The 56674-nt window shown below is 69.7% G+C and carries 49 protein-coding genes and 1 pseudogene (2 of these 50 running past the window's edge); 20 read left to right on the plus strand and 30 right to left on the minus strand.

Going from position 1 to position 56674, the window contains the following annotated elements; all coding sequences use genetic code 11:
• Nucleotides 1-682, plus strand: partial view of a PucR family transcriptional regulator gene (locus ACQP2T_RS43145; protein WP_433510630.1) — the 3' end only. Its footprint begins 878 nt before the window's first position; the window shows 682 of its 1560 coding nt (coding positions 879-1560); its start codon lies beyond the left edge, outside the window; its stop codon occupies nt 680-682.
• A gap of 21 nt (nt 683-703) precedes the next feature.
• Here the strand turns inward: ACQP2T_RS43145 and ACQP2T_RS43150 are convergent, their stop codons facing one another.
• Together ACQP2T_RS43150 and ACQP2T_RS43155 are read right to left on the minus strand one after the other, a co-directional pair.
• A complete protein-coding gene (locus tag ACQP2T_RS43150) occupies nt 704-1819 on the minus strand; it encodes a tRNA-dihydrouridine synthase (protein WP_433510631.1) in 1116 nt (371 codons plus the stop codon).
• On the minus strand, nt 1816-2466 hold the full coding sequence (locus tag ACQP2T_RS43155) for a DUF1989 domain-containing protein (RefSeq protein WP_433510632.1): 651 nt from the start codon (nt 2464-2466) through the stop codon (nt 1816-1818). The genes ACQP2T_RS43150 and ACQP2T_RS43155 overlap by 4 nt, the downstream gene beginning before the upstream one ends.
• A 109-nt stretch (nt 2467-2575) precedes the next feature.
• Here ACQP2T_RS43155 and ACQP2T_RS43160 point away from each other — a divergent pair, with 109 nt between their 5' ends.
• Nucleotides 2576-3067: a hypothetical protein gene (locus ACQP2T_RS43160; RefSeq protein WP_433510633.1), complete on the plus strand. Its 492-nt coding sequence runs from the start codon at nt 2576-2578 to the stop codon at nt 3065-3067.
• 10 nt (nt 3068-3077) lie between these two features.
• Here the strand turns inward: ACQP2T_RS43160 and ACQP2T_RS43165 are convergent, their stop codons facing one another.
• Genes ACQP2T_RS43165 through ACQP2T_RS43220 form a run of 12 tightly spaced genes read right to left on the minus strand, consistent with a single transcriptional unit; the run spans nt 3078 to nt 16646 of the window.
• Nucleotides 3078-4334 (minus strand): phenylacetate--CoA ligase family protein, encoded by a 1257-nt coding sequence (locus ACQP2T_RS43165; protein ID WP_433510634.1) that lies wholly within the window; start codon nt 4332-4334, stop codon nt 3078-3080.
• Between the two features lie 9 nt (nt 4335-4343).
• The gene (locus ACQP2T_RS43170) at nt 4344-5675 is read right to left on the minus strand and encodes an MFS transporter (RefSeq protein ID WP_433510635.1); all 1332 of its coding nucleotides are present in this window, start codon (nt 5673-5675) and stop codon (nt 4344-4346) included.
• Nucleotides 5672-6076, minus strand: coding sequence for a hydroxyphenylacetyl-CoA thioesterase PaaI (gene paaI / locus ACQP2T_RS43175; protein WP_433510636.1), 405 nt, complete (start codon nt 6074-6076; stop codon nt 5672-5674). The genes ACQP2T_RS43170 and paaI overlap by 4 nt, the downstream gene beginning before the upstream one ends.
• Nucleotides 6073-6921: an SDR family NAD(P)-dependent oxidoreductase gene (locus ACQP2T_RS43180; protein ID WP_433510637.1), complete on the minus strand. Its 849-nt coding sequence runs from the start codon at nt 6919-6921 to the stop codon at nt 6073-6075. The genes paaI and ACQP2T_RS43180 overlap by 4 nt, the downstream gene beginning before the upstream one ends.
• Entirely contained in the window at nt 6918-8171 is a 1254-nt protein-coding gene (locus tag ACQP2T_RS43185) for an MFS transporter (protein ID WP_433510638.1), read from the minus strand. The genes ACQP2T_RS43180 and ACQP2T_RS43185 overlap by 4 nt, the downstream gene beginning before the upstream one ends.
• Complete coding sequence (locus tag ACQP2T_RS43190; RefSeq protein WP_433510639.1) at nt 8168-9397, minus strand: AMP-binding protein; 1230 nt, start codon at nt 9395-9397, stop codon at nt 8168-8170. The genes ACQP2T_RS43185 and ACQP2T_RS43190 overlap by 4 nt, the downstream gene beginning before the upstream one ends.
• Nucleotides 9394-10386: an ATP-grasp domain-containing protein gene (locus ACQP2T_RS43195; RefSeq protein WP_433510640.1), complete on the minus strand. Its 993-nt coding sequence runs from the start codon at nt 10384-10386 to the stop codon at nt 9394-9396. Before ACQP2T_RS43195 ends, ACQP2T_RS43190 begins: the two co-directional genes overlap by 4 nt.
• Nucleotides 10383-11741, minus strand: coding sequence for a KamA family radical SAM protein (locus ACQP2T_RS43200; protein ID WP_433510641.1), 1359 nt, complete (start codon nt 11739-11741; stop codon nt 10383-10385). The genes ACQP2T_RS43195 and ACQP2T_RS43200 overlap by 4 nt, the downstream gene beginning before the upstream one ends.
• 8 nt (nt 11742-11749) lie before the next feature.
• Nucleotides 11750-13450 (minus strand): class I adenylate-forming enzyme family protein, encoded by a 1701-nt coding sequence (locus tag ACQP2T_RS43205; protein WP_433510642.1) that lies wholly within the window; start codon nt 13448-13450, stop codon nt 11750-11752.
• The gene (locus tag ACQP2T_RS43210; protein ID WP_433510643.1) at nt 13443-14783 is read right to left on the minus strand and encodes a flavin monoamine oxidase family protein; all 1341 of its coding nucleotides are present in this window, start codon (nt 14781-14783) and stop codon (nt 13443-13445) included. The genes ACQP2T_RS43205 and ACQP2T_RS43210 overlap by 8 nt, the downstream gene beginning before the upstream one ends.
• Nucleotides 14780-15016, minus strand: coding sequence for a phosphopantetheine-binding protein (locus tag ACQP2T_RS43215; protein ID WP_433510644.1), 237 nt, complete (start codon nt 15014-15016; stop codon nt 14780-14782). Before ACQP2T_RS43215 ends, ACQP2T_RS43210 begins: the two co-directional genes overlap by 4 nt.
• A gap of 13 nt (nt 15017-15029) precedes the next feature.
• Nucleotides 15030-16646, minus strand: a complete 1617-nt coding sequence (locus tag ACQP2T_RS43220; protein ID WP_433510645.1) for an amino acid adenylation domain-containing protein — start codon at nt 16644-16646, stop codon at nt 15030-15032.
• A gap of 205 nt (nt 16647-16851) precedes the next feature.
• Here ACQP2T_RS43220 and ACQP2T_RS43225 point away from each other — a divergent pair, with 205 nt between their 5' ends.
• Complete coding sequence (locus tag ACQP2T_RS43225) at nt 16852-18789, plus strand: BTAD domain-containing putative transcriptional regulator (protein WP_433510646.1); 1938 nt, start codon at nt 16852-16854, stop codon at nt 18787-18789.
• On the opposite strand, the gene ACQP2T_RS43230 is transcribed toward ACQP2T_RS43225, so the two are convergent.
• Nucleotides 18762-22487 (minus strand): S8 family serine peptidase, encoded by a 3726-nt coding sequence (locus ACQP2T_RS43230; RefSeq protein ID WP_433510647.1) that lies wholly within the window; start codon nt 22485-22487, stop codon nt 18762-18764. The genes ACQP2T_RS43225 and ACQP2T_RS43230 overlap by 28 nt on opposite strands.
• Before the next feature lie 229 nt (nt 22488-22716).
• On the opposite strand from ACQP2T_RS43230, the gene ACQP2T_RS43235 reads away from it, so the two are divergent.
• Entirely contained in the window at nt 22717-25623 is a 2907-nt protein-coding gene (locus ACQP2T_RS43235) for a helix-turn-helix transcriptional regulator (RefSeq protein WP_433510648.1), read from the plus strand.
• Here ACQP2T_RS43235 and ACQP2T_RS43240 read toward each other — a convergent pair.
• The 7 genes from ACQP2T_RS43240 to ACQP2T_RS43270 all read right to left on the minus strand — a co-directional run bounded on the left by ACQP2T_RS43240 (nt 25616) and on the right by ACQP2T_RS43270 (nt 30974).
• A complete protein-coding gene (locus tag ACQP2T_RS43240) occupies nt 25616-26155 on the minus strand; it encodes a DUF1707 SHOCT-like domain-containing protein (protein WP_433510649.1) in 540 nt (179 codons plus the stop codon). The two genes, ACQP2T_RS43235 and ACQP2T_RS43240, sit on opposite strands and share 8 nt — an antisense overlap.
• Nucleotides 26152-26955, minus strand: coding sequence for an ABC transporter permease (locus ACQP2T_RS43245; protein ID WP_433510650.1), 804 nt, complete (start codon nt 26953-26955; stop codon nt 26152-26154). Before ACQP2T_RS43245 ends, ACQP2T_RS43240 begins: the two co-directional genes overlap by 4 nt.
• Nucleotides 26952-27920 carry an ATP-binding cassette domain-containing protein gene (locus ACQP2T_RS43250; RefSeq protein WP_433510651.1) on the minus strand — a complete coding sequence of 323 codons (969 nt, stop codon included), beginning with the start codon at nt 27918-27920 and terminating at the stop codon, nt 26952-26954. Before ACQP2T_RS43250 ends, ACQP2T_RS43245 begins: the two co-directional genes overlap by 4 nt.
• A gap of 48 nt (nt 27921-27968) precedes the next feature.
• Nucleotides 27969-28874 carry a DUF4097 family beta strand repeat-containing protein gene (locus ACQP2T_RS43255; protein ID WP_433510652.1) on the minus strand — a complete coding sequence of 302 codons (906 nt, stop codon included), beginning with the start codon at nt 28872-28874 and terminating at the stop codon, nt 27969-27971.
• 88 nt (nt 28875-28962) lie between these two features.
• Entirely contained in the window at nt 28963-29469 is a 507-nt protein-coding gene (locus ACQP2T_RS43260) for a hypothetical protein (RefSeq protein WP_433510653.1), read from the minus strand.
• A 157-nt stretch (nt 29470-29626) separates the two neighbouring features.
• Entirely contained in the window at nt 29627-30826 is a 1200-nt protein-coding gene (locus ACQP2T_RS43265) for a DUF1266 domain-containing protein (protein WP_433510654.1), read from the minus strand.
• A 4-nt stretch (nt 30827-30830) separates the two neighbouring features.
• Nucleotides 30831-30974: a hypothetical protein gene (locus tag ACQP2T_RS43270; protein ID WP_433510655.1), complete on the minus strand. Its 144-nt coding sequence runs from the start codon at nt 30972-30974 to the stop codon at nt 30831-30833.
• Nucleotides 30975-31015: 41 nt separating this feature from the next.
• Here ACQP2T_RS43270 and ACQP2T_RS43275 point away from each other — a divergent pair, with 41 nt between their 5' ends.
• A complete protein-coding gene (locus ACQP2T_RS43275; RefSeq protein ID WP_433510656.1) occupies nt 31016-32077 on the plus strand; it encodes a trypsin-like serine peptidase in 1062 nt (353 codons plus the stop codon).
• A gap of 115 nt (nt 32078-32192) precedes the next feature.
• On the opposite strand, the gene ACQP2T_RS43280 is transcribed toward ACQP2T_RS43275, so the two are convergent.
• From ACQP2T_RS43280 to ACQP2T_RS43300, 5 genes are all read right to left on the minus strand, one after another.
• A complete protein-coding gene (locus ACQP2T_RS43280) occupies nt 32193-32909 on the minus strand; it encodes a class I SAM-dependent methyltransferase (RefSeq protein ID WP_433510657.1) in 717 nt (238 codons plus the stop codon).
• A gap of 208 nt (nt 32910-33117) precedes the next feature.
• Nucleotides 33118-34752: a GMC oxidoreductase gene (locus ACQP2T_RS43285; protein ID WP_433510658.1), complete on the minus strand. Its 1635-nt coding sequence runs from the start codon at nt 34750-34752 to the stop codon at nt 33118-33120.
• A 96-nt stretch (nt 34753-34848) separates the two neighbouring features.
• The gene (locus ACQP2T_RS43290; protein ID WP_433510659.1) at nt 34849-35355 is read right to left on the minus strand and encodes a carboxymuconolactone decarboxylase family protein; all 507 of its coding nucleotides are present in this window, start codon (nt 35353-35355) and stop codon (nt 34849-34851) included.
• Nucleotides 35352-36431 (minus strand): NAD(P)H-dependent amine dehydrogenase family protein, encoded by a 1080-nt coding sequence (locus ACQP2T_RS43295; RefSeq protein WP_433510660.1) that lies wholly within the window; start codon nt 36429-36431, stop codon nt 35352-35354. The genes ACQP2T_RS43290 and ACQP2T_RS43295 overlap by 4 nt, the downstream gene beginning before the upstream one ends.
• 77 nt (nt 36432-36508) lie before the next feature.
• Entirely contained in the window at nt 36509-36736 is a 228-nt protein-coding gene (locus tag ACQP2T_RS43300; protein WP_433510661.1) for a hypothetical protein, read from the minus strand.
• Between the two features lie 339 nt (nt 36737-37075).
• Here ACQP2T_RS43300 and ACQP2T_RS43305 point away from each other — a divergent pair, with 339 nt between their 5' ends.
• The gene (locus tag ACQP2T_RS43305; protein ID WP_433510662.1) at nt 37076-39007 is read left to right on the plus strand and encodes a DUF1996 domain-containing protein; all 1932 of its coding nucleotides are present in this window, start codon (nt 37076-37078) and stop codon (nt 39005-39007) included.
• 83 nt (nt 39008-39090) lie between these two features.
• Here the strand turns inward: ACQP2T_RS43305 and ACQP2T_RS43310 are convergent, their stop codons facing one another.
• On the minus strand, nt 39091-41154 hold the full coding sequence (locus tag ACQP2T_RS43310) for an endo-1,3-alpha-glucanase family glycosylhydrolase (protein WP_433510663.1): 2064 nt from the start codon (nt 41152-41154) through the stop codon (nt 39091-39093).
• Between the two features lie 298 nt (nt 41155-41452).
• Here ACQP2T_RS43310 and ACQP2T_RS43315 point away from each other — a divergent pair, with 298 nt between their 5' ends.
• The 10 genes from ACQP2T_RS43315 to ACQP2T_RS43360 all read left to right on the plus strand — a co-directional run bounded on the left by ACQP2T_RS43315 (nt 41453) and on the right by ACQP2T_RS43360 (nt 51457).
• On the plus strand, nt 41453-44164 hold the full coding sequence (locus ACQP2T_RS43315; protein WP_433510664.1) for a tetratricopeptide repeat protein: 2712 nt from the start codon (nt 41453-41455) through the stop codon (nt 44162-44164).
• Between the two features lies 1 nt (nt 44165).
• Nucleotides 44166-44417 (plus strand): SWIM zinc finger family protein, encoded by a 252-nt coding sequence (locus ACQP2T_RS43320; protein WP_358544357.1) that lies wholly within the window; start codon nt 44166-44168, stop codon nt 44415-44417.
• A 4-nt stretch (nt 44418-44421) separates the two neighbouring features.
• Nucleotides 44422-45036, plus strand: a complete 615-nt coding sequence (locus ACQP2T_RS43325; protein ID WP_433510665.1) for a hypothetical protein — start codon at nt 44422-44424, stop codon at nt 45034-45036.
• Nucleotides 45037-45050: 14 nt separating this feature from the next.
• Entirely contained in the window at nt 45051-45938 is an 888-nt protein-coding gene (locus tag ACQP2T_RS43330) for a carbohydrate kinase family protein (protein WP_433510666.1), read from the plus strand.
• Nucleotides 45935-46726, plus strand: a complete 792-nt coding sequence (locus tag ACQP2T_RS43335) for a caspase family protein (RefSeq protein ID WP_433510667.1) — start codon at nt 45935-45937, stop codon at nt 46724-46726. The genes ACQP2T_RS43330 and ACQP2T_RS43335 overlap by 4 nt, the downstream gene beginning before the upstream one ends.
• Complete coding sequence (locus ACQP2T_RS43340; RefSeq protein WP_433510668.1) at nt 46719-47321, plus strand: nucleoside-triphosphatase; 603 nt, start codon at nt 46719-46721, stop codon at nt 47319-47321. The genes ACQP2T_RS43335 and ACQP2T_RS43340 overlap by 8 nt, the downstream gene beginning before the upstream one ends.
• Nucleotides 47322-47383: 62 nt before the next feature.
• Entirely contained in the window at nt 47384-49213 is a 1830-nt protein-coding gene (locus ACQP2T_RS43345) for a glycoside hydrolase family 15 protein (RefSeq protein ID WP_433510669.1), read from the plus strand.
• A gap of 369 nt (nt 49214-49582) precedes the next feature.
• Nucleotides 49583-49954 (plus strand): YbaB/EbfC family nucleoid-associated protein, encoded by a 372-nt coding sequence (locus ACQP2T_RS43350; RefSeq protein ID WP_433510670.1) that lies wholly within the window; start codon nt 49583-49585, stop codon nt 49952-49954.
• A gap of 73 nt (nt 49955-50027) precedes the next feature.
• Entirely contained in the window at nt 50028-50369 is a 342-nt protein-coding gene (locus ACQP2T_RS43355) for a hypothetical protein (RefSeq protein ID WP_433510671.1), read from the plus strand.
• Nucleotides 50366-51457: a hypothetical protein gene (locus ACQP2T_RS43360; RefSeq protein WP_433510672.1), complete on the plus strand. Its 1092-nt coding sequence runs from the start codon at nt 50366-50368 to the stop codon at nt 51455-51457. Before ACQP2T_RS43355 ends, ACQP2T_RS43360 begins: the two co-directional genes overlap by 4 nt.
• A 51-nt stretch (nt 51458-51508) precedes the next feature.
• Here the strand turns inward: ACQP2T_RS43360 and ACQP2T_RS43365 are convergent, their stop codons facing one another.
• Nucleotides 51509-52696: an esterase-like activity of phytase family protein gene (locus ACQP2T_RS43365; protein WP_433510673.1), complete on the minus strand. Its 1188-nt coding sequence runs from the start codon at nt 52694-52696 to the stop codon at nt 51509-51511.
• 202 nt (nt 52697-52898) lie between these two features.
• Between ACQP2T_RS43365 and ACQP2T_RS43370 the strand changes: the two are divergent.
• From ACQP2T_RS43370 to ACQP2T_RS43380, 3 genes and pseudogenes are all read left to right on the plus strand, one after another.
• Nucleotides 52899-54353 (plus strand): annotated as a pseudogene (locus ACQP2T_RS43370) (alkaline phosphatase PhoX).
• Between the two features lie 162 nt (nt 54354-54515).
• Nucleotides 54516-55643 carry an anion permease gene (locus ACQP2T_RS43375; RefSeq protein WP_433510674.1) on the plus strand — a complete coding sequence of 376 codons (1128 nt, stop codon included), beginning with the start codon at nt 54516-54518 and terminating at the stop codon, nt 55641-55643.
• Between the two features lie 64 nt (nt 55644-55707).
• On the plus strand, nt 55708-55938 hold the full coding sequence (locus ACQP2T_RS43380) for a hypothetical protein (protein WP_433510675.1): 231 nt from the start codon (nt 55708-55710) through the stop codon (nt 55936-55938).
• Nucleotides 55939-55941: 3 nt separating this feature from the next.
• On the opposite strand, the gene ACQP2T_RS43385 is transcribed toward ACQP2T_RS43380, so the two are convergent.
• Entirely contained in the window at nt 55942-56436 is a 495-nt protein-coding gene (locus tag ACQP2T_RS43385; RefSeq protein ID WP_433510676.1) for a DUF1761 domain-containing protein, read from the minus strand.
• Nucleotides 56437-56594: 158 nt separating this feature from the next.
• On the opposite strand from ACQP2T_RS43385, the gene ACQP2T_RS43390 reads away from it, so the two are divergent.
• Nucleotides 56595-56674, plus strand: partial view of an SseB family protein gene (locus tag ACQP2T_RS43390; RefSeq protein ID WP_433510677.1) — the 5' portion only. 778 nt of this gene lie beyond the right edge of the window; the window shows 80 of its 858 coding nt (coding positions 1-80); the start codon lies at nt 56595-56597; its stop codon lies beyond the right edge, outside the window.

Below are 56674 nucleotides of genomic sequence, written 5' to 3' on the forward strand. Positions count from 1 at the left end.
CTTCGGCGTGGATCCGGGCGGTCCGCTGGCCGTCTGCGCCGTGGCGTTCGCGCTCGGCGAGACCGCGACGATGCACGGGCTCGCCGAGGTGATCGGGGAGTTCTTCGCGGCCGAGGGGGTGCCGGTCGTCGTGGCCGATGGCACGCAGGACGTCGTCGCCGTACTGCCCTGGCGCCATCCCGAGCGTGAGCTGCCACTGCTCGTCGAGCGCCTGGTACGCGACGTCGAACGGCGTTTTCCCGGCCTTCGCCCGGTCGCGGGCCTGGGCGGGCTCGCCGCCCACTCGGCCGAGCTGCGACCCCGGCTGCTGCAGTCCAGGGAGACCTGCCGCGTGCTGCGGCGGACCCGCACGGGGCCTTCCGTACGGGCCTTCGCCGACCTGGGTACGCACCGGCTGCTCCTCGGATCGCTCGACGTGGAGACCTTGCGCCAGTTCTCCGGCGAGCTCCTCGGGGCGATGAAGGACCATGACGCGCGGCGCGGCGGTGAGCTCGAACTGACGCTGCGGACGTATCTCGATCACGACGGGCAGTGGGCGGCGACGGCCGGCGCGTTGCACGTCCATGTCAACACCCTCCGCAACCGGCTGGCCAAGATCACCGAGCTCACCGGCAGGGACGTGGGACGCACCGAGGATCGGGTGGACCTGTTCCTGGCGCTGACCATCGACGCGATGGACTGAGCTGGACGTGCTGGACCGAGCTCAGGCCGTCTGCCGCCACCGGCGGGCGTTGCTCAGCGTCGCCATCGGCTGGAGCATCTGGTGGTCGAAGGCCGCCATGGGCAGCCTCTGGGCCAGGCGCCGCGGGAAGTCCGGGTTGGCGAGCGCGCCCCGGCCCAGGGTCAGCACGTCCGCGTGGCCGTCCTCCAGCAGCATGGCCGCCTGGTCGAGGTCGTGCATGCCGCCGTTGGCCAGCACGGGCAGTCCCGTCACCTTCCGGGCGAGGCCGGTGATCGTCATCCCTCCGTCCAGGGTCGCCGTCTCCACCCAGTCCCGTCCTTCGCTGGCAATGTGCAGGTAGGTAGCGCCCGCCTCGGCGAGCGCGGCGAAGATGGTCTCCGCGTCCCTGGAGCCGCCCGCCCATCGGTGCGTGAAGTCGTTGACCTTGCCCTGCGACAGGCGGATCCCCACGCAGAAGCGCGGGCCCAGCTCCGCGCGGATGGCGGAGACGATGTCGGCCGCCAGTCGTGCCCGACGGGCGACCGTGCCGCCGTAGCGATCGTCGCGCTCATTGGTGTAGTCCGTCAGGAACTGGTCCACGAGATAGCCGTTGGCGCCGTGCACCTCGACCCCGTCGAAACCCGCCCGCCGGGCGCGGACAGCCGAGGCCACGAAACCTGCCACCGCGCGGTCGATGTCCTCCTGGCTCATCGCGCGGGGCGTCGGCCATGAGCCGTGCCCGCCGTACTCGGGCATCTTCTCCCCGCGTGGCGGGACGGCCGACGGCGCCACCGTCTCCTCGCGGTAGCGGTTGCCCTGCGACAGCGCGCCCGCGTGCATGAGCTGGAGGATCGTCGACGCGCCCGCGTCGTGCACCTGCCCGACGATCTCCCGCCAGGCGGCCTCGTGACCGTCGGTGACGATGCCCGGCTGGTTGGTGTACCCCTGGCTGTGCCAGGTGTCGGTGTAGGTTCCCTCGGTCACGACGAGGGAGAAGCCGCCCTGCGCGTACGCCCGGTAGTAGTCGGCCATCTCGGCTGTCGGCGTGCCGTCGGCGGCGGCGGACACCCTGGTCATGGGCGAGACCGCCAGCCGGTTGGCGAGGCTGAGCTCGCCGACGCGTTCCGGTCGTAGGGCGGGATGCTGGACATCGTTCATAGTTCGCTCTCTCCTTGTGTGATCGAGCCTTGTGTGATCGAGCCTCGTGTGATCGAGCCTCGTGTGATCAGGTCGATCGCCAGCGGCGTCGGCCGGTGCCCGTTGATGCCGACCAGGTCCTGCGGGCACGCCGAGAGCACGAACACGCAGTCCATCGCCGCCTCGAACGTGATCGCGTCACCCGGGCGGCTGACCGAGCTCAGCCAGCTCAGCCGGCCGTCGTCCGCCACGGGAATCCTCATGAACACGTTGACGGGCTGCGGCGTGCTCGGGCAGGCCAGGCCGAGCCTGGACAGGCTCTCGCCCAGGTTGTCCGCGCAGGAGGCATGGAACCCGGGCACGCCCAGAGCGCGATAGCGCGCCGGGTCGCAGGCCGCGATGAGCATGTCATGCCGGCCGGGCGAGGTGTCCGCCACCAGGGTGAGGACGGGCCTGCGCCGGTCGGTGACGAACTGCTCGCCGACCAGCGGGAACAGGCGGCTGATGGCGGCCCGTGTGTGCGACGCGCTGAGGTGCTCGCTCACGTCGTCCGCGGCGAACGCGAACACGTCACCGACCTGACCTCCGTCAAGATCGGTGACGCGGACGCGCTGACCGGTGCTGACCTTTACCGCCCGCCCTTCGCCGGCGGGCACGATGACTCGCATGCCGACAGCCAAGCAGCCGGACTACGCGCCTGCCCATGGAGATTGCTACCGCATTTCATCCTTTCAATAGATGAATCTCCATGCAGGGAGCGGCGGGTTAAGGTGGCGCGTGATCTTATCCACTGTCATGACCGCGGCCCTGCTGGCCGCCCTGTTGCCCGGAGCGCCGACCGAGTTGGCGAAGGGGCCACGCGTGTTCCGTAACGTCAACGCCGGCATGTGCCTGACCTACGGCACCTATCTGCCGACCGGCCAGACCATCGCCGCCGTTGGAAACTGCACCCACTCCATGTACACATTGTGGAAGCGCACCGCCCGCTCCCAGTTCGCCGCCGGCTCGATGTGCCTCGGCCGGCCGACCGGTCCGGCCGACGAGAGGAAGGTCCTCGTTGGGCGATGCGCGAGCGACGCCAAGGGACAACGACTGACCTTCACCAAACTCGGCACCGAGGCCGACGGCGACCACTACATGGTGAACTGGCAGGGCACCGCGCCAGGACTCTGCCTGGCCGCGAACCTCAAGGGCCAGGTCTTCCCCAACCCCTGCGAGCGCGTGGGCGGAAACACGACCTGGGTGGTCGTCCGCTTCGCCATGGACTGACCTCGCCGGGTCAGGACCCGAGGCGTTCGTCCACGACCTGCAGGACCTTCCCCGTACGGGGATGCAGCGCCAGCTCCGAAGGCCGCACCCACTCGACCGTCAGCGGATGGACGCCCCCTTCCTCCACCGTCTGGGGATACAGCGGCCTGGCCGCGTACACGGCGTCGATGAGCCGCTGCGTCAGCTCGGGCGGCGGCTCCTCGGTGCAGGCCAGCCGCAGCGTCAGCCCGTCCTTGCCGTTCCAGCGGCGCTGCACCATCTGCATCCCCGACATGGCCCGGTCCGGGTCCGCCGCGATGAGGACCGCGCGGATGGCCTCCGTCGACATCGACACCGTCTCCACCCTGGCGCCCTCGGCCGACCTGCCGAGCAGCCGGAATCCGCGGCAGTCCGCGTCGGTCCACTCCGCCAGGTCGCCGGCCGGATAGCGGATGATCGGCATCAGCGTCCTGAACAGATTGGTGACGATCACCCGGCCGGGTACGCCGGGCACGGTGATCGGCTCGCCGGTCGAGTCGTCGATCAGCTCCACCAGGGTGCGGTTGGCGAAGGCCTCGTGCACGCGCACGTCGTCGCCCGGCACCGGGCCACCGACCAGCCCGGCGTCCACCGAGGCGTATCCGAGCGAGGCGATCCTGGCCCCGGGGAACGCCTTGGCCAGCTGGGGACGCAGATCGTCGAAGAGGAAGTCCCCGGCGAACAGCAGCAGCTCCACCGTGTCGGCCACCTGCCCCCGGGCGGTCACCGCGTCGGCCACGGTGGCGAGCTTCATCGGCGGACCCGCCAGCACGTCGACGCCGAAGTACGCGATCAGGTCGGCCACGGAGTCGTCGGGGGCGTGGCAGGCGATGGGCAGCCGGACGTTCTCCACCGGGGCGTTGTGCAGCGAGTGCTCGATGTAGAGGAAGCCGCCGTACATCTCGCCGGCCGAGAACAGGTTCGCCACCCGGTGCCCCGGCTTCAGCCCCGCCCGGACCATGCCCGCGCCGAACGCGGTCACCGAGTCGGCGTGCTCCGTGCGGGTCCACGGGGAGAACTTCGGCGCGCCGGTGGTGCCGCCGGAGGTGTACACGCCGGCGTCGGTCAGCGGGCCGGTCAGCAGCCGGTTGTCCGGGTAGACGTTCGCGGCCCAGAAGGCCGTCTGGTCGATGATCGGCAGCTGGGCGAGGTCGGAGGCGCCGTCGGGCACGTCGCGGTACGCCTCGGCGTAGAAGGGCGAGTGGCGGCGGGCGAAGTCGACCAGGTCACGCAGGGATTTGGCGGGCATGTGTCGCTCCTAGATTCGGCTGTGGGCCAGATTGGGGACCCGAGTCAGCACCCGGCGGCGGTAGAACCACCAGTTCGTCGCCAGGAACACGGCGTAGCCGCCGACGAACACGTACAGCGCCAGGTCGATGGATCCGGTCTGGCCGATGGAGATGGCGAAACCGCGCGGGATGAGGAACCCGCCGAACGCGCCGATCGACGAGGCGATGCCGATGGCCGCCGCGGCCTCCCGCCGGGCGCGCAGCCGGGCGTCCGGCTCGCCGTGCTCCGCCTGGGCGGTGAAGATCGCCGGAATCATCCGGTACGTGGACCCGTTGCCGATCCCCGAGGCGGTGAACAGCAGCAGGAACGCCCCCAGGAAGAGCGGGAACCCGTGCTGCCCGAGCCCCGCGAGCGCGCCGATGACCCCCGCCGCCATGGCCATGAAGGACCACGCGGTGACCCTGGCACCGCCGTACCTGTCGGCCAGCCACCCACCGACCGGCCGCGACAGCGAGCCGACCAGGGGGCCGAGGAAGGCGAAGTACGGCGACGCGGACTCGGCGAACGTCGCTTTGACGACCAGCGGGAACGCCGCCGAATAGCCGATGAAGGAGCCGAAGGTGCCGATGTAGAGGAAGGACATGACCCAGGTGTGCTTGCGCAGGAACGCCTTCCCCTGGGTGCCGAAGTCGGTCTTCGCCACGGCCAGGTTGTCCATGAAGAAGTACGCGCACAGCGCGGCGGCCACGATCGGCACGACCCACACCAGACCGGCGTACACCAGACCGGCCGTCGCCACGAGCGGGATCAGCGCCTGCACCACGGCCACTCCCAGGTTGCCGCCGGCCGCGTTCACACCCAGCGCGAACCCCTTGCGCCGCTCGGGATAGAAGTAGGAGACGTTGGCCATCGAGGAGGCGAAGTTCCCGCCGCCGAACCCGGCCGCCGCCGCGGCGATCAGGAACATCCAGTACGGGTGTGCCGTGTCCGTGACCAGCCAGGCGAGCAGCCCCACCGGCACCAGGAGCAGCAGCGCGCTGGCCACGTTCCAGTTGCGGCCGCCGAAGGCCGAGACCGCGAAGGTGTACGGCAGCCGCAGCGTGGACCCGACCAGATTCGGCACCGCCACCAGCCAGAAGAGCTGGTCGACGGTGAAGGTGAACCCCGCTTTGGGGAGGATGACGACGATCGCGCTCCACAGCAGCCAGATCGCGAAGCCGAGATGCTCCACGAAAATGGAGAAGACCAGGTTCCTGGTGGCGACGCGGCGCCCGGTGGCCGCCCAGAAGCCGGGGTCCTCCGGCTCCCAGTGGTCGATCCAGCGCCCGGTCCGGCGGGTCGCCGGCCGCTGCCCGTTCATGAGTGCTTCCCTTCGTCGAGCCGGCCGGAGACCGTCACGCTCTGGCCGCGGAACTCCGCGACGATCTCGCCCGCCGGGCGGCGTACGGTCACGTCGTAGACGCCGTTCCTGCCGTACCTGACGCGCTCCGCGGCCTCGGCGACCAGCTCGTCACCGGCCGCGGCCGGGCGCAGGAACGTCACCTGCGCGCTGTGCGCCAGCGTGACGCGGCCGTAGGAGTTGCAGGCGTACGCGAAAGCGGCGTCGGCGAGCAGGAACAGGTAGCCGCCATGGGCGATGCCGTGGCCGTTCACCATCTCGTCGGTGATGCGCATCCGCAGCCGCGCCCGGCCGGCGGCCACCTCCTCCAGCGCGATGCCGAGCGCGCGGCAGGCCGGGTCCTCGGTGGTCATACCGTTCATACCGGGCCCCCGATCCAGGTCCTGGCCTGCGCCTGGACGGCCGACCCGTCCGAATCGGCGAGCTTGCGCGCCAGGTACGCCGCCACCCACTCGCTGGTGGGGACCCGGAACGGCGGCTCGTCCTCGCTCAGCGCGCGCACCACCACTTCGGCCACCTCCCACTTGGACTGGCCGGCTCCCTCCCAGCCCGCGCCGCGCACCCAGTCGAGGTAGCCGTCGAACGTCCGCGCGTACGGCCCCGAGGCCGCCCGGATGGTCCCCCGGTTGATGTCCGGAAAAATCCCGAACTCGGTGTCTGGTACGAAGCCGGGCACGACCACGCTGACCCGCACCCCGTGCGCCGCCGCGACCGGCGCCAGGCTCTCCATGAACCCTTCGACGGCGCACTTCGCCGCCGCGTACGCCTCGTTGAACGGCTGGCCCACGACGCCGTGCACGCTGCCGATGGTCAGCAGGCGGCCACGGGCGGCACGCAGCAGCGGCATCGCGACCCGGCTCACTGCTATGACGCCGAAGAAGTTCACCTCCAGGTTGGCTCGCAGGGCCTTCATGGTGGACATCTCCATCGTCGGGTCGAAGTTGGAGACGCCGGCGTTGTTGACCACCGCGTCCAGCCGCCCGTACTCCTCCCGGACGCCCTGGAGGCACGAGTCGATGGACGCGGAGTCGGTGACGTCCAGACGGCGGATGTCCAGCGTGATCCCGGCCTGGTCGGCCACTTCACGCAGCGCGCCGTCCTTGTCCGGGTCACGCATCGTGGCTACCACGGTGAATCCGGCCCTGGCGGCGGTGACCGCGGTCGCCAGGCCGATTCCGGACGACGTACCGGTGATCAGCACGATCATGCCGGGCTCTCCTCAAGGTTCTTGGCGCGGTTCATCAGCGGCTGGATCCCCACCGCGGGCAGGAAGGAGAACGCGGCCAGCAGTGTGCCGGCGACCATGACCACCTTGGCCGCGTCGAGCACGCCCAGGCTCCCGGTCAGCAGGGTGACCGCCGTGCCGCCGACGAGCGCGGCCAGCGGGATCACTCCCCAGGTCACGGTGCGGAAGGCCGCGTGCATCACGCCCTGGTTCTCGGCCGTCATCCGCGACTGGCGGATCGGGGCGCTGCAGACGTTGATGCACGACATGAAGAAGCCGTAGCAGCCGAACGTCACGCCGATCACGGGCGCGGCGGGCAGCGCGGGCGCGGCGAGGATGCCCAGGCCGACCAGGCAGTGCAGCAGCAGTCCCCAGGCCATGGTCCGGCCGAGACCCAGCCGGTCGCTGATCTTGGGCGCGACGAGCGCGCCGATCACCGCGCCGCCCGCCCCGGCCGACATCGCCGCCCCGAACACACCCACCGAGATGCCCAGGCCCTGGTAGGCGAGCACCGGCAGGACCGTGACGAAGATCGGGCCGCCCGAGTTCAGGGTCACGGCCGCGATGACCACCCGGCGCAGCACCGGATCGGCCCAGTTCAGCCGGAACCCCAGCACCAGCCGCGACCACACGGAACCCTGCTGGACGGCCTTGACCCCCCACGGCCGCATGGCGCGGAAGCACGCCGCCGAGACCAGGTAGCTGGCCGCGTCGACGAGCAGCGCGGCCACCCCGAGCACGTGGTACAGGCCCGCGGCGATCGACGGCCCGGCCACCTCGGACACCGTGCTGCTGCCCTCAAGGCGCGAGTACGCCCGCACCAGCTTGTCCTCCGGCACCGTGGTGGGCACGGCGACGAGGTAGCCGACGTTGAAGAAGATCGTCGCGCCGCTGATCAGCGCCACGCAGACGAACAGCAACGGCGTCGACAGCACGCCGAACCAGTAGGCCACGGGGATCGCCGTCACCGCCACCAGCCGTACGACGTCGCACATCAGCATGGTCAGGCGCTTGTCCCACCGGTCGACCAGCACCCCGGCGACCGGCCCCAGCACGGGGATGCCGAGGTACTGGGCCATGGCCACGACGCCCACCTCGAACGCGGAGGCGTGCAGCACGAAGATCATCAGGGTCGGGACCACGAACACCGTGACCCGGTCGCCGACGAGGCTCACCGTCTGGCCGCCCCAGTACAGGTTGAACTGCCTGCCCAGGGACTCCGGTAACCTCACGGCTCCTCCCGTACGACGAAGCCGGCGGTCTTGCCGGTGCGCTCGTTGCTGATCAGCGCGTCGACGGCCGTGACCCGGAAGGCGTGCGGGTCGTGCTGGAAGGCCGTGCTGATCGTGAACGTCGCGGACATGAGCTCCGCGCGCAGCCGTTCGGGCAGGTCCAGTGGCGCGTCCGCGTCGGTCAGCAGCAGCACGTCCACCGTGGACACCCGGCCGCGCTGCTCGGTGATGAGGATCTGCGCGCGGGAGACGCCCGGCTCGCGCTCCGCCTGGGCGACGATGTCGTCCACGTGCAGCCCCAGCCCGCGTACCTGCACCACCGAGTCGCGGCGGCCCAGCACCCGCAGCGCCCGGTCCTCCCGGCCGCACTCGCAGGTGACGAAGCGGCCGGCGTCGCCGGTGCGGTAGCGCAGCACCGGGTTGAGCATGTCCGAGTCGAGCGTGGTGAAGTCCAGCAGCTCGTCGGCGTCGGTGTGCACGAGTTGCGCGGGCAGCGGGTGGAAGACGTCCGCTGGGCACCGCGGGGTGTTGGTGCCGATCACCCAGGTCTCCGTGCTGCCGAACATGCCCCAGCGGCGCGCGTCCGGCGCCACCACGGCCATGTCCTCGTCGAGCTGGGGGTGCCACGCCTCGCCGAGCCAGAGCACCTTGCGCAGCGCGGGCAGGCGTACGCCGCTGGCCCGCGCGTGCGCGAACCACAGCCGCAGCACGCTGGGGGTGCCGCCGAACGCGGTCACGCTCTGGGCGGCGAAGAACGACAGCCAGTCGCCGTACTCCTCCTTCGTCACCGAGCCCAGCGCGATGACCCGGCAGCCGGAAAGGTCGGCGAAGGCCCCGGCCAGGAAGTGGGCGCCCCACATGCGGCCGGCGCCCCAGCCGTTGACGAAGACGTCGTCCGGCTCCAGCGGACGCCACTGCTCGTACACGCCGGCCATGTAGAACCCGGTGGGCGCGTAGCCGACCTTGGGCGCGCCGGTGCTGCCACCGCTCTGGAACAGCCAGGTGGCGCCCTGCTCGGCCTTGGGCGTCAGGTGCGCCAGCGCCACGTTCAGGTCGTCCTTCACCAGCGGGGGCAGCGCGGCGACGTCCTCCAGCGTGAGCAGCTTGTCGCAGCCGGCGTAGCGCGGCGCCAGCGCGGGCACGGTCTTGAGCCGCTCCAGGGCTCGGCGCGGGACGCGCAGACGCTGCTCGGCCGCCTCGGGCGACAGTGAGAACGATTCGGTCATTTCTTCACCTGACTTTCGGTCAGCCAGCGGGTGTGGGCGTCGCGGTAGGCCGTCCAGCGGGCCCGGGTGACCTCGCGCTGGAGCGTGCGGTGCGGGTCGCCGTAGTCCGGGGCGATCACACCGTCGGGTTCGAGCTCGGAGAACCAGTACCGCTCGCCGTCGAACAGGAAGTCGACGCAGAAGAAGGGGATGGGCAGCTTCTCGTAGAAGTACGCCGTCGCCTCGGCCAGCTCGGGCGGGACCGGCGGGAACTCCATCGCGCCGCCCCGGCTGGCGTTGGCGACCGGCGAGCCGGGCTCGGGGATCCGCTTCATCACGGCGTACGGCTCGCCGTCGACGACGTAGACCCGGTAGTCGACCGTGCCGTCACCCAGGTAGGGCTGGATCACGAGCGTGGTGTCGCCGCCCTGCGCGAGGCTGGCCAGGCCGCGGATCTCCTCGGCGTCGCGGGCCAGGTTCACCCCGCCGCCGCCGCACCAGCCGGACGGCTTGACGATGGCCGGGTAGGTCAGGTTCGCCAGCGCCACCTCGTACAGGTGCTTGCTGGTGTCCCGGCCGGTTCCGATGCGCAGGGTGGGCACCGGCGGGATGGGCGAATCGTGCAGGTAGAGGACCGTGGCCAGCTTGTCGTTGGCGATGGGCGACAGGCTCGGCGGGAACGACAGGTAGAAGCCGGCCTGTTCCAGCACGGCGTACAACGCGTACTGGTTGAAGACGTCCATGGACTGGTAGGGCAGCGAGTACAACGCGGTGATGAAGAGCGTGTCCTCCGGGGTGACGAGTTCGTCGTCCACGTAGACGCGCGGTTTGCCGGACTCCAGGCCGTCGACCGTCACCGCGTCCGGGGAATGCCGGCACCAGCTCAGGCCGAGCTCGGCGGCCACCTCGGCGTAGAGGTCCCAGAAGAAGGGGTGCCACATCGCGGTGCCCCGGGTCGACTCGCGATCGGGAAAGATCCAGCACATGCGGCGCAGCGTGCTCGGGGTCATGGTCGTCCCTCTCCGTCGGCCCACCAGCGGCGGCCCGGCTCGGGCAAGGTGTCGATCGGGTCGTAGAAGGGGAACAGGCGGTCCTCGACCGGCTGGAGGCCGATTCCGTGGTTCTGGCTCCAGTACGAGATGCCGCGTTCCCGGTCGTACTCCACCACCTGGTGCACCCAGCGCTTGCCGACGTACGGCACGTCGCACACCAGCCGCGGCGTCGCGTAGCCGGGGAGGTAGCCCATGATGGCTTCCTGCAGCCGCTGGGCCTGGTGGACCGGGATCCGCCAGTGTTCGGCGTTGGGGATCAGGTCGCAGAGGTAGAAGTAGTAGGGCAGGATCCCGGCCTCGCCCTGGAGCGCGAAACACAGGTCCAGCAGGTCGTCCGTGGTGGTGTTCACGCCCCGCAGGAGCACGCCCTGGTTGCGCACGTCCCGCACGCCCGCCTCGAACATGGCCCGCGCCGCCTCGGCGACCAGCGGTGTCACCGACCGCGCGTGGTTGGCGTGGGTGTGGATGGCCAGGTTCACGCCGCGGGCGCGGGCGATGGCGGCCACCCGGCCCATCCCCTCGACCACGCGGGGCTGGAGCCAGTGCTGGGGCAGGCCGACCAGCGCCTTGCTGGCCAGTCGGACGTCCCGGACGGACTCCAGTTCGAGCAGCCGCAGCAGGAACGCCTCCAGCCTCTGCCACGGCAGGTTGGCCACGTCGCCGCCGGAGACCACCACGTCGCGCACGCCGGGCGTGCGCTTGAGGTAGTCCAGCATCAGCTCCTGCCGGTCCACGGGCTTGAGCGCGAGCCGGGCCTTGACGACCTGCGGCGTCGAGGTGCCGACCAGGTCCATCCGGGTGCAGTGCCCGCAGTACTGCGGGCAGGTGGACAGCAGCTCGGCCAGCACCTTCGTCGGGTAGCGGTGGGTCAGCCCCTCCACCACCCACATCTCGGCCTCGTGCAGCGAGTCGCGGCGGGCGCGCGGATGGCTGGGCCAGACCGGATGCCGGTCGGAGCGGACCGGCAGCAGGTAGCGGCGGACCGGGTCCGCCAGGAAGGCCCGGGTGAACGCGGCCGGATCGCTCACGGGCTCCGGCGCCATCACGTTGAGCAACTGCGGCGTGATCAGCATGGACATGGTCGCGAACCGGGCCACGTCGGCCGCCAGATCAGCGTAGAAGGAGCCCTGGAGCAGGTCGCCCACCACGGCGCGCAACTGCCCGGCGTTCTTCACGCAGTGGGCGCGCTGCCACTGGGCATCGCGCCACTGCGCGTCGGTGACGCCGCGCCAGCCCGGCAGCCGTCGCCAGTCCGGCTCGACGAGCGGACGGCGCACATAGGTGTACGGGCCGCGGGCGGCGTCGGCGTTCATCTGATGACTCATCCGGTGAACAGCACCGCGTGGCGGGTACGAAGCTCGCGCTTGAGCACCTTGCCCGTGGGGCCGAGCGGATAGTCCTCCTCGCTCCGCGCGATGATCACGGTGGCGAGCGTGGCCAGACCGGCGTCGGCGAGGGCCTTGTTCGCCTTGTCCATGACCTCCTCGGCGGTGACGTCAGCGGCGGCGGCCTGCGGCCGCACCACGGCGATCGGGCGCTGCCCCTCCCCCGCCTTGCCGGGCACGCCCACGACCGAGCAGTCCTGGACGAGGTCGGCGCAGTCGGCGATGAGGATCTCCTCGATGGGCAGGCTGTAGACCGGCCCCGTCGCGGTGTCGATGACATCCACGGTGCGGTCGAGGTGGTAGAAATTGCCCTCGCTGTCCCGGCGCGCCACGTCCCCGGTCAGCCAGTAGCCGTTGAGCTCGAAGCTGCTGGTCAGGCGCGGGTCGTTCCAGTAGCCCGGCGTACGCGAGGGGGTGATCACGGCCAGCAGGCCGACGGTGCCGTCGGGCACCTCCTCGCCGTTCTCGTCCAGCACCGCGGCCTTGATCACCGCGTCCTGCGCCTTGCCCACGCACCGGTCGTCGCGCGGGGTCTCCGGCGCGGTCACCTGGCCGAAGAGCGCCATCCCCATCTCCGAGGAGCCGAGCCCGTCGACGAACTGAGAGCCGGGCAGCGACTCGCCGGCCTCGCCCTGCGGAAGCAGCCACGACTTGATCAGGCCGGCGGGCCGCTCGCCGAGCTCGACCAGCCGCCTGATGTGCCCGTAGTGGGCGCTGTCTCCGGTGTTGAACCAGGAGTGGACCTTCGCCGCCCCCTTGACCGGCAGCTCACCGGTGGCCAGCTCCACGAACGTCCGGGGGAAGGAGGCCACCATGGTCGGCTGGAAGGCCTCCATCACCGGCTCCACGGCCGTGCGCCGCCAGTCCGCCATGACCACGGTCGGCAGTCCGAGCAGCACCGCCGTGAGGAAGTAGCTGAGCCCGCCGGCGTGGGTGTGCGGCATGAGCGACATCAGCTTGTCGTACGGCTCGGCGGGGAAGCGCAGCATCCGCGGCTGCTTGCCGTCCCAGAAGCTGCGGTGCCCGAGCGTCGTCGACTTCGGGGTGCCGGTGGTGCCGGAGGAGTGGATCAACGCCACGATGTCGTCGGGAGCGTGCTGGTAGGGGTACTCCTCCGGTAAGTGGCCGGAGTCGGCGTCGTAGGCCCGCACCTCGGCGGCCAGGGCGATGAATCTGGGCCTGGTCTGCGGGGCGTTGCGATAGGCCATCTGCAGCCTGGTCGTGTCGTCGGCGACGATGCCGACGACGCCCACGTGGTCGAGGTAGCGGACCATGACGTCGGCCCGCATCGCGTCGTTGATCATCGTCGGGATGGCGCCGAGCGCCGTGAGCGCCAGGAAGTGGAGCAGCGGTTCGAGCCCTTCGGCCACCACGATGCCCACCGGCTCGCCGGGCTGTACGCCGTTGGCCCGGTACCACTTGGCGTACCGGTCGCGCAGCGCCGTGAGGTCGACCAGGCTGTGGCCGCGCAGCACCACCCGGCCACGATGGTCGTTGTGGTGGCTGTAGACGAACGGCACCGCCCGGTTCGGGTTGGCCGCCAGGGCGTGGTCGAGGAAGTTGCCGGCGCCCAGGCCGGGCTCGGTCATGAATCCCTGCCGGACGGCCAGGGGGGCGATGGACGTGCTGTCAGTCATGGATGTCCCTCCATCGGTACGTCGCGCTTATCTCCGCGGCCACCCGGTGCCCCGATCGGATGGCTCCTTCCATCAGTCCGAAGAACTCCGTGCTCGTCTCGGTGCCGGCCCAGTGCACCCGCCGGTAGGGGGCCGTCAGCCGCGGGCCGAGCCGCGGCCAGTCGCCCGGCCCGAACAGCGCCGCGTAACAGCCCCGGCTGTAGCGCTCGTGGACCCAGTCGGTGACGTGGCAGCCGATCGGCTCCGGCAAGCCGGGGAACAGCCGCGCGGCCTGGGCGACCGCCTGCTCGCGCTGCTCGGCGGCGGGCAGCGCGGCGTATCTGTACGCCTCCCTGCCGGTCACGAACCCGGTCAGCACGCCCACCCCGCCATCCGCCGGCGAGTCGTCCACGGTGGACAGCAAGGGGCCGCGCGCGTTGACCGACCAGCCGGACAGCCCCTGCTCCCGCCAGGCCGGCGACGGGTACACCAGGTGGACCTTCACCGCGCAGCCGGGCGCCGTACGCTCGCCGGAGCGGGGCGCGGGCAGCCCTGGCCGGTGGTCGATCGCGTCGGCCAGCGTCGGCGGCACCGCGACGACCACGGCCTGGGCCCGCACCGATCCGGTCGAGGCGTCGACGGTCACTCCGTCGTCGTCCTGGTGGATCGCGCGCACCGGCGCGCCGAGCCGCACCCGGTCGCCCAGCCCGGCGGCCAGCCGCCGGCACACCTGGTGCGCGCCGCCGTCGATCCGGTCCTCCTGCGCGCCGCCCGCGAAGGCGTTCAGGTAGCGGATCCCGCCGCCCGAGCGCAGGTAGAAGGCCATGTGCAGGACGGACACGTCCGCCGGGTCGGCGGCCATCATCTCGCCGAGGAACAGCGGGAAGAACAGCCGCGCGTCCGGATGACGCAGGTGCTCGCGCGCCCACTCGGCCGCGGTCAGCGCGTCCAGCCGGGCGGCGCCCGCCGACAGCCAGGGGGCGTCCGCGCGCACCCCGCGGTCCAGCTCGTCCAGCGCGTCGAACAGCTCGCCGAGCGCGACCGCCGACAGCGGCGGGAACCGGCCGGCCCGGGTCTGGCCCTCGCCGCCGAGCGCGAACCGGCTCGCGCCCGTCATGGTGGTCGGGGTGGTCTTCAGGTCCAGCTCGGCCAGCAGGGCGAGCAGGGCGGTGTGCCGGTCTCCCAGGTACGCGGCGCCCGCGTCCACCCAGACGCCCGGGGCGACCTCGATGCCGTGCGTACGGCCGCCGACCCGCTCACGTGCCTCGAGGACGGTGACCTCGACGCCGCTTGCCGCGAGGTCGGTGGCGGCGGTGAGCCCGGCCAGGCCGGCTCCCACGACGACGACACTCATGCCGGGCTCGCACTCTGCTCGGCGCTCGCGATCTTCTTGGCCAGGTCGCTCGGTGTCGGCGCGTCGAGGAAGTCGTCGAAATCCAGTTCAACGCCGCTGGTACGGGCTATCGCGCTCAGTACACGGGTGGCGAGCAGCGAATCCCCGCCCATGACGAAAAAGTCTGAGTCCGCGCTGACTTCCGGGTTCTCCAGGACGCGCTGAAATACCGCCGAGACGGCGTTGACATTCACGGAATGGTCTCCCTCAAACGGTGGCGGACGCGTATCGCCGATGCGAACCGGCCCGGTCGACTTTTCCGCTCGCCGTGTAGACGAGTTCGGGGACGACGGTGATCCGGCTGGGCACGAGATGACAGGGGACGCGGTCGCGCAGGTAGTCCCGGACATCGGCGGCCAGCGTCGTGTCGTCGTCGGTGGATGGGCCGGGGACGACGGTCGTGTCGTCAGCGGTGAGTGGGCCGGGGACCATGGTCGTGTCGTCAGCGGTAGGTGGGCCGGGGACGATGTAGGCCGCGAGCGTCGTGTGGTCGGCGACGGTGACGCCCGTCACCGCCACGGCGCTCACTCGCGGATGACCGGAGATCTGCGCCTCGACCTCGCCCGGATCGACCCGGATGCCGCGGATCTTGAGCTCGTGGTCGAGCCGGCCTTCGTGCGTGAGCGTGCCGTCGGGGGCCAGGCCGACCCGGTCGCCGGTACGGAAGTACAGCTCGGAGCCGAGCTCGACGAACCGCTCCGCCGTCGCCTCCGGCAGGCCCCGGTAGCCCAGCGCCAGTGACGGACCGCCGACCAGCAGCTCGCCGTCCTCGCTGACGTGCTGCCGGACGTGCGGCAGCGGCCGCCCGATCGGCACCCGCACCCCCGCTCCCCCGGCGGCCGGTTCGGTGGGGACCCGCTCCCCTGCCGCCAGCGGGCCGTGCAGGTCTATGGCGTGGGTGATGAGCGTCGTCTCCGTACACCCATAGGTGTTGACCAGGCGGATCCCGTCGGTGTCGAGCGCGCGCCAGTCGGCCAGCCGCGCCGCGCTCACGGCCTCCCCGCCGATGACGACCAGCCGGACGCAGGCGGGCAGCGTGGCCCCCTCGTCCACCAGGTGGCGCACCAGCTCGTGCCAGAACGCCGACGGGAGGTCCAGCACGGTGATCCCCTCGGCGGCGATCATGCGCAGCACGCGGTGGAACGATCCCGAGTGGGCGTGATCGTGGAAGACCAGCGTCGCGCCGGTGGTGAGGGTGGGCAGGATCTCCTCGAAGCAGGTGTCCCAGTTCAGAGACGCGAACTGCAGGACGCGGTCCTCGGGGGTGAGGCCGAACAGCTCCCGCAGCGCGCCGGTCACGACGGCGATGGCCCGCCTCGGGGTCACCACGGGCTTGGGCGCGCCGGTGGATCCGGACGTGAACAGGATGTAGGCCGGATCGTCCCCGGCGACGACGACCTCCGCGTCCGGGGTACGGGCGGCCCGGCCCGCTTCGGCGCGGGAGGGGAGATCGGGAAGATCCACCAGTCGCACGCCGGGGTCGGTGGGCTTGTTGGTGGGCTTGTTGGTGGTGGGGATCAGCGTCGTGCACCCGCTCGCCGACATCAGCGCCCGCCGCCTCGGCAACGGGAACGCCGGATCGATCGGTACGTACGTTCCGCCCGCCGCCAGGATGCCGAGCAGGGCGGCCACCGTCTCCGGCGACCGGGACGCCGGCACCCCGACGACCCCGGGACGCGGGCCCAGCCGCCGGCCGGTCGCGCGCGTCCACGCGTGGAGTTGGGCGTAGGTGAGAGTCCGGCCGTTGTACGCGATCGCCGGGCGGTCAGGATGGCGGCCGACCGCGCCGGCGAAGTCCTTGATCAGGTCGTACGGATAAAACAAGGTTGCCTCTTTCCGAGCCGACCCCGGGGAGCACCGCGCTATTTTCATCCCACGGTCATTCGACTTCGAATGCACCCCGGAGAACGCGTTCAGAGTGCCGCAGGGCGCTGCAGGGGGGCTTGATTCCGGAAGGATTTCTACTGGACTGCGTCTCGTGTCTTTCGTATGGCGGCCTGTAACCACGACGTGCCAGACGGGGAGCGATATGCCAGAAGGATTAGAGCTGCAGGGCCTCGGCCAAGCGCTGAAGATAGGACTGCTGGGAGCCGTGCGAGCGTGGCACGGACATCAGGAGGTTTTGCTCGGACCACCCCGGCAGCGGGCGGTGCTGGCCTTGCTGGCGCTGGAGGCGGGCCGGACCGTGTCGGTCGAACGATTAATCGAAGGGCTGTGGGGAGAGCGGGCCCCCACGGGCGCCCGGGGCATGGTGCAGGGGTATGTCTCGCGGTTGCGGCCCGCCCTGGCCAGGGCCAACGTCACGATCGCTTACTACTCGCAGGGTTACCTGCTCAGGCTCGCCGCTGAGCAGGTGGACGTGCACGAGTTCAGGAACGCGGTCGCCCGCGCGCGCACGATGGAGTCCGCCGAGGCACGGGCCGCCGGGCTGAGACGCGCGCTGGCGCTGTGGCGGGGCGAGCCCCTGAGCGGTGTCTCCGGCGGAGGGCTGCTGGACCTGCTGCGCGACGCCCTCGTCGAGGAACGGCTCGCGGTCACCGAGGAATGCCTGAACGCCGAGACGCGCGCGGGCCGCCACGCCGGACTGGTCCCCGAGCTGATCGCGCTCGTCGCGGAGAACCCCTTCCGGGAGGGCCTGGTCGGCTTGCTCATGCTGGCGCTGTACCGGGCGGGCCGGCGGGTGGACGCGCTGGAGCGCTACGAACGCACCCGGCGCCGCCTCATCGAGGAGCTGGGCCTGGACCCCAGTCCCGAGCTGCGGCAGCTTCGCCAGCGGATCCTCCGGGGGAAGGTCTCCACCATCAGGTCGCCCGACCTGTCCGCCCTCAACGAGACGGAGACTTGGGAGGCGTCGGCGACACCGGCGCAACTGCCGCCGGAGCCGGGGCAGTTCACCGGGCGGACGGCCGAGCTCCGTCTCCTGGACTCGGCCGCGACCGGCGGCGACACGGCGGCGATCTCCATGGTCACGGGCACGGGCGGGGTCGGGAAGACGGCGCTGGCCGTCCACTGGGGGCACCGGATGCGCTCCCTGTTTCCCGACGGCCAGCTCTACGTCAACCTGCGCGGCCACTCGCCGGAGCGTCCGCTGCGCCCGATCGAGGCGCTCGGGCAGTTCCTGCGCGGGCTCGGCGTGCCCGCCGAACGGGTGCCGCACGCGGAGGAGGAGGCCAGTGCCGCCTACCGCAGCCTGCTCGCCGACAGGAGGGTCCTGGTGATCCTGGACGACGCCGGCAGCGAGGAGCAGGTCCGTCCGCTCCTGCCCGGCGGCCGGCGCTGCGCCACCGTGATCACCAGCCGGGACCGGCTGACCGGCCTCGTCGCCCGGGACGGCGCGCTCCCCGTTCCGCTCGGCATGCTGGCCCCGGACGAGGCGGGCACCCTGGTCGGCCGGCTCCTCGGCGACGAGCGCCTGGCGGCCGAGCGGGACGCCGCCCGTGAGCTGGCCAGGGCCTGCGGCTACCTGCCGCTGGCGCTGCGCGTCGCGGCGGCCGGCGTGCTCGGCCGGCCCGCCGGGGGCATCGCCGGCCAGGTGCGCCGGCTCGCCGGGACCCGGCTGTCCTCGCTGGCGGTCAACGGGGATCCGCACGCGGCGGTACGCGGGGCGTTCGACCTGTCCTATCGCCGTCTGGACCCGCCGTCACGGCGGCTGTTCCGGCTGCTCGGCCTCGCCCCCGGGCCGACGTTCACCACCGAGACCGCCGCCGCGCTCTCCGGTGCGCCCCCGGGCGAGACCGACCTCCTGTTGTGCCGGCTCGCCGGCGCACATCTCATCGAGGAGAGTGAGCCGGGCCGCTACACCTTCCACGACCTGATGCGGGAGTACGCCCGCGAGCGGGCGCGGGCCGAGGAGAGCGAGCTCGACCGTACCCGCGCCGAGGCCCTGACGCGCCTCGCGCGCCCCCGGCGGGAGCCGGAGGCGCGCGATTCACTCCAGGATCAGGGCTTCTTCCAGGGCTCGAAGTAGGCCACCGTCGCGAAGTCGACCTCCAGCGCGTCGGGTGGGTTCCCGCCCGTCGCGCTCTCTCCGGTCACGAAGATCCGGACACCGGCACCGCCGGCCGTGTCCACGGCGAGCGCGTGCGCGTTGTCCGAGGCGCCGGCCGCGCCGTCGTAGTGGCCCGTCCAGGTCTGCCCGCCGGTCGCGGCGTCGTAGGCGATCGTCACGTAGTCGCCGCCCTTGGTCTCGTCGTCCGTGCTCTGACCGGTGACGACGACCTTGCCGCCGTCCGGAGTCACGGCGACGTCCCAGGCGACGTCGTCACCCTTCGCCTGACCGTCGTAGCGCTGGACCCAGGACCGCTTACCCGTGGCGGGGTCGTAGGCGATCGTGGTGTAGTCCGACCTCGTCCCTTCGCCCTCGGTGTTGCCGGTGACGTACAGCTTGCCGCCGCCGGGCGCCAGGGTGATGTCGTGCGGGTTGTCGCTGCCGTGCGCGGCGCCGTCGTAGCGGTCCGCCCAGATCTCCTTTCCTGAGGTGGTGTCGTAGGCGATCGTGGTCATGTCCGTCTGCGTGCTGGGGGCTTGGCTGGCTCCGGTGATGAAGACCGACTTACCGTCCTGGGCGACCGACATGCCGACGGGGATGTCGATGCTGTTCGCCGGGCCGTTGTGCCGGGCCGTCCAGAGCTGTTCGCCGGTGCGGGCGTCGTAGGCGACCGTGCCCCAGTCGGACAGGCCGGTGCCGGGCTCGCCCTGGCTCTGGCCGGTGACGACGAGCTTGGACCCGTCCGGCGTCACCTTGATCGCCCTGGCGTCGTCGGTGGCCGCTCCGGGCCCGTCGTAGTACGCGAGCCACGTACGCTCGCCGCTGTCGGCGTTGTAGGCGACCGTGAAGAAGTCGTCCTTGCCACCCTCGGCCAGCGTGGACATGCCGGTGACGTAGACGTTCTTCCCGTCGGGCCCGACCGTGATCGCGTTGGCGAAGTCCGACAGACCCGCCGGCCCGGTGTGCCGGGCGATCCAGCGCTCCTGGCCGGTGGCGGTGTCGTACGCGATCGTGACCGCGTCGTTGCCGGTCTCCTTCCCGGCGCTCGTACCGGTGACGAAGAGCTTGCTCCCGTCGGGGCTCACCTCGATCGCGTGCGGTTCGTCGTAGTTGCCCGCGGGGCCCGTGTAGCCCTTGCTCCACAGCTCGGCGCCGGTCGCCGCGTCGTAGGCGACGGTCTCGATCCGCGGGCTGAGCATGCCGGGCGTGGACCCGAAACTGGCGCCGGTCACGTAGACCCGCTTGCCCTTGGGGTCCAGGGCGATGAACTCGGCGGAGTCCTGCCCGCCCGTCACTCCGTGGGTGGCCGCCCATGTCTCGGACACCGGACGCAGGATGACGGGGACGCGCACGATGTGGCGGCCGTCCTTCCAGATGAGCCGCCCGCCCTGGTAGCTGTTCATCGGGGCGGTGGTGCGCGTGAAGGAGACCGTGAACGACTTCGTCTGCCCTGGCCGCAGCGTGATCCGGCTCGGCGTGACCTTGGCCGTGATCCCGGTCAGCCCGGCGGTGGAGGCGGTGTACGTGGCGGTCGAGCGACCGACGTTGGTGACCTTGCGGGTCACCGTCTGGGTGCCGGCCATGCGGCCGAGCGAGATCGAGGGCACGTTCAGATCACGTGCCTGGAGTGGGTAGCCCTTCTTGGCCAGCGCGGCGCAGACCTGGTCCGACACGCCCTTGGTCGTGGCGCACAGGAACGCGATCCAGTCCTTGACGCCGCTGTCGTAGACCAGGCCGGGGTCGGCGGCGCTGTTCGGGGTGACGTGGCCGGCACCCTGGCTGAAGATCACCGACGGGTCGGTGCCGGGGCCGTCGAGGATGTCGGAGCCGCTCGTCATCAGCGCCGACTTGATCGCCATCGGCGACCAGTCCGGGTGCAGATCCTTCAGCAGCGCGGCGAGCCCGGCGACGTGCGGGGCCGCCATCGAGGTGCCGCTGGAGATGTTGAACTCGGCCCCGTTGGCGCCCGGTGGCGCGAACGCGGCGAGGATGTCCTGCCCCGGAGCGATCACGTCCGGCTTCAGCAGGTCGCCGCCCGCGGCGTACAGCGGGCCGCGCGAGGAGAACTCCGCGACGTACGGAGCGGGTGTGTTGTTGTTGATCTTGGCCTGGTCGATCGTCGCCGTCGCGCCGTTGACGGCGGCGTAGTCCTTGACGGCCTGCCGGTCCTTGACGGCCAGGTGCACCGTGGGCAGGGAGTGGAGGTCGGCGTTGAGCGAGTTCTCGTCGGTGTTGATGAGGATCATGCCGACACCGCCCGCCTCGGCGACGGCCACGCTCTTGTTGACGCGGGGCGTCTCGCCGCGGTCGCAGACGACGATCTTGCCTTTCACCTTGGCCGGGTCGAGCACCGCCTTGCCCTCGTTGTCCCTGGCGGCGTAGCACTGCGCCAGCCGGGTCTGATCGACGCCGGGCAGCCCCGCCGCCGTGGCGTCGACGAGCGGCGCGGGCCCGGCCTTGGTGGCGGCCAGCGAGGCGCCGCTGTAGGTGGTGCCGTTGCCGAGCGTCGCCGTACCCTGCGTACCGCGGTTGTGCGTACCGGCCGCGACCGTGGTCACCCACGGAGACGGGTGCGCCACGGTGGCGGCGGCCGGGCCGCTGTTGCCGCCCGCGGCGGCGACGAAGACGCCCGCCTCCGCGGCGGACAGGAACGCCGTCTCCGCCGGGTCGAGGAAGTCCGTCTGCGTGCCCGAGACCGAGTAGTTGATGACGTCGACGCCGTCCGCCACCGCCTGGTCGATGGCGGCGACCAGGTCCGAGTAGTAGCCGTTGGCCGTCGAGGCGTCCTGCGTCGACCAGAGCGCCTTGTACGCGGCGATCCGAGCCCGCGGCGCGATGCCGCTGATCTTGCCGAACGCCGCGGCCGCCCCCGTCGCCCGCACCCCGTAGTTTCCGCCCGAGGTGGAGGAGGTGTGCGTGCCGTGCCCGTTGTAGTCGCGCGGCGACAGGAACTCCCAAGGGAGCTGCTCCTTGATTCCCGCGTCACCGCCCCACCCGGCGTCGAAGTGCTTGGCGGCGATCAGCTTGCCGTTGCACATCCCGCTGTTCCAGGAGTCGTCCGGGCCCCCGGTCGCGCACGTGCCGTGGAATCCGCGAACCGGGCCGTACGGCTTCCCGTCCGCGTCGCGGCCGTCGAAGCTCTTGCTGGACGGCCAGATGCCACTGTCGATCACGCCGATGACCAGGCCCTCGCCTGCGCCCTTGCTCCGGCGCTTCCCGGTGGGGCCGCCGAGCTGGTCCCAGAGTCCGCCGCGCGCGTCCAGCCCGAGGAAGGACGGCGTCGAGGACGTCTGCACCGACACCTTCTTGTCCTCGACCACGGTCACGACGTCGGACATCGCGCGTAGCTGGGACGCCTGGGACGCGGTCAGGCGGGCGGCGAAACCGCCGTAGGAGTAGGCGTACTCGTAGACCTTCTCGCCACCGACCTTCCTGAGCGCGGCGTCGTGCCGGCCGCGCAGGTGGTCGACGTACTTGGTCACCTCGGCGGACCGGGGATCGATCTTCTCGCCGCGCTGCGGCTTGGTCTCGGACAGCCCGGCCACATCCCCCTCGTACGTCACGACAGGGTCGGCGGCCATCCGCACGATGTAGGTCTTCTGCTGTTCCGGTTCGGCTTCCGCGCTCACCGGGCCGGGCCAGGCCGCTGCGGCCAGCGTCAATCCGGCTAATGCCATGGCCGCCACCAGCCGGCGGCGCCTGCGCGTTGTGCGTCCAGGAGATGTGGACAGATCCATCGTCGCCCCTCAGTGCATCGCCGCGGATCACGCGGACGATCGCCGAGGCTATTGAGAGCCGGCCGGAGGGAGCATCCGTACCGTATACGGATTTTTGGCCGCCACTTACCGCGGGTTTAAGATCCGGTAGCCTGCTCATGCTGATACCAGCAGGTAGGGGGTTCGCCACATGCCCTTGGGACCGGCCCGCATCGCCCCCTCGGGCTCCCTGTCCGACGTGCTCGTCGGCCGCCAGGCGGAGCTCGGGCTCCTGCGCACGGTCATCACCGCTCCGCCCTCTCTCGCCCTGATCGAAGGCGAGGCGGGCATCGGCAAGAGCCGGCTGGTGAGTGAGCTGCTGGCCACGCCCGGCCTGGCCGGGACCCGCCGGCTCGTGGGCCAGTGCGAGCAGCTTCAGGAGCCCCTGCCGCTGTCTCCCCTGCTCGACGCCTTCCGCCTGGCCGGGGCCGAGCTCGCCCGGTCCCGCCCGGTCAACCCCGTCGCAGGAGCGCTCGCGCCGCTGCTCCCCGAGATCGCCGAGCATCTGCCACCACCCCTGCCGCCGCTGCCCGACCAGCGGGCGGAGCGGCACCGGGTGTTCCGGGCGGCCGTGGCCCTGCTCGACCATCTGAGCCCGCTGGTGCTGGTCCTGGAGGACGTGCACTGGGCCGACAGCGGCACCCACGACTTCCTGGCCTTCCTCGCCGCCCACCAGCCGAGGCACCTGTCGGTGATCCTCACCGTCCGTACGGAAGCGGGGTTGCTCCCGATCCGGGAGGCCTTCGCCCGCGCGCCGTCGGGGCCGGCGCGGTCGGTCAGCCTCACCCCGCTGAGCAGGTCCGAGGTGGCGGAGCTCGCGCGGAGCATCTTGAAGACCGAGCTTCCCCCCACGTTCGCCGCCCCCTTGTACGAGAAGACGGGCGGCATCCCGTTCGTGGTGGAGGAGGTGCTCCGTACGCTCCTGGAGCGCCTGCCCGCGAGCGAGATCCCGGGCCGGTCGGACGTCCTGGCCGAGCTCGCCGTTCCGACGGTGTTACGGGACGTGGTGCTGCGGCGGCTGTCCTCGCTCGACGACGCGGCGCAGGAGATCCTCGGCGCCGCCGCCGTCATCGGCATGACGCCCGACGACCGGGTGCTCGCGGAGGTCACGGAGCGCGGCGCGGCGCAGATCGCCCGTGCTCTCGGGCAGGCGCAGGCGGTCGGTCTCCTGCACGAGGAGGACGGCCGGTGCCGGTTCCGGCACGCCCTGGCGCGGCAGATCGTGTACGAGTCCGTGCCGGTGTCCGGCCGGCGGTGGCTGCATCTCAGGACCGCGCGGGCCCTGGAGTCGGTGCCCGGTCCCCGGCCGGTGGCCAGGCTCGCCCACCATTTCCGGCTCGCGGGCCGGACGACGGAATTCGTCGGCAACGCCGAGGCCGCCGCCGACACCGCCTTGTCCCACGGCAACGACGCCACGGCGGCGCGGTTCCTGCTCCAGGCGCTGGCGATCGGCGAGCTACCCCGTGAGCAACGCGTGCGGCTGGCCGTCAAGCTCGGCCGGGTGGCGGTCGACGGTCTGGCGCACGCCCAGGCCGTACCGATACTCGAACGCCTGCTGGCCACCGAACCGCTCCCCGCGCCGCTACGTGGCGAGCTGCGCTTCGCCCTCGGCCGCCTGCTGCGTCAGCAAGGTGAGGCGCGGGCGGGCTACCTGCAGATCGAGGGCGCGATCGACGACCTCGCGGAGCGGCCCGCGCTCCTCGGCCGCGCGCTCGCCGTGCTCGCCGTGCCGGAGACCGTGGTGAACCGGCACGTCAGCGAGCACACCGCGCGCTGCGAGCAGGCCGAGGAGGCCTCACGGCGCAGCGGCGACCGTGACGTCGACATCGCGGTACGCATCGCGCGGGCCTCGCTTCTGCTGGAACAGGGCGACCCGGGAAGCTGGCGGCTGATCGACGACCTGCTGCGCGACGACGGTCTGCGGTCCGCGCCCAGAGAGCACGCCCGCGCCTGCCTCAACTGGGCGCAGGGCGCCCTGCACATCGGCCGGCTCGAACGCGCGCAGCGCCTGCTGGCCGAGGGCCACCAGGCAGCCGACCAGGCCGAATATCTCCGGGTGGCGGACGTAGTCGAGCTGGTGACGGCGGCCGTCGACCGGGCCGCCGGACGGTGGGAGGGTCTGGAACACCGCCTGCGGCCACTGGAGGGCGCGGCGGCCACGTTCGCCGCCGGGTCCTTGGACTCGCGGCTGATGCGTAGCGCGCTGCTGGCGGCGACGGGTCCGGCGGAGGAGGCCGTGACGGGCTTGGGCGAGGTGATCGCGATCGCCGAGCGGGTCGGCGCCGTCTGGCCGCTCATCTCCGCCCGCATGACGCTGTCCCGGCTCCTGCTGACCCTCGACGACGCCGTGGGCGCCGTCGAGCAGGCCACCGCCGGGCTCGACCAGGTGCGGGCCAAGGGGAACTGGGTGTGGGGCGCCGAGACCGTACTGTGCCTCGTGGACGCCCTGGACACCCTCGGCGAGGCCGGCGAGGCCGCCGCGCTGGTCGACGAGCTGAGCGCGGCGATCGACGGCGCCGACGCGCCGATCGCGCAGGCCGCCGCGCTGAGCGCCCGGGCCGTCATCGCCCGCTCCCGGGCGGATCAGCCGACGGCCGAGCGGCTGATCGACGCGGCGCGCACCACGCTGCGGGACGCCGGGCTGCGCTACGAGGAGGCCCTGGCCGGCGAGCGCCTGGGCAGGTGGCGCTGCGAACGTCGCGCGGCCGACGGTGGCGACCTGCTCGAAAGCGCGCTGCGCCGGTACGGGGCGATGGGCGCGGACCGGGACATCGCCCGGATCTGCCGGATCATGCGGCAGAACGGGGTGCCCATCCCTTATCCGTGGCGCGGCGGGCGGCCCTCTCATGGGCAGACGCTGTCGTCACGGGAGCGGGAGGTGGCGCTGCTGGCGGCGGCGGGGAAGACCAACCAGGAGATCGCGACCGAGCTGTTCCTGTCCAGGCGGACCGTGGAGAGCCACGTCTCCAGCTCGCTGCGCAAACTCGGCCTGCTGTCGCGCAAGGAGCTCCGGGGACTCACGGCGTTGCCGGCCGGCCCGTCAGACGCGCCTATCTGACCAGGCCGCGCGGGTGGCGGACCCGCAGATGACCGTACGAGAACTCCCCGGCGATCTTTACGTGCAGCCGTCCGGGACGCGGACGACCAGGCGCCTTGCAGATCACCCGCCCCCACTCGGTCCGCGCCTGGTCGACGTTCGCCGTCGCGCCGACGGGCAGGATGATCAACGCGGAGCCGTACGCGAGCCGGAGCTCGATCCCGATCTCGGGATGCTCGATGACGGCGCCCGACAGGTCGAGGTGCACACCGCCGTACTCGGACTCGACCCGCAGCACGCGCGGGACCTGCCAGTCGCCCGTCCGTCTGACGCGCCCGCCGGTGGACCTCAGCAGGACCACCTCCTCCTCGGGAGGGTCGGGCAGGTCGGCGACCGCCCGCGCCAGATCGCCCTGGGTCGTGGCGGTGAGAGCCCGTTCGACCCGCTCCTCCATCTCGGCGAAACCGAGGCGGCCGTCGGCGTACGCCTGCTGGACGCGCTGGACGATCCGGTCACGCTCGAAGTCGTCGTACCGTCCCGCGGGGAGGTTCATTGGGAGACCGCCCTCTTGTACAGACGCGTGGCCAGCGGGACGAACACCACCAGGATCAGCACGCACCAGCCCACCGACACCGCCACCGCGTGCTGGAGCGGCCACGCGTCCGGCACCGGCCTGAGGGCGGTGGTGTTGCCGAACAGTTCGCGCGCCGCCTGGACGAAGGTGGAGACCGGGTTCCATTCGGCGACGGGCTTGAGCGGGCCGGGCAACCGGGAGCTGTCGACGAAGGCGTTGGACAGGAAGACCAGCGGGAACGACACGAGGGTGGCGATGTTGTTGAACACCTCCGGCGTGCGCAGGGCCAGCGCGATCGTCGCCGTCACCCACGAGAAGGCGTAGGCGAAGAACAGCAGCAGCAGGAACCCCGCGAGAGCCTCGAGCGGCGAGGAGTGGACGCGCCAGCCGACCAGGAGTCCCACCAGCGCCATCGTGGCGATGCTCGTGATGTTCATGAGCATGTCGCAGAGCGTCTGCCCGACCAGCACCGCCGACGGCGCCATCGGCAGCGTGCGGAACCGGTCGAAGATGCCCTTCTGCAGGTCCTGGGTGAGCGTGTAGCCGGTGATCTGCGCGCTGGTGACGATCGTCTGGACGAAGATCCCCGGGAGCAGATACTCCGTGTACGAGATGCCGGGCAGGTCGATCATGCTGCCGAACACGTACACGAACAGCAGCACGAACACGACCGGGAAGATGATCACGCCGCCGAGCAGGTCGGGGGCCCGCCTGATCTTGAGCGCGTTGCGCTTGCTGATCGTCATGCCGTCGGCGAACGCCATCTGAAGGGGGCTCATCGGACCGTCTCCTTGGTGTCGTCGATGGCGGCCTGGTGGCCGGTGAGGCTGAGGAAGACCTCGTCCAGGGTCGGCCGCCGCAGCCCGGCGTCGCGTACGGTGACGCGCTCGGCGGCCAGGTGACCCAGGGCGGTGGTGAGCGAGGCGGCGCCGCCCGCCACGGGGATGGTGACGCTCAGGGAGGTGGGGTCGGTCCGGACCTCGGCGACGGCCAGCGGCGCCAGGACCCGGCGCACGGTCTCCAGATCGGCGGCGTCGCTCACCGTCAGCTCGATCCGGTCGCCGCCGACCTGGTCCTTCAGCTGGTCGGCGGTGCCGAGCGCGATCACCCGCCCGTGGTCGACCACCGCGATCCGGTCGGCGAGCCGGTCGGCCTCCTCCAGGTATTGGGTGGTGAGCAGTACGGTCGTGCCGCCCGCGACCAGCTCGGAGATGACCTCCCACAGGCCCACCCTGGCGCGGGGGTCCAGGCCGGTCGTGGGCTCGTCCAGGAACAGCACCGGCGGATCGGCCACCAGCGCGCCGGCCAGGTCGAGCCGGCGTCGCATGCCGCCGGAGTAGCCCTGCACCGGTCGGTCGCCCGCGTCGGTCAGGTCGAAGCGCTCCAGCAGCTCGCGGGCGCGCTGCCTGCTGCGCTTGGTGCCCAGGTGGTAGAGACGGCCGACCATCTCCAGGTTCTCGGCGCCGGTGAGGTGCTCATCGACCGCCGCGTACTGGCCCGACGCCCCGATGTGGGAGCGCAGGCGCTGGGCGTCGGCGACGACGTCGAGACCGGCGACGGTGGCGTGTCCGGCGTCCGGCCGCAGCAGGGTGGTCAGGATCCGCACGGTCGTCGTCTTGCCGGCGCCGTTGGGGCCGAGTAATCCGAAGACCGTGCCTTCGGGGACCGACAGGTCGATGCCGTCCAGGGCGGTGATGGTGCCGTATTTCTTGACCAGACCCTCGGCCACGATCGCGGGGGGCATGAGATCTCTCCTTGTTTTCGGTGTTTTTCGTTTTCGGCGTTTTCCGCGTTATGAACGGCGGATCACGATGTCGCCGTAGGCGGTGTGCGCACGCACCTCGACGGTCTTGTCGGCCTGTGCCGGGCCGTCGCAGGCGTCCAGGTCGACGTCGACGGTGCCGTACTGGGAGCTCACATCCAGCCAGGCGGCGCTGCCCTCCCGGATGCCGAGTTCGAGCCGGCCGCCGGCGGTCTCCAGGACGACCGCCCCGGACACCACCTCGCCGATCCGGACATTGCCGTAGGCGGTCTTGGCGGCGACGCCGGCCAGGGCGTGGTCGACGATGATGTCGCCGTAGGCGGTGTTCAGCCGCAACTCGCCGGTTACCGCGCCGAGGACGAGGTCGCCGTTGGAGGTCTTGACCACCGCCGTGCCGTCGATCTCGCCGACCCGGATGGTGCCGTTGGCGCTGGAGATGTCGGCGTGCCCGGCCGACCGGGTCACCGAGATGTCGCCGGAGCCGGTCTTCAGCTGCAGCCGGCCCGCCCGCTCCAGCCGGATGTCGCCGTAGGAGGCGGTGAACTTCACGTCGCCGAGTCGGCCTCTGCAGCGGAAGTCCGCCGTCCCGTTCGCGTCGACGCGCGAGCCGGCCGGCAGGTCGATCGTCACGTCGACCGAACCGTCCCATCCGAGCAGCGAACGGGCCCAGTTCTTGGGCGACTCGACCAGCATGTCGATCGAGCCGCTCCACCCGGACAGCGACGCGGCCCGGGGCTTGCCCACTTTCACCAGGAGCCTGCCACCGGCGTACTCGATCTGGGCCTGCTCGGCGGCCTGCCGGTCGGCGTCGTTGGACGCGTCCCTCGGGCGTACGTCGACGACGGTGTCGGTGCGATCGCTCGCGTTGATCCGGACGTTGGCGGTCGCCAGATCGATGATGGCCACGATGGGCTCGGGGGTGTCGAAGGTTGGCATGGCGTTTCCCTCATGGATTCAGCGGCATGGATTCGGCGGCTGGATTCGGCGGTGTTCCGCTTACCGGAACGCGTGGTCGTGAGCCCGGCTAGCGCACCCAGCCGGTGTGGCTCCGAACGGTCTGGGCGCCCCGGTGCCGGCTCCCGTCGCGTTCGAGCGCGGCGGAGACCGCGCGGACCAGCCAGGTGTTGACCGAGAGCCCGTCTCCGGCGGCCGCCTCCTCGATGCGCGGCTTGAGCTGGTCGGGGACGCGGAGCGAGATCCGCGAGGTCCCGCCCTCGTCCGCTCTGGCGCCCAGGTCGACCACCCTGGACGACGCGGTCTCGCCCACGTCCCCGGACGGCTGGCCGACGGGCGGTGGCGTCACGATGAAGCCGGGCTCGCGGCCACGCAGGCGCACCTCCACCGAGCCCGGCGCGAGATCACGGGTGATCTCGTCCGCGGCGGCGGAGAGCGCCTCCAGCAGGGCGAGCCGGGTGGCCGGCTCGAGCGCCGCGGCGAGACGCTCGGCGATCGCGCGGGCGTCGTCGTCGCCCGCTCGGGCGGTGGCCGCGAGTTCGCGGCGGAGGTGATCTACGTACGGCGCGAGGTCCATGACGCAACTATGACGTCATGATGACGTCATGGCAAGTGCCTTGCGCCAGCTACTGTGATGTCATGAAGACGTCACAACGCCGAGCGCCGACCGGACGGGCTCTGCGGCCGTCCGCTCGGCGCTCGGTGACCAGCGGCTTCGGGGTGTCAGGGCGCCTTCATCGCTTGAAGGGGATATTGAGCCAAGGACTGTTCGGGTCGGTCGTCAGGATTCGGTGGGCGTTGAGCATCTCCCCGTACCAGTCGCCGAACTCCTCCTCGTCGAAGTGGAGGCAGCGGCCCAGGATGTAGGCGGCGGAGAACTCCACCCAGGAGCGGTAGTTGAGCCGGCTGACCGCGCCCGCGCGCAGGACCGCCGTTTCGGCCTCCACCAGGTCGCAGTAGCGGGCACCGAGTCCCCAGCGGGCCATCTTCGACGCCCGCCCGTAGTCCCACGCCTCAACGGTGCGTACGAACCCGCCCTCGGGAAGCAGCCCGTCCGCACGGAATCGCGCCTCGTAGCGGATGATTCGTCCGATGAGCCGCTGCGCTCCGGCGACCTCGGCCTCCGCCTCGGAATCAGAGGTGGTCGCGTCCTCCGCGGCGTGGTGCCGTATGACCCGTGACGTCACCTGGCGCCAGTGATCCACCTCGACCGCGCCGCCGAAGTCGCGGGCGAGCGTACTGCGGATCCGCAGCACGAATCCCCAGACCGAGCTGCTCATCCGGCCCTTGAGCAGCTCCTCCTGGGCCTGCTGCCACCCTTCCCGGCTGGTGATCTCCCACCACTCCTCCAGGCGTCTCCGCTCACGGACATAGCCGGTGCCGTGCCAGCCCATCGCGTTCCAGAGCGAGGCGTTGTTCACGCAGAGCAGCGCCCCGCAGGCCAGGCCGTGGGCGACGTCGCCGTGCAGCGGGCCCCCGACCCACAGCGTGCGCAGTTGGTTGCGGCGGGTGCTGGAGATCCGGTCGGCATGCCAGCGCCACGTCTGCCGATGGGCGGCCGTCGCGGGGAAGAACGCCTCGCACGGGGTGCCGGGATTGATGGCCAGCCACTCGTCGTCCTGGGGCCAGTCCTGGGCCAGCTGGGCCAGGTCGACCTCGAAGAAGACCGGGTCGGGCGCGGGCGCCGGAAGCATCCCTTCGGTGACGAACGCGAGACTCAGAGGGCTTCCCTGCCGAGGGCCCCAGTACGCGGCGTTGTAGTGAAGCCAGCCCGGCTTGGCGTCGGCCTGGGCGCGTGACATCGCGTGATACAGGTCTGTACCGGCGAGGACGTCGAAGTACGCGGCCCAGTCGCCGCGCGTCTTGGCCGCGTACAGGTCACGTTCGACGTCGGTGGGCGCCGGCCATACGGCCTCGGGGGCGGCGGGATTCATGGCATCACATTGTGAAGCACGGCGTCAGGAGGCCTTGATCCGGCTCCTCCGCGGCATGCCCGAAATAACCCGCAGTATCGCCGCCCAATCGCTCGGTAATGCTGCCATACCCGAATACGCATGACTTGAGGAAGATGGCGGCTGCCATACGTACCTCCTGACGGCAGATTCCGGTTTCGGGAGGTATGTATGCACCGCAGAGTCGCCCTGCTCTCCGCCGTCGCGCTCACCGTGGCAGGCGCCCTGGTCCCAGCGGGCGCCGCCCAGGCCAGGAGCGGGACCGGCCTCGACCCCAGGCCCGTCAGATGGTCCGCCACGGACTCCTCGGCGGAACGCAGGAACGTCCTGCAGTACTGGACGCAGCAGCGCACACTGGCGGCGCAGCCGCTGGATACGCCCACGCCGCGACGTGGTAATCGGTCGAGCGGGCCCACCCAGGGAACCCCGTGGGCGACCCGCGGCGCCTCGGCCACCATCACCCAGCGCCCGTGGACCAGCGGCGGCGCGACGCGCGTCCAGACCGCCTCGGCCTCCACCGCCCAGCAGGGGGCCCGGGTGCCCAACAGCCCCGGCCTCCGGTGGACGGACGGCGGCGCCGTCGTACGTACCACCGGTCGCGTCTTCTTCACCACCGCCGAAGGCGGCAACGCCTCCTGCTCCGGTACGGCGGTGACCAGCGCCAACGAGAGCGTCGTGATGACCGCCGGGCACTGCGTGAAGATCGACGGTGCGGCCCACCGCAACTGGGTGTTCATCCCGGGCTTCGACAACGGGCGGCGGCCGTTCGGCACCTGGGTGGCCAGCAGGATGCTGACCACGCAGCAGTGGAACGCCAACGAGGACATCAACTTCGACATCGCGGCGGTCGTGGTCGCGCCGCTGCAGGGACGGACGTTGACCGACGTCGTGGGCGGGCAGGGGGTGGCGTTCAACCAGCCGAGGCAGCGGCAGATGTTCTCCTTCGGCTACCCGGCGGCGGCGCCGTTCGACGGCTCCAGGCTCATCTACTGCAGTGGGCGCGCGTTCAACGACACCGTTCAGACCCGGGATCAGGGGCTGCGCTGCAACATGACCGGCGGGGCGAGCGGCGGCCCGTGGTTCCAGGGGTTCAACGAGTCCACCGGGCTCGGCTGGCTGAACTCCGTCAACAGCTTCAAGTACGACTTCGCCCCGGACTTCATGTTCGGCCCCTTCTTCGGGAACGAGGCGATGGCCGTCTACCAGGCCGCGCAGAACACCAACGCGACCTGACGCCTCCGGAACCGGAACCCCGCCGTCGCCCGTACATCACCTGATGACGGGACGGCGGGGTCGGCATGGGGTCCGGGTCTGTGCGCAGGCTGCGTCGTCGAGGTCGGGGAAACCCTCAGGAATCGCGCGCCCGGCGGCGGGCCCAGACGAGTGATCCCCTCTTGGTCACCCGCAGCGGGGTGGCCACGCGGAGCGAAGCGTCGCGTGCCGCCGACTCCGACAGGCCGCGGCCCCTCAGGTAGAGGGCGACGGCCGCCCGGTCGGGCAGGCTCACCCCCGGTTCGTCCCAGGACGTCACCCCCACCACGTCCAGAACCTCGCCGACGACGGCGGGCGCCACCTCAGCGTCGAAGCTCAACGGCCGCCCCCAGTTCGGCAGGACCGACGACAGCTCGGGGTCGTTGCACCGGCTGGGCGCCGAGACCGCCAGCAACCCTCCAGGTCGCAGCACCCGGCGGACCTCGGTCAGCACCCGCGCCGGGTCGGCGAAGTGGTAGAGCATCCACAGCGCGGCCGCACCGCCGAAGACGCCGTCAGCGAACGGCAGCGCCAGCGCGTCGGCTCGCACCGCGGGCCGAGGCGCCTGTACGACGTACGCCGCGGCGTCGAGCACGACCGCGGGCACACCGGCATCGGCCAGCAGCCGCCCCAGCACCCCGTTGCCGCCGCCGACGTCCAGCACCGGACGGGCCCGCTCTTCCGCCAGCCGGGCGGCCACCAGGGGATGGATGTCGCCCGCCGAGAACCGGGACGTCGCCCGCTGGTTCGCCGCGAAACGGCCCGGATCGTCGTCGTAGTCAGCGGGCAGCGCCTCACCGCGCGATGCGCTCATCCCGCCACGATGCCCACCGAACCGAGCACGCCGCCACCCGTTTTACCGGCGCCACCAGACGCGTCGGCCGCTTTACCCGCTGCCACCCGACGCGTCGGCCGCTTTACCGGTGCCACCAGACGCGCAGGGAATGGGGCCGCGGCGGGCAGGCCGCAGCCCCTCCTGGAGCAACCGATCGACCGACCGCTCACTCGCTCACACTCACTCGCTACAAATCAGTGGCGATGATCTTTTCGATGTTCCGTTCCGCGAGCGCGGTGATGGTGACGAACGGGTTGACGCTGGTGTTGCCGGGGATCAACGAGCCGTCGATGACGTACAGGCCCGGATACCCGGCCAGTCGTCCGTAGTTGTCGGTAGCTTTGTTCAGGACCGCGCCCCCGAGCGGGTGGTACGTGAGGTGGTCGCCCCACACCTTGTAGACGCCGAAGAGGTCGGTCCGATAGATCGTCCCCTCCTTGTCGTTGATCTTGTCGAAGATCGACTTCGCCATGTCGATGGCCGGCTGCTTCCAGGCGGTCTGCCAGTTCAGATCGACCTGACCGGTCGTGGCGTTATAGGAGAAGCGGGCGCGGTTCGGGTTCTTGGTGATCGACAGGTAGAACGAGGCGAAGGTCTCGATACCGGTGGGCAGCGGCGCGACCTCGGCGAACGCGCCACCGGCCGCCCAGTTGTCGATGCCGGCGCAGGGGATGGTCGACTGGGAGGCGCCGGTCGGGTCCCACAGGTGGTTGGCGCGGCCGCACATGACGTTGCCGTTGTCGCCCCAGCCGTTGCCGACCTCGCTGTTGAGGTTGGGCAGCGCGCCGGTGGCCTTCAGCTTGACCAGCAGTTTGCTGGTGCCGACGCTGCCGGCGGCGAAGAACACCCGGTCCGCGGTCACGGTCTTGGTGGCCGTGGTGTCACCGGTGGTGTTGATCTGCTGGATGACGACCGTGTAGCCGCCACCGGCCGCCGGGGCGACAGAGGTGACCTTGTGCAGCGGCGAGATGGTGACCCGGCCGGTGGCCTTGGCCTGGGCGAGGTAGGTCTTCTGGAGTGACTTCTTGCCGTAGTTGTTGCCGTAGAGGATCTCGCCGGCCAGGGCGGACTTGGTGGCGGTTCCGGCTGCCTCCTGCTCCATGTAGTTCCAGTCGTACACGTCGGGTACGAAGACGAACGGGAAGCCGGACCGCTGGGCGTGCTTACGACCGACGCGGGCGAACTGGTACCAGTCGGTGGAGTCGAACCAGGCGGAACGGATCGTGCCTACGCCGAGACCGGCGTTGGCCCGCGGGTAGTAGGTGTTGTACATCTCGTCGGCGTTGACCGACGGGAGGATGGCGGCGAAGTTCTCCCGCTTGGGGGTGACCGCCATGCCGCCGTTGACCAGCGAGCCGCCGCCGACGCCGCGACCCTGGTAGACGGTGATGCCGCTGAAGTCCTCGGCGTCCAGGACCCCGGTGTAGCGGGAGATGTCCCGGTCGATCGGGAAGCCGAGGAAGTAGTTGAGTGGCGCCTTGGTCCTGGTACGTAACCAGTAGGAGCGGTTGTCCGGGGCGAGCGTGCTGCAGAAGATCTTGCCGTCTGAGCCGGGGGTGTCCCAGGCCATACCCATCTCGATCATGTGTACGTCCACACCCGCCTGGGCGAGACGCAGTGCCGCCACGGAGCCGCCGTACCCGGTGCCGACCACCAGGGCCTGGACGTGAGCCCCGTTGGCGATCGGACCGGCCGCCGCCCGAGCCGCGGCCTGGGCCGCGGCAGGGTTGGCCGCGAGGGCCAGAGCGCCCACGCTTCCGGCGATGAATCCACGACGCGAGACACCTCTGGAACCGGCCTCGCCCGGGGTGTTGTCACTCATCCGATGTTCCTTACTCTCGACGGGATGAGAACAGGGTTGTTGCTGCAGCTCGCGCCTGGAGAAGCCTGAAGAAGTCTGGTGAAGGCTGGAGAAGATCTAGCGTGTCCGCCGGGTGACGGGTGAACGGCCGCTGGGCAGCCGGCACACCGTGTCGAGGCCCAGTACGTGGTTGAGCCGCCCGAAGGCCAGCCAGGAGCCGATGCTCATGCTCAGCTCGACGATCTCGAGCTGGCTGTAGTGCGCGGTCATCCGGGTCCAGAACTCGTCGTCGAGGCCGTGGTGGTCCAGGGCGTACCGCTCGGCGTACTCGGCGGCGAGCCGGGTGCGGTCGTCGAAGGCGTCGGTGGTGCGCCACTGGGTCACCGCGTCGGCGAACTCCTCCTCGACCTTCTGCCCGTCCCGCTCGGTACGCCAGTCCAGGCAGAAGGCGCACCCGTTGATCTGCGCGATCCGCAGCCGTGCCGCCTCGAACTCGCGGAGCCCGAGGGTCGTGTGGGCGTACACCGACAGGGAGAAGTGCGAGGCGGCGGTCCCGATGCCGGGCACCATCTCACCCCAGACGTACTCGATCGCGTCCTTTCCCTCGGGGATGTCGAGGTTCATGGTTGTTTCCTCCCGAGTTTGCCGATCGCGGGGCGCAGTGGGACGTCGAGCGCGTCGTAGAGCCCGGGTCCGGCCGCCACGAGCCAGTCGATGGCGCTCACCAGCCGGCCGACCGCGGTGGCGTTGCCGCCCGCGGCCCGGTTGCCGCCCTCGTCGGTGGCCTCGATCGTGACCTCGATGCGCGGGCGGCCCTCGATGATCACGCGGTGCGCCGCGTGGCCGTCGGGCGGCGTCGGCCAGTCCGGCGCGCAGGACGGGTGGATGCGGGTGACGTGCTCGATGACGATGCGGGGCTCGCCCTCGACGATGCCCTGCACCTCGAAGCGGACCGCGCCCTGGGTGCCGGCGTCGAACTCGCCCATCGTCTCCGTACGCACCGTGGCGTCGAGCGGGCGCCGGTCGCGGCTCTCGCGGATCTCGTCGAGTTCGACGCCGAGGGCTCTGGCCATCAGCCGTACCTGCCCGCCCCACACCATGGTCGGGACCGTCGGCGCGATCATCGGCGGCTCGTAGTCCATCGGCTGGCCCATGCCGACCAGGTACCGGACCGAGTCGGGCTGGTCGTAGGTGGAGTAGTCGAAGATCTCCTGGCAGCGGATCACGTCCACGGTGCCGCCGAGTCCGCTGATCAGCAGGGGCAGCACGTCGTTGCCCCAGCCCGGGTCGATGCCGGAGACGAACAGCGAGCCGCCGCCGTCGGCGATGGCCGCCAGCACCGGCTCCCGCAGCTCCGGCGGGGCGTTGCGCTGGTCGTAGAGCGCGTACAACGAGGGGGTGACGACCACGGCACCGGCCCGGATCGCCCTGATGATGTCGGCGAGCGCCTCGTCGGGGCGGATGTCGCCGGAGGCCGCGTAGACGACGGCGCGGGGGCCGGCGGCCAGCACCGCCTCGACGTCGTCGGTCGCCGCGACCCCCAGCTCATGGTCGAGCCGGGCGAGCGCGCCCGCGTCGCGGCCGACCTTGCCGGGATCGTGCACGAGTACGGCCGTGAGTGTCAGTGCCGGATGAGCCTCGACGGCACGGATGGCCGCACGGCCGACATTGCCGGTGCCCCAGACGATCGTGGACAGCATGAGCGGAGCGTAGCAAGCGCTTGGTTAGGTGCATAGAGCCATCGCGACACCGACCGCGCCCGACGTCGCCCGGACCCCTACGTAGAAACAAAGATTCCATCCGCCGGAATTCGCATTGCCCGATCCGGCGATAACACGTTGGATTGCGCCATAGCGCTGTTCAATGACCGTCCTGAAGCGATATCCCACTGAACGATTGAAAGGGCAAATACCCAGGCGGGACGCGCCACCGCTATCAGCTCGAAGGAGCGAGCGAATTTGCCGCCGTGTTTCCCAGGACGACGCGTGACGAGGTGGATCGTCATCGCCATTTCTTGCCGCGACTCTCGTACCGCTCACGCCACCTATGGCCCCCAACTGCTGCGATCCTGTCCGCGAACGCCGACGACGACGCGGCCTTCGCCATCAGGCCCGAATCGCCGTTCTGACCTGCGACTTCTCCATCCGGGTGAACCATGCCGCCGATGCTCCCGTATCTGATGAAAAGCGGGCTTTCCCGCCCACGTCATCAATCCGGGAGGAGTTCCCGTATGGCGAATGCCTCGGGGAGCAAGCCATTCAGGCCATGGCTGGGAGTCGTTTCCCTAGTCGGAGGTGTCGCCCTCGTTCTGGCGGGTGGCACGTTATCCGGGCAGTCGCGGAACATGGTGAACCTGTCCGCCAGCGCGGACACGATCACCTGCCCGAACGTCGCCGACAAACTGCCGGACATTCCCGCCCAGGCCCAAGCCGAAGTGGACCGCAACCTCAAACTCCTGCAAACACAGATCAACGAAGCCAACAACCGACTCATCACCTCAGCAGGGGAAGGCGGCCCCAACTTCGTACAGAACGCCATCCTCGGCCCCCTGGCCGACAAGCGAACAGCCACCATCAACCGCATCGCCACAGCCATCGGACGAGTCGCCGACCGCCCCACCGGGCTGGACGGCCTGGCCACCTGCAAACTCGGCAACGGCGGCGGCGCGACCGCCCCCGCCACCCAGGACCCTGACGCCTCAGAGTCCCCCACCTCACCGCCATCCGACAACGCGACCACACCGCCGTCCGACAATGCGACCGCACCCCCCGCCACCGGCGGGAACAAGATCACCTGCCCGGACGTAGCGGGCAAACTTCCCGACATTCCCGCCCAGGCCCAAGCCGAAGTCGACCGCAACCTCAAACTCCTGCAAACACAGATCAACGAAGCCAACAACCGACTCGCCACCTCAGCAGGGGAAGGCGGCCCCAACTTCGTACAGAACGCCATCCTCGGCCCCCTGGCCGACAAGCGAACAGCCACCATCAACCGCATCGCCACAGCCATCGGACGAGTCGCCGACCGCCCCACCGGGCTGGACGGCCTGGCCAAGTGCACGCTCGGTAGCGGCGGCGCCGCGACCTCGAAGCCGAGCGCGAGCGCGAGCACGAAGGCGGCGGGCGGGCCGACGGCCGACGACTTCGTCGACATCCAGTCGGTCGACCCCGTGCAGCAGCAGCAGAGGACCGCTTCCAGCGGCTCCTTCGTCTCCAGGTGCGGCACGCCCCAGGAGGGTCACGCCAACAGCGACAACGTCATCACCGCTCCAGGTGTGGCCAAGGGTGGCCAGCAACTGAACGACTACGTGGGCAATGTGTCCACTGACGCCTTCTCCACGAACGAGAGCCTGGCCGCCTCGGACACCACCTGCCGCATCCGCGCCGACAGGTCGACCTACTTCTGGCCGGTCCTGCGGGTAGGCGGGGCGGACGGCAACGCCGTGCGGCCGTCCCTGGTGCAGTTGCAGTTCCGTGGTAACGCCATGTCGAAGGTCACGGCGGCGCCTCAGTTCCTCAGGCTGATCACCGGCGACGCGCAGGCGGTGAGCGGCGGCAGGCCCAGTGACACGGCCAGTGACGCGCCCAGCGACACCGCCAGTGACGTACCCACTGACCTGCCCACCGATGTGCCCACCGACCTGCCCACTGACGTGCCTACCGACCTGCCCAGCGACACGGCCAGTGAGATGCCGAGCGACATGCCCACTGACACGGCCAGTGCCAAGGCAAGTGACACCGCCAGTGCCAAAGCAAGTGACACCGCCAGTGCCAAAGCAAGTGACACCGCCAGTGCCAAAGCAAGTGACACCGCCAGTGCCAAGGCCAGTGACACCGCCAGTGCCGCACCCAGTGACGCGCCTGGCGACGCGACCAATGCCCGGCCCACGTGGAGCTGCACCGGCTTCGCCAACAGGCTGACCGACAAGTATCCGATCTGCCCGTCCGGCAGCAACCTCATGCGTGTCTTCGACATGCCCAGCTGCTGGGACGGCCAGAACCTCGACAGCGCGGACCACCGTACCCACGTCGTCTTCCCCGACGAGAACGGAGCCTGCCCGGCCGACACCCAGGCGGTGCCGCAGCTGCGCGTCACGCTCGTCTACGACGACGTGCCCAACACCCAGCCCGACGGTACGAACGTCCCCTTCATGGTGGACAGCGCCCCCAGCGAAGGGAACAGCCCGAACACCGACCACGCGGGCGCCATCGAGGTGATGTCGAAGCAGCTCATGAGCAACGTCGTGCGATGCATCAACAGCGGCAGGAGGTGCTGACGACCGGAAGGAAGCGCTGAGAGCCGGAAGGAGGAACGCGCGAAAGGGCCACCCGAGGACTGCCTCGGGTGGCCCTTCGGCGATCAGCGGCCGCTGCTGACCGCGTGGTACTGCAGGTCCTGCACCACGGGGGCGGCCACCACGGTCCAGGGGGAGGTGACAGTGGCCGTCGTCGTCCCGAAACGGACCACGGAGACCTTGTTGGTGCCGTTGGCCAGCGGGTAGAGCTGGGCCTGTACGCCCGCCTTGCCCTGGTAGGTCTTGGCCGTGCCGCCGATGGTGGCGTTCACGGTCGCGGCGCCGGTGAGGAACGACAGGATCTCGACGCTGTCCCTGGGCGTGCTGGTGCCTGAGCGGGGCGCCATCAGCTTCGTCTGACCGCCCGTGGGCTTGGCGGCGGCGAGCTGGGTGCGGTGCGTCAGGTAGATCGTGTCCCGGACGATCGCGGGGGCCGTACCGGTCTTCAGCCAGGTCAGGTAGTACGACGAGATGTCCAGATAGGACGAGTCGTTGTGCGGGGACGGGGTGAACTGGGTGCCTTCGGAGAAGTCGTTCCAGGTGGTGAGCTGGACCCAGTCCGCGCCGTTGCCGATGGAGCCCTCCCACGTGGTGCGGAGGTTCTGGGTGTTCAGGGACTCGTCGTAGATGCTCTGGTTCGGGCGCTCGTCCTGGACGGAGACCGGCTGCATCCAGATCTTGCCGAGGTCGTGCGCCTTCTTGATGTTGCTCGCGATGCCCGACTGCCCGGCCGGGCTGCGGTTGCCCCAGTTGGAGAAGCCGTAGCTGATGGGGGCGAAGGCCGCGGCGTTGGCGGAGAGGTTCAGGAACGTCGGTACGAGGGCGACCTTGATGCCGTACTTGATGTTCATGATGTCGATGACGTCCGCCCACCAGGCCGCGGTCTTGGCCTCGGCCTTGAACGGCGACACGACGACGCGGCCGTCCGCCAGGCGGTAGATCGACTTCGACGTGGCCAGCTCGGCGAGGGAGGCGGCGAGCGTCGCGGCGTCGGCCGACAACGACGTCATGTCGGGCATCGGGACGATCGTGAAGCCGGTGTCGACCGCCTCGGCCGCCTTCACGAGCAGCTTGAGCCGCGTCCAGTTGGCACTGGACAGCGAGAGCATGTCGACGGTGAAGCCGTCGATGCCCGCCGCGGCGGCCGTCTTGACCTCGCTCTCCATGTCCTGGAGCTGGTAGTCGCCGGAGCGCACGGCGCGCGGCTGCGGGCGGTCGCGCAGCAGCCCGCCGTAGGCCGCGTGCTTGCCGCTCTCGCCGGCCGGGTTGAGATAGTTCTTGGTGTAGTAGTCGACGCTGCTCTCCTTGTTGTCCAAGGAGACGGGGTACGGCGTGAAGTAGTGCGCGAACACCTTCTTGGCGGAGGCCCGCAGCCTGGCCTTCGCCGGCAGATCGAACGGCAGCGGTCCGGTGTCCGCGGACGTGCCGGTCGGGGTGGCCGTTGGGGTGACCGTGGGAGTTGGGGTGGCCGTGCGGGTCGCCGTGGCCGTGGGAGTGGGGGTCGCCGTGGCCGTCGTGTACGTCACGACCAGCCGGGGGCCGTCGTTCGTGGCCGTGTGGGACGAGTGCAGGACACCCTGCGCGCCCGCCGAGGACGTGAGCCCGAAGGCATAGGTGCCGTTGCCGGTGTAGGCGGAGGTGACGTCGAGCTTCTTGGTCGCGTCCTTGACCAGACCCTTGGCGGTGGCGATGGCCGGGCCGAAGGCCGGCTTGTTGCTCCAGTTCGCCGTGGCCGTGGCCCAGCTTCCGGTGACCTTGCTCGCGGCGATCGTGGTATCGGTGGTGCGGGCGGCGGTCACCTCCAGCGAGAGCTTGACGTTCCTGGCCCCCGAGGGCACACCGCTCAGGGTGAACGCGACCAGGGCGCGGCGCTCCGAACCTGCCTTGCCGTCACACGTCGCCGCACAGACCGACAGCCAGGTGTAGGTCTCGTGGGTCCGGGTGGGGGCGTCCTGGCTGAGATAGGTGTCCTTGGCCGTCTTCACGGTGATGGGCGACGCGACGGCGACCGTCCCAGCCCTGGCGGTGGCGGAGGTCGCGGCTCCGGCGGCGGTGGCACCCGACATGGCCAGGAGCAGGACGCCGACCGATAAGGCGACACCTCTCCCCAACCTGACCTGCGAAATCATGCTCGTTACCCTCGACTGTCTCTCGGCTGTTCCACGAAGGATGAACTACTTGGACCAAGCGGTCGGAGGTCATCCTGGCAGGCGGGAGCACAAAGAAAGCATAGGCTCAGAAGCGGGCCGAAAAAACCCGCTGATCATTTACCAGTGATGCGCGCAAAGCGGGCACAGCGCAATAAAGCACACATCCTTCGGAGCGCGGTCTCCATCAAAACGTTGCCGGTGTTCTGATCGAAGTTTCCGTCTAGACTAAGCGAGCGGCCGCATAATTTAGGGCTTCCCCTCATGCTGGGAGGCGAGCGTGACAACGCCCGTAACATTGATCGAGGCCCTGGCGGCGAGCACCGCGCCAATACGGCTGCTCCTGGTCACGCCGTCGCCTATCAACGACCCTGGGCGGCTTCACCCGGAAACCGAGCTTGCGCACGTCACCGCCGCCATGGAGGAAGCAGGGGCGGAAGTGGACATCCTCCGCCTAACGCCGCCGACCATCAGCAACCTTAGGCGCGCGCTGGCCACCGACAAGTTCGACATTGTTCACGTGGCCGCTCATAGTGGTGGCGGAATCGAGTTCGAAGACCGTGACGGCACAGCGATCTTGGTGGGCGAAGACGAGTTCGCCGACGCGTTTCCCAACCGTCAGCAGTGTCTGCTCGTCCTGAACGGCTGCTCGACCGAGAGCCTCGCCGACCGGCTCGCGCTGGCCAATCGCAACCTGACCACCATCTCCGTGGCCGGCAGCATCAGCAGGCGTGACGCCCTGCGCGCCATCGAGGAAATCTACGGACTCCTTTTCACCAGGACCCCGCTCAGCCAGGTGGTCAACAGCGCCTCGCAAGCCGTGCTTCGCCGTATTCCCCTGAGAAATACGGCGGATCCCATCCGGGTCCGCGGGCCACGAGAAAGCACGCCCGCATTCGAGGCCATGCCGACCAGCGGACGCCCCAACTATTTCGCCTGCAATCCTCCGGCGAACGTGCCGACGCAGCACCGCGCGGTCGTCGATCGAGCCGACGAACTGCTCGCCCTCTATCACCGGCTCTTCGACGAAGACAGAGGAAGTCCTTACATCGGCCTTGTCGGAATCACCGGAAACGGAAAGACGACCATAGTACAAACAATGGCCAATCGCTACGGTTGGCGTTTTCGTGGCGGCATCGGTTACTTCTCGCTACGGGGCAGCTTCGCGGCATCCGATCTTGCCGAGGTATTGGGCTGGCCGAAAGGGGAAGGCACCATGCGGCCCGAAGAAGTCGCCATGCGACTCTCGCGCGGCCGCTTCCTCCTCATCTTCGATGACATCGATGAGGCGCCCGAATCCGTCCTCGCCGAGGTCATAGCGTTACTGAGCTCCTGGGACACCAGCCTCGGCGGACGTGCCGTGCTCATTTCCTACACCCACCGCGCCGAGCTGCAGAGCATCATCGGTGCGAATTGGATCACCGTGACAGGGCTGCCCCAGGACGCGTCCCGCGAACTCATGGTCGCCTGTCTGGGCGGAACCGAGAGGGCGAGGAGGCTGGTGGGCGCGGATGAGCACGTAGCCGAAGCCTCTCGGCTGTGTTTCGGGCATCCGAAGACCATCGAGTACACAGCTTCTCTTCTGCAACTCGGACAGCGCTGGACGGAGATGCGAGGCGATCTCCTGAGACTGAGCGGTGGTGGGCCACTCGCGGTCAACAGCGAGATGCTCGGCAGAGTGATCACTCTTCTGGAGGAGCGCACTCCCGCGGTGCGCGACCTCCTCGACGCTTGGGCCGTCTTCGAGGACGGAGCCGAAGAATCAGCATGGCGGCATGTGGCGATGGGCGGCCGTGAGCTCACCCCCACCATCAGATCCCGGCTCGACGCGGCGCTCAACGAGCTCCATGGCGCCGCGTTGATCGACCGCCACGACCAGCCGGGAGGCGGCACGCGCTGCGTCATGCATTCGCTCCTTGTCGCCCACCTGCGACGCCGGCACGCGGGGCTGTCCCAAGAGAAGATGAGCGACCTCATAAGATCGCAACTCGCCCAACAGCTGGCATTGGCGAACGAAGGCGACTATCCCGCCGACGAGTCCGGCAACATCCGCAGAGCGCTGCGCGTCGCCGAAGACCTGGGGCTCTGGCAGGACATCCTGAGCTACTGCGAAACGGTGGTGGGCCACCGGGACCTCCCGCTGATCCGCAGAGGGCCCTGGCCCTTGGCGCTCGACCTGCTTGACGCCGCCGTCCGGTCCGCGTCCCGGTCCGGTGATCACATGCGTCAGGCGGCCTTCCTCATCGTCCGTGGGCTGGTGGAATATCGGCTTGCCGCTTTCACGAACGCGGAAGACGCCTACACGCAGGCCGCGTTCCTGGCGAAGGAGGCGGACGCCCGCGGTCTCTGGCTGCGGGCACTTCGCGGGGTAGGCCAGGTGCATTACCGGATGGGCGATTTCGATCAGGCGGAGACCGTCTATCGGGACGCGCGTCGGCTGGCCGACGACGAAGAGGCGATCTCTGACATCGATCACCAAATCGCCAAGATCCTTTATCGCAAGGACCGGCTGGATGAGGCGCGGGAGCTGTTCACTCGCGTATACGAGAACCGGCTCCGCGCCGGTCATGACGGAGCCCTGGCCAAAACCATTCATGAGCGGGCGCGAATAGAACACGCCGCGCGCCGGACCGACTCCGCCCGGACTCTGTACGAGGAGGCGCTGCACTTGGAGCAGTTGGCCGGAGATCCGGTGATGGAGCAGGCGACTCTGTTCCAAATGGCCAAGCTCGCTCTTGAGGCCGGTCAGACCGCAGACGCGGAAAGGCTGTTCACCGAGAGCCGGCAGATCTCCGAGACGCTCGGTGATCAGGTGTGGCTGGTGCACGCCCAGTTCGGCCAAGCGCTCCTCGACTGGGCCAACAGCGCTCGCGAAAGCGCCCGGCACAAAGCGCGGAGCGCTCTGACGGAGAGCCGGGTCCTGCGGATCGGACTCACCACGGAGATCCAGAACTGGCTGGAAACCCATGAAGAAACGGAAAACAATGCCTGATATGACAGCGGCGGTCGCCGCCAAGTGGCAGAAGGCGGAGCGTTACGCCCGGGAGCAGGACAGGTTCTGTCTTGACTCGCTACAGGTCACCATGCGATCCGAACACGATGAGCGGCATATCAGCTTCGAGGCCGGCTCCTGGTCGTGCACGTGCGACTTCTTCGCGGTGCACGCCACCTGCAGCCATGTCATGGCCCTGAACTTGATATTGCGGAAACAGGCCGGTCTACAACTGCCCGACAATCTGGAGTAGCGGCATGCCAAGAGCGATCGTCAGACTCGCCGAGCGCCCGCTGGCGACCAAATTCGGCAGCTGGCGGGAGATCCTCTACTACGACGGGGTCGCGGAGAGCGTCGCCCTGGTCCACGGCGAGGTGAGCGGCCAGGAGGAAGTGCCGTGCCGGGTCCACTCGGCCTGCATTTCCGCCCACGTGTTCAACAGCATCGAATGCGACTGCCGCGAGCAGATGGCCACCTCGCAGGCGACGATCCAGGAGCACGGGAGGGGGGTGGTGATCTGGCTCGATCAGGAGGGGCGAGCCAACGGGCATTTCGCGCTGATGCTGGCCACTCAACTGTCCGCCGAGGAGGGCATCCCGCAAACCGAGGCGTACCGGAGGCTGGGCTACGGCGACGACCAGCGGCACTACGAGCAGGCGACCGCCATTCTGTACGACCTGCGGGTGACGTCCATCCGTCTGCTGACCAACAGTCCGGCCAAAGCCAGTGCCATTGCTGGAGACGGGATAAAGGTAGCGAATCTGCTGCCGGTGGCGGTCGACCTGGCACGCCATCCACAGCTACGTGATTACTACCGGGACAAGATCAATCACGGCCACATCCTCGACATGCCCACGGGAACAGAGCGGTGAACGACCCGCCTCGGGTGCTCGTCATGGGCGACCTGTGTCTGGATACCGTCGTCGAGAACCGCCTGCCGGAAAGCTGGTCCCGCGTCGCCGCCTCTGGCGAACTGTTGGTACGCGGCCCCATCGCCGACCAGGTAGGTGGCACGGCGTACCAATTCGCCAGACGGGCCGTACAGTTCGGGCTCTCCCCTACAGTCGTCGGCTCGGTAGGCGAGGATGCCGCCGGCGAGATCATCGGCGAGGTGCTGGCCGCGGCACCGTTCGAGTGCCGGATTCAGCGCAGTACGACGGCTCCCACGGCTCGTACCCTCGTGGCTTACGACGCGTCCGGCGCACGCCACATGTTCACGTCCTCGGTCAGTGCCAATGACGCTTTGTCGAGCGACTTCGTGCGCGCCGGCGAATCCGGGCCGTGGGATCTCGTCTGGATCTCGGGGCTTTGTCTTCGTTCCCGCTCCGTACCACGGTTCGCGGCGGTCGTCGGGGCTGCCGCCGAGGCCAGGCGGAGTGGCGCCCTCGTGGTGCTCGACGTGGTGCCGCACGACTTCTATCGGCTCTTCGACGCGCTGACCGAGGTCGCGGAGATTCTGGGTGGCCTGGACGGAGTGGTCACCGAAGCCAACACCGCGCGACGCATGCTGGGGCTGGGGCATCAGGGCGAGAAGCAGTCGGTGACGATGCTGTCCGACACCGCCGACGCGCTGCTGAAAGTGACCTCCTTGGCTGTCGTTCGCCTCCGTGACGGCTCGAAGTATCACCAGGTGGCGGCCTCTCGCGCCAAGCTCCACGCTTCTTACTCATATCCCGTCCCCGATGGGGCGGCGCTCCTGGGATATGGCGACTTGCTGGCGGCGGAGGCTCTGCGTGACTATCTCGAACACCGCTCGGCGGGAGGTCGCGAATGACCCGGCTTCATGCGGTGCTCATCGGCGTGAACAAGTATGCCGATATAACGATCCCCGACCTGTCATATGCCCGAGCGGACGCGCTCGCCTTCGCCGAATTGTTCGGGCAGGCGTTATACGCGTCCAGCGTGCAGGTGCATTCACTCGTGGACGATCAGGCGACTCGGTCCGGCATCATCGACCTTGTCGGAGTGCGACTGGCACGGATCGTCGATCCCCGTGACGCGGTGCTGATCTTCTTCGCCGGGCACGGCTCTCCCGAAATTCATCCCGGGCTCGATAAAGTGTCACGCTTCTTGGTCTGCCATGACACCCAGCGGCATGCGCTGCTTTCGAGCGCCATCGAGGTGCATACAGATCTGGCCCGGCTGGCCAGCCGGCTCAATGCGCGCCTCGTGGTCTTCATCCTCGATGCCTGTTTTTCCGGCTACTCCGATGGGCGTGGGATAACCGGTCCCCTGCTGGCGGAGCAGCGCCGAACGCACAGACCACGGATCCGGCTGGAAAACCTGCCGCTCGGCTCAGGAACGATCTTCCTGTCGGCCTGCGCCGACGACGAAGTCGCGCGGGAAGACGGCACTCTCGGACATGGCGTGTTCTCCTACTACCTGCTCGAACAGTTACGCAGTCCGGGGGCGACGAACGTCATCGGTCTGGCCAGTCTGTACGACCTGGTCTTCCATCAAGTGCGTGACTACAGCAATGGCCGCCAGAATCCGGTCCTCTGGGGCGACCTCAAGGGCGCCGGCCTGCCGCGGCTACTCATTCCGGGGAGTGATCATGGGTAGGGCACTGCTCTTTACTGGCGTCAAAAAGGTCGGCAAGACGACGGCCTTGAGAAACGTCGTGACCAGACTGGCCCCCAAGAGCGTCGAGGGTTTTTACGCCACCGAGCGGCGAACAGACGGCAAGCGGGTGGGCTTCGAGATCGAGATGCTGGACGGCCGGTCAGGCCGGCTCGCGTCCATTGATTCGGACAGTGATATGCGCGTGGGGCGGCTGCTCAGCCATGGACGTCTCAAATACGGCGTGGACCTCGAATTCCTGGACGGCGTCGCCGTGCCCGCCCTGCGTGCCTCCCTGTCGAGCAATCCAGGGGGAATCGTGCTGGTGGACGAGATCGGGCCCATGCAGTTGTACTCGGCGGCGTTTCGGCAGGTCGTACTCGATATGCTCGAAAGCCCGTGCCTTATCCTAGGCACGGTGATGTCCCCCGCCGAGCCGTGGGTCGATGTCCTGAAGGAACATGAAGCGGTGGAGACATTCCACCTCACGCCGCAGAACAGAGACACCGTGACAGAGATGATGTGCCTCTATCTGGAGAAGCGGGTCCTGACGATGGGGGCTTCGTACGGCATGCCCCCACCACCGTCAGCAGCTTGAGCGGATCGGCATCAGCACGCTCTGACCTGCATATTTTCCCGGAATCGTGGCAGGGAACAGGTATGACGGCTGGACCAGGCGGCTACCCCGAGGACTCGCGGTACCTACCGATCGGAGAGCACGGGTTGATCGGCGACCTGCGCACGGTCGCGCTCGTGGGCACCAACGGCACGATCGACTGGTACTGCTGCCCGAGCTTCGACGCCCCGAGCGTGTTCGCCTCGATCCTGGACGCCGACAAGGGCGGGTCGTTCGAGCTGTACGCCGACACTCTGGCGAAGACCAAGCAGTTCTACTTCCCCGACACCAATGTCCTGATCACCCGCTTCTTCGCCGTCGACGGGGTGGGCGAGATCCAGGACTTCATGCCGATCGAGGATGACTCCGACGAGGTGGACCGGCACCGGGTGATCCGCCGGGTGGCCTGCGTCCGTGGCGCCCTCCCGTTCCGCGCCCGGGTGGCTCCCCGGTTCGACTACGCCAGGCAAGCCCACACCGTCCAGCAGCACGGGTCCCGGACGACGTTCGAGTCGGAGTCCCTGTCCCTCGCGCTGTCCGCCAGCGTGCCCGTCGAAACCGACGGACGGGACGCCTGGTCGAGCTTCGAGCTCAAGGAGGGCGAGCACGCCGTGTTCGCCCTCGACCGGATCGGCGACGGGATCACCCCACGACCCTGTCCGATCGCGGAGGCGGAGGAGCAGTTCGCCGCCACGGTGCGCTATTGGCGGAAGTGGCTGTCCGCCTCCCGCTATCGGGGCCGGTGGCGTGAGGTCGTCCACCGTTCGGCCCTCACGCTGAAGCTGCTCACCTACGCGCCGACCGGCGGGATCGTCGCCGCGCCCACGACCAGCCTGCCCGAGCAGGTCAAGGGCGGACGTAACTGGGACTACCGCTACGTGTGGGTACGCGACGCCGCGTTCTGCGTGTACGCGCTGCTCAGGCTCGGTTTCACCGAGGAGGCCGAAGCCTTCATGGGCTTCCTGTCCACGCATGTCCCGCTCACCGGCCCCGGCAGTACCGGCCCGCTGCAGATCATGTACGGCATCGACGGACGCAGCGAGCTGCCCGAATCCGAGCTGAACCACCTGGAGGGCTACCGGGGGTCCGCGCCGGTCCGCGTGGGCAACGCCGCCGTCAACCAGCTCCAACTGGACATCTATGGAGCACTCCTCGACTCTATCTACCTCTACAACAAATGGGGCAACCCCATCTCCAGCGACCGCTGGGAGCAGGTCTGCACCCTCATCAACTGGGTCTGCGAGAACTGGGACCAACCCGACGAAGGCATCTGGGAGACCCGCGGCGGGCGCAAGGACTTCGTCTACTCACGGCTGATGTGCTGGGTGGCCATCGAACGCGCCATGCGCATGGCCGCCCATCGGGGGCTGCCCGCCGACATACCGCGCTGGCGGCGGGCCCGCGACACGATCTACCACCAGATCATGAAGCATGGCTGGTCGACCTCGCTGCAGGCGTTCGTCCAGCACTTCGACGACGACGTCCTGGACGCGTCCATCCTGATGATGCCGCTGGCCAAGTTCGTCTCCCCCACGGACCCCAAGTGGCTGTCCACCCTCGACGCCCTCGGCGGCGGGCTGGTCTCCGACTCGCTGGTCTACCGCTACGACCCCGAAGCCAGCCCTGATGGCCTGGAGGGGCCGGAGGGCACGTTCTCGATCTGCTCGTTCTGGTACGTCGAAGCCCTGGCCCGCGCCGGCCGCGTCGACGAAGCCCGCCTGGCCTTCGAGAAGATGCTCACCTACGCCAACCACCTGGGGCTGTACGCGGAAGAGATCGGACACACCGGCGAGCAACTCGGCAACTTCCCGCAGGCGATCACCCACCTGGCGCTCATCAGCGCGGCTTTCAACCTCGACCACGCCCTCGGCTAGTCCCTTGGGAGCGGGTCCACGCCGGGTCTTCCGCTCCCCCGAAGGGTGTCCCCCTCCAGGGACCCCAGCCACCACGGACCGCCGCCTTCTTCCGCTCCCTGGGGGTCCGGCGGGTGTTTCGTCCGTCACACGACCGTCTCGATCACTGTGACGGTCCGTCGTGGCTGGGGTCCCTTCGGAGGGATCCGCCCTTCGGGCGAGAGAGAAACGAGAGAAAGAAAACGGTCCGTCTCGGACCGGCCAGAACGCGTGGTTAACCGTCGATGAACTCTGATGATCATTGACGGAGAGCGCCGAGGCCGCCTCCTAGGATCTTGGCTGCGCCACCAGAGGCGCTGACCGCACCATGCTGCTTGGAGACCCCACCGCATGAACGACGAGTCCCCGGACTTCCTTGACCAGTTCGCCGCCCTGCGGGAGACCGGCGTCGCGGCGAACGGCCTCGTCAAGGCGGAGGTCGACGGCACCAGCGACCTGGTCGGGCTCGTGATCGACCCGAGGGCGATGCGACTCTCCTCGTACGAGCTGGCCGCCGCGATCAGGGTGGCGTTCAGCCAGGCGCGAGCCGCCGCCCAGGAGCGCGCGGCGGCGGCCATCCCCGACGCGCTGAAGCAGGAGACGCCCGAGCTGAACGCCCTGCTTCAGGACATCAAGGCAGACGCCCACGGCAACATGAACGAGATCCTCAGCGTCGCCAACGAGCTGACCATGAGGCTGGACCGGCTGATGCGGCCGACCTGATGAGCGCACGTGTACGGCCGGATCCCTGGCGGAGCGGGTGACACGAGTTACTAGCGGAGCGATGGTGACACGAGTGGAAGACAGGAACGGCGAGCTGCGGGTCGTCTTCGGCAGCCGGCTCGTCTCGGCGAGCCGGTTCGCGGACACCGCCGACCAGCTGGAGCAGTCCATGTGGGGCTCGCTTCACGGCGCCGGGCGAGCGGCGGCCGCCGACGGTCCCGACCGGCCCGGCGCCCAGTTCGACACCGAATTCGCGGGGCTGGTCGACCTGGTACGCGGCGCGTTCGGCGGCACCGCCGAGCGCCTGCGTGGCATCGCGTCCAAGCACGCCCTGTCCGAGGCGAACCTCACCCAGGCCGAGCAGGCCGGCGCGGCGGCCGCGGGCCGGACGACTACCCCGATCGAGGCGCTGTGACCTGGGAACTGCCACCCGCTCTGCGTGCGGTGCACGGCTTCGTCGCGGCCGACGCTCCCTGGCCGAAATCCGATGAGGTGTCGCGCCTCCAGGGGGCCGGCTCGTGGCTGGATCTCGCCTCCGCCGCCAAGGACGGCAAGGCGCAGGCGGATCCCGCCGCCGCGCACGTACGGGCGGCCGGTAACTACAGCGGCGACATCAACGTCTTCGAGAACGAGTACAGCCTCGAGTCGAGGCGGATGGACGACGGTTCCGTGGCCACCGCGCTGGTCGGCGCCGGGACCACCGCCCTCGTGGTGTTCAAGACCGCGTGGAAATACCTGCTCGTCATCACTCTCCTGGTGCTCCTGATCTCGCTCATCCGCGGGTTCCAGCTCGGTCCGGTGCTGGGGGCGCTGTTCGGCAGGCGGCGGATCATGGAGACGCGCAAGGCCCTGGCCGTGGCTCTCGGGCAGGTGGAGCGCAACATCGCCAGAGGCGCGGTCACGTCTCTCCAGATCGCGAGGCACATGCTGGCTCGTCTCATGATCATCCCGGGTGGGCAGACGGCTCTGGCCGGAGTCAACACGCTGACGCTCAAGCCGTGGGACAACAACTCGCAGGCGCAGGAGGACACCGAGCGGGTCCTGAACGAGACCCCCGCCGGCCGGGAGGCGCTGGCCTACGCCAGGGAGCACGGCATCACCACGCTGTACCAGAGCGGCCAGAACATCCACTGGTCCGACTACAACCGGCAGCTCAACGTCATCCGCATCGGCGGAGCCGAAACGGCCAGCTCCGAGGCGCTCGCCGGGGAGTTCGTGCGCCAGGTTCACATGGCCAAGGACCGGTGGGGCAACAGCCCGGCCGGCACGGACTTCGCCGAGTACAGCGCCGCCCGGGACAAGGAGGAGCAGGCGGCCAACCAGGAGGCGTACCGGATGGGGAGTCAACTGGGCCATGAACAGGCGGCCCGCGAGACCTACCTCGACGGCGGATACGGCTCCAGTTACCAGCGTCACCTGCGCGAACACGACGACGGGTGGAAGCAGGCGATCATGGGGGGACCGTTCAAGCTCTTCAACGACGGGCCCCTCGACTTCACCTGAGAGCCCCTGACGACGGTGGGGCGGGCGGTGCGGGCCCGCCCCCCCTCTTCGTCAGCGGGCGTGCAGGCGGAACGGCAGACGGACGGTGATGAACTCGTCGTTGTCCGGCTGCCCGGCCGTCCGTCCGGACGAGAACGGGAAGTTGTTGTCGTTGAGGATGCCGAGCGTACGGTCGTCGAGGATCACGACGTCCTCGATGGTCTGGAACGGGAAGCGGAAGGTCTCCCCGAACCCGCCCAAGCCCTTCGGGTTGGCCAGGTCCAGCAGGTCGGCGGCGAGCGTCTTGTCCAGCGCGCCGTCGTGGTCGCGGTCGCGGGTGTCGGCCAGGTAGACCCGCTTGAGCTTGGCCGCGTCGCCCTGCTCGTTGTCCCGCTCGATGATGAGGAATCGGTGCTCGTCCACCGCGATGGCGTCGCCGATCGCGTTGGTCGGGCTGTCCAGCTTGTACGTCCAGCGCTTGCCGGTGTACGCCCGCTTCCGGACGTCGAACTCGTTCAGCCGCAGCGTACCCGCCGGATCACCGCTGACCGTGCCCTCCAGCAGCGGGTAGAGCCACCGGCCGTCGGCCGAACGGGCCATGCCCTCGAAGCCCTTGCTACCGGCCAGATTCGGCGTCGCGCCGTTGAGGGTCGGGTTCTCCGGCGCCTTGACGCCGGGCAGCTCGATCGGCGCCTCCAGCAGCGTGCCGGTGGCGGAGAAGTGCAGCAGGAACGGGCCGAACTCATCGCCGATCCAGTACGTGCCGTCCGCCGCCCGCACGATCGACTCCACGTCGAAGTCGGCGCCGGTGAGCACCCGGTCCGCCCTGGTCAGCGGCCACGAGACCCGGCCGCGCGGGTCTGACAGGTTGAACCCGCCCAGCACCTGTACGGTGCCCGCCTTGAAGTCCGGCCTGATCCGGTGCACGCGCAGCAGGAAGTCGGCGCTGTTGTTCTTGCCGCCGTACCCGTTGTCGGACAGCACGTCGAAGCTGCCGTCGCCGCGCCTGACGATACCGCTGAACCCCTGGACCGGCTGGCCGGCGAAGGGCGGGGTGACACCGTTGATCGGGGTGGTGCCGATCTGGGAGCCGGAGGGCTCGCTGCCGGGCACGAAGGTCTGCGCCGGGAGCTTGGCGAATCCGGTCAGCTGGGCCCGGCCCGTGCCGTCCTGCGCGGCGGCGTAGGACGCGGGACCGGTCGTGGGGGCGAGGCTCATGGCCAGCAGGGCCGCGCCCACCGCGAGTGAGATGCGTTTCATGACCGGCACGCTAGGAGTGTCACATGACGTGGTTCCAAACACAGTGCGTACGAATCATTCACTTTCGGGCGATCAAGATGATCGATCCGGGTGCCGGTTCTTCCTCAAGCGTTCACCATAAGGACGGAGTGCGGGGTGCCGCCCGTTCCCGCGAAGCAATTGGGTCGGCTCCTGCAGACGTCAACGTTGGAGGCGATGTCCCATGTCCGCACCTGTCTCTCGCCGTTCCTTCCTCGGCCGCAGCGCCGCCGGTGGCCTCGGCATTGTGTTCGCCGGCAGCATCGAGGCGATCGCCGGGCCGGCCGCGTTCGCGGCCACGCGGCCCCCGCTCGGCTACGGCCCGCTGGTCGCCGATCCGGCCGGGGTGCTGGCCCTGCCCGCCGGGTTCTCGTACCGGATCGTCGCGGAGGCGGGGGTGACGCTGCTGGAGAGCGGCGAACCGACGCCGAGCGACGCGGACGGGACGGCGAGCTTCACCCGCGGCAAGGGCATCGGGCATGAAGGCGACGAAGCGGAAGCCGAGCTCGGGCGTGGGAAGGGCGGCGCCACGCTGGTCAACAACCACGAGATCGGCGGCAGCGAGCCGTACCGGGTGCCGGCGTTGCCCGGTCTCACCTACGATCCGGGCGCGGGCGGCGGCACCACCAACATCGACGTGGACGCGCACGGCGTACGGATCCGCGAATACGTCAGCCTGGCCGGCACGCACAACAACTGCGCGGGCGGCAAGACCCCGTGGAACACCTGGCTGACCTGCGAGGAGACCGAGCAGCGGGCCGGTGGCGCCTTCCAGAAGGACCACGGATACGTCTTCGAGGTCGACCCGTTCGACCGGCAGGCCAACCAGGACCCGGTGCCGCTGAAGTTCCTCGGCCGTTACTCGCACGAGGCCGTCGCCGTCGACCCGAAGACGTCGGCGATCTACCTGACCGAGGACGCCTCCGGCCCGAACGGGCTCTACTACCGCTGGACGCCGCCGAAGGGGTTCCACGGCGGCAAGGGCGCGCTGCGGGAGCTGGCCCTCTCCGACGGCGGCGCGACCGCGGGCAAACTGGAGGCGCTGAGCTGCTATCGCGACGGCACACACGTCGCCGACCTGTCTGAGGCCACCTCCCCCGGCACCCGCTACCAGGTCCGGTGGGTGGAGGTGCCCTAACGCGACGCGCTCGTCCAGTCCGTACGCACCCAGCTGCCCAACGACCAGATCACCCGCAGCCGCAAGCTGGAGGGCGCCTGGTGGGCGGACGGCGGCGCCTATTTCGTCGCGAGCTACGCACGCCACGCCGACGGCAGCGTCAACGAGCACGACGGCCAGGTGTGGTTCTACGACCCGCGCCACCAGACGGTCACGCTGAAGACCATCTTCGGCGTCAACCCCGACCCCACCCAGGACACCAACTACGACGGCCCGGACAACATCACCGTCTCGCCGTACGGAGGCGTGATCCTCGCGGAGGACGGAGAGGGCATCCAGCACCTGGTGGGCGTCACCGCGCAAGGCAAGGCGTACCCGATGGCGCGCAACGAGCTCAACGACAGCGAGTTCACCGGCCCCAACTTCAGCGCCGACGGCCGGATCCTGTTCGCCAACATCCAGAGCCCCGGCCACGTCCTGGCGATCACCGGCCCGTGGCGCCGCCCCTCCAACGCCGACTGAACCAGCTCAGCCCGCACCGGCTCAACCGCCCTCCGCCGACTGAGCCGGCTCGGCCGTGGCGCGGAGACCGGACTTCGTTATCTGGTCTCCGCTGGGAGTTCACGGCCGGTTCACCACGCGCGCCTAACGTCCGGGTTACGGCGAGACGATGGGGACAACGACATGGAGCACGTGACGTTCCTGGTCGTCGTGGTGATCATCACGGCGCTGGCCTTCGACTTCACCAACGGTTTCCACGACACGGCCAACGCGATGGCCACCTCCATCGCGACCGGCGCGCTACGGCCCAAGGTGGCGGTGGCGATCTCGGGCGTACTGAACGTCCTGGGCGCCTTCCTGTCGGTGGAAGTGGCCAAGACGATCTCCGGCGGGATCGTGGACGACAAGCTGGTGACGCCGCCGATGGTGTTCGCCGGGCTGATCGGCGCGATCCTGTGGAACCTGCTGACCTGGCTGTTCGGGTTGCCGTCCAGCTCCTCGCACGCGCTGTTCGGGGGCCTGATCGGCGCGGTCTGGGTCGGCGCCGGGATGCGCGGCGTCCACTTCGACACGGTGCTGCAGAAGATTCTCATCCCGGCGCTGGCCTCGCCGCTGATCGCCGGGTTCGTGGCCATGACCGCCACCTACCTGGCGTACACGATCACCGCCCGCGCCCGGCACGAGTCGGTGACCACCACCTTCCGCTTCGGTCAGATCGTCTCCGCGTCGCTGGTGTCGCTGGCTCACGGCACCAACGACGCGCAGAAGACCATGGGCGTCATCACCCTGACGCTGATCTCGACCGGCGCGCTCGCCTCCGGCTCCGGCCCGCCCGTCTGGGTGATCGCCGCCGCCGGGCTGACCATCGGCCTGGGCACCTACCTGGGCGGCTGGCGCATCATCCGTACCATGGGCAAGGGCCTCACCGAGATCGAGTCGCCGCAGGGCTTCGCCGCCGAGGCGAGCGCGACCACGGTCATCCTGGCCTCCTCCCACCTGGGCTTCGCGCTGTCCACCACACAGGTGGTCTCCGGCGCCATCCTCGGCACCGGCCTGGGCCGCCGCCTGGCCCAGGTCCGCTGGGGCCTGGCCGGCCGGATGGCACTGGCCTGGCTGCTCACCCTGCCCGCGGCGGCCGCGGTGGGCGGGGTGGCCGCCGCCGTGGCCACCACCGGCACGCTCGGCGTCACCATCGCCGCCGTGGTCGCGATCGCCGTCTCAGCCGGCCTGTACGCGGCCAGCCGCCGCGAGCCCGTACACGCGGGCAACGTCAACGAACTGCCCACCCAGCCAGAGCGGATCGCTGCCTGAAACCACCTGCCCGCCCAACCACAGCGGGTCTCCGCCTGAGGGGATCGTGCCTGAGGGGATCGTGATGGACATCAAATGGGCCGCTCTCGGCCAGGTCTTCGTCGTCAGCCTCGCCGTCAGCGTCGTCGTCGTGGTCGTCTTCTCCCTCGGCGTGCTGGCGACATCGGCCCGCCAGGTAGCCGAGGAGCGGCAGGCCACGGGCACCGGCCCGCTGGCCGCCGCCGTCCTGTGCTTCGCCGCCTGCGCGGCGGTGGTCGGCTACGGCATCTACCTGATCGTCCCGCAGTTCCACTGACCTCTACGGCCGAGGGCGGGACCAGCGGACGAGGATGGACACCGCGATCAGCGTCGTCATCAGCGCGTCACCGACGTGCAGGACGTAAAGCCCCACCGGATAGTGCTCGTGGATGACGGAGCCCGCGATCGCCAGTGCCTGGAACCCGCCCCACACCAGGAGGCCGAGCCGCAGCGCACCCGTCCAGGTCGCGATCCGCAGCCAGCTCATGAGCGTGGCCAGCACGAGCATCTCGATGACGTTCCTGCCGAACTGAGCGGCTATCTCCCACGCCTGGGGCGAGGTGGCCGCGGTCCCACCGCTCAGCCTCACCCACACACCGCCGAACACCGTGTAGTAGACGGCACTGGCGAACAGCGTCACCACGGCCGCGCCGACGACCGCCCAATAGCTGGTCCTGACGGTCGTCGTCTCCCGCCGGCCCGCCTGCTGGATCATCTGCTGCTCCGCCCGCTGACCCACCTGCTGGATCGTCTGCTGGTCCATCTTCTGATTCATCGTGATCTCCTGGTCCGCTCGCCTTGCCTTTGGTGGGGACGTCGACGCCGATCGGCCTGTCTCGACATCGCCGGCGAACGAAACACGAACTGATCGCCCAGGCGCCGGGCGATCGTACGGGCGACGGGTGGCGAGCGCGCGCTTATAGGCTGTGCCGTGTGTGGCAGGCCAGTGCTTTCGAAGAACAACTCGCGGCAGCACAGGCGCAAGGAGACCTTGCCCTCTGCCTTGGCCTGCT

It is taken from the genome of Nonomuraea sp. CA-143628, assembly GCF_050942315.1.
Classification (GTDB): domain Bacteria; phylum Actinomycetota; class Actinomycetes; order Streptosporangiales; family Streptosporangiaceae; genus Nonomuraea.

Excerpts from the sequence above, each read along its gene's own strand:
- ACQP2T_RS43310 (WP_433510663.1), bottom strand. The coding sequence starts at position 41,154 with ATGATTTCGCAGGTCAGGTTGGGGAGAGGTGTCGCCTTATCGGTCGGC.
- ACQP2T_RS43165 (WP_433510634.1), bottom strand. The coding sequence starts at position 4,334 with ATGCCCGCCAAATCCCTGCGTGACCTGGTCGACTTCGCCCGCCGCCAC.
- ACQP2T_RS43290 (WP_433510659.1), bottom strand. The coding sequence starts at position 35,355 with ATGAACCTCGACATCCCCGAGGGAAAGGACGCGATCGAGTACGTCTGG.
- ACQP2T_RS43345 (WP_433510669.1), top strand. The coding sequence starts at position 47,384 with ATGACGGCTGGACCAGGCGGCTACCCCGAGGACTCGCGGTACCTACCG.
- ACQP2T_RS43300 (WP_433510661.1), bottom strand. The coding sequence starts at position 36,736 with ATGACGATCCACCTCGTCACGCGTCGTCCTGGGAAACACGGCGGCAAA.
- ACQP2T_RS43325 (WP_433510665.1), top strand. The coding sequence starts at position 44,422 with ATGCCAAGAGCGATCGTCAGACTCGCCGAGCGCCCGCTGGCGACCAAA.
- ACQP2T_RS43205 (WP_433510642.1), bottom strand. The coding sequence starts at position 13,450 with ATGACTGACAGCACGTCCATCGCCCCCCTGGCCGTCCGGCAGGGATTC.
- ACQP2T_RS43225 (WP_433510646.1), top strand. The coding sequence starts at position 16,852 with ATGCCAGAAGGATTAGAGCTGCAGGGCCTCGGCCAAGCGCTGAAGATA.
- ACQP2T_RS43235 (WP_433510648.1), top strand. The coding sequence starts at position 22,717 with ATGCCCTTGGGACCGGCCCGCATCGCCCCCTCGGGCTCCCTGTCCGAC.
- ACQP2T_RS43275 (WP_433510656.1), top strand. The coding sequence starts at position 31,016 with ATGCACCGCAGAGTCGCCCTGCTCTCCGCCGTCGCGCTCACCGTGGCA.
- ACQP2T_RS43270 (WP_433510655.1), bottom strand. The coding sequence starts at position 30,974 with ATGGCAGCCGCCATCTTCCTCAAGTCATGCGTATTCGGGTATGGCAGC.
- ACQP2T_RS43385 (WP_433510676.1), bottom strand. The coding sequence starts at position 56,436 with ATGAATCAGAAGATGGACCAGCAGACGATCCAGCAGGTGGGTCAGCGG.
- ACQP2T_RS43350 (WP_433510670.1), top strand. The coding sequence starts at position 49,583 with ATGAACGACGAGTCCCCGGACTTCCTTGACCAGTTCGCCGCCCTGCGG.
- ACQP2T_RS43155 (WP_433510632.1), bottom strand. The coding sequence starts at position 2,466 with ATGCGAGTCATCGTGCCCGCCGGCGAAGGGCGGGCGGTAAAGGTCAGC.
- ACQP2T_RS43180 (WP_433510637.1), bottom strand. The coding sequence starts at position 6,921 with ATGATCGTGCTGATCACCGGTACGTCGTCCGGAATCGGCCTGGCGACC.
- ACQP2T_RS43195 (WP_433510640.1), bottom strand. The coding sequence starts at position 10,386 with ATGACCCCGAGCACGCTGCGCCGCATGTGCTGGATCTTTCCCGATCGC.
- ACQP2T_RS43335 (WP_433510667.1), top strand. The coding sequence starts at position 45,935 with ATGACCCGGCTTCATGCGGTGCTCATCGGCGTGAACAAGTATGCCGAT.
- ACQP2T_RS43255 (WP_433510652.1), bottom strand. The coding sequence starts at position 28,874 with ATGCCAACCTTCGACACCCCCGAGCCCATCGTGGCCATCATCGATCTG.
- ACQP2T_RS43375 (WP_433510674.1), top strand. The coding sequence starts at position 54,516 with ATGGAGCACGTGACGTTCCTGGTCGTCGTGGTGATCATCACGGCGCTG.
- ACQP2T_RS43295 (WP_433510660.1), bottom strand. The coding sequence starts at position 36,431 with ATGCTGTCCACGATCGTCTGGGGCACCGGCAATGTCGGCCGTGCGGCC.
- ACQP2T_RS43230 (WP_433510647.1), bottom strand. The coding sequence starts at position 22,487 with ATGGCATTAGCCGGATTGACGCTGGCCGCAGCGGCCTGGCCCGGCCCG.
- ACQP2T_RS43150 (WP_433510631.1), bottom strand. The coding sequence starts at position 1,819 with ATGAACGATGTCCAGCATCCCGCCCTACGACCGGAACGCGTCGGCGAG.
- ACQP2T_RS43170 (WP_433510635.1), bottom strand. The coding sequence starts at position 5,675 with ATGAACGGGCAGCGGCCGGCGACCCGCCGGACCGGGCGCTGGATCGAC.
- ACQP2T_RS43285 (WP_433510658.1), bottom strand. The coding sequence starts at position 34,752 with ATGAGTGACAACACCCCGGGCGAGGCCGGTTCCAGAGGTGTCTCGCGT.
- ACQP2T_RS43245 (WP_433510650.1), bottom strand. The coding sequence starts at position 26,955 with ATGAGCCCCCTTCAGATGGCGTTCGCCGACGGCATGACGATCAGCAAG.
- ACQP2T_RS43200 (WP_433510641.1), bottom strand. The coding sequence starts at position 11,741 with ATGAACGCCGACGCCGCCCGCGGCCCGTACACCTATGTGCGCCGTCCG.
- ACQP2T_RS43340 (WP_433510668.1), top strand. The coding sequence starts at position 46,719 with ATGGGTAGGGCACTGCTCTTTACTGGCGTCAAAAAGGTCGGCAAGACG.
- ACQP2T_RS43260 (WP_433510653.1), bottom strand. The coding sequence starts at position 29,469 with ATGGACCTCGCGCCGTACGTAGATCACCTCCGCCGCGAACTCGCGGCC.
- ACQP2T_RS43190 (WP_433510639.1), bottom strand. The coding sequence starts at position 9,397 with ATGACCGAATCGTTCTCACTGTCGCCCGAGGCGGCCGAGCAGCGTCTG.
- ACQP2T_RS43280 (WP_433510657.1), bottom strand. The coding sequence starts at position 32,909 with ATGAGCGCATCGCGCGGTGAGGCGCTGCCCGCTGACTACGACGACGAT.
- ACQP2T_RS43265 (WP_433510654.1), bottom strand. The coding sequence starts at position 30,826 with ATGAATCCCGCCGCCCCCGAGGCCGTATGGCCGGCGCCCACCGACGTC.
- ACQP2T_RS43320 (WP_358544357.1), top strand. The coding sequence starts at position 44,166 with ATGACAGCGGCGGTCGCCGCCAAGTGGCAGAAGGCGGAGCGTTACGCC.
- ACQP2T_RS43240 (WP_433510649.1), bottom strand. The coding sequence starts at position 26,155 with ATGAACCTCCCCGCGGGACGGTACGACGACTTCGAGCGTGACCGGATC.
- ACQP2T_RS43305 (WP_433510662.1), top strand. The coding sequence starts at position 37,076 with ATGGTGAACCTGTCCGCCAGCGCGGACACGATCACCTGCCCGAACGTC.
- paaI (WP_433510636.1), bottom strand. The coding sequence starts at position 6,076 with ATGAACGGTATGACCACCGAGGACCCGGCCTGCCGCGCGCTCGGCATC.
- ACQP2T_RS43210 (WP_433510643.1), bottom strand. The coding sequence starts at position 14,783 with ATGAGTGTCGTCGTCGTGGGAGCCGGCCTGGCCGGGCTCACCGCCGCC.
- ACQP2T_RS43380 (WP_433510675.1), top strand. The coding sequence starts at position 55,708 with ATGGACATCAAATGGGCCGCTCTCGGCCAGGTCTTCGTCGTCAGCCTC.
- ACQP2T_RS43365 (WP_433510673.1), bottom strand. The coding sequence starts at position 52,696 with ATGAAACGCATCTCACTCGCGGTGGGCGCGGCCCTGCTGGCCATGAGC.
- ACQP2T_RS43250 (WP_433510651.1), bottom strand. The coding sequence starts at position 27,920 with ATGCCCCCCGCGATCGTGGCCGAGGGTCTGGTCAAGAAATACGGCACC.